Annotated in this window: 55 protein-coding genes (2 of these 55 only partly in view); 24 read left to right on the forward strand and 31 right to left on the reverse strand. The window is 68.5% G+C overall.

Annotation, left to right across the window (positions count from 1 at the left end; translation table 11 throughout):
* Both EIZ44_RS04285 and EIZ44_RS04290 read left to right on the forward strand, forming a co-directional pair.
* Positions 1-379, forward strand: the 3' portion of a protein-coding gene (locus tag EIZ44_RS04285) for a carboxymuconolactone decarboxylase family protein (RefSeq protein WP_043839588.1). Its footprint begins 80 nt before the window's first position; the window shows 379 of its 459 coding nt (coding positions 81-459); the start codon falls outside the window, past its left edge; its stop codon occupies positions 377-379.
* The gene (locus EIZ44_RS04290; RefSeq protein ID WP_134727793.1) at positions 376-1,116 is read left to right on the forward strand and encodes an isocitrate lyase/PEP mutase family protein; all 741 of its coding nucleotides are present in this window, start codon (positions 376-378) and stop codon (positions 1,114-1,116) included. The genes EIZ44_RS04285 and EIZ44_RS04290 overlap by 4 nt, the downstream gene beginning before the upstream one ends.
* 58 nt (positions 1,117-1,174) lie before the next feature.
* Here EIZ44_RS04290 and EIZ44_RS04295 read toward each other — a convergent pair whose 3' ends face one another.
* The 11 genes from EIZ44_RS04295 to EIZ44_RS04345 form a co-directional block, all read right to left on the reverse strand.
* A complete protein-coding gene (locus EIZ44_RS04295) occupies positions 1,175-2,806 on the reverse strand; it encodes a monocarboxylic acid transporter (RefSeq protein ID WP_037811905.1) in 1,632 nt (543 codons plus the stop codon).
* A complete protein-coding gene (locus EIZ44_RS04300) occupies positions 2,803-3,153 on the reverse strand; it encodes a DUF485 domain-containing protein (protein WP_037811903.1) in 351 nt (116 codons plus the stop codon). Before EIZ44_RS04300 ends, EIZ44_RS04295 begins: the two co-directional genes overlap by 4 nt.
* A gap of 72 nt (positions 3,154-3,225) precedes the next feature.
* Positions 3,226-4,938, reverse strand: a complete 1,713-nt coding sequence (locus tag EIZ44_RS04305; RefSeq protein ID WP_134669954.1) for a sodium/solute symporter — start codon at positions 4,936-4,938, stop codon at positions 3,226-3,228.
* A 125-nt stretch (positions 4,939-5,063) separates the two neighbouring features.
* Positions 5,064-5,414, reverse strand: coding sequence for a DUF485 domain-containing protein (locus EIZ44_RS04310; RefSeq protein ID WP_134727794.1), 351 nt, complete (start codon positions 5,412-5,414; stop codon positions 5,064-5,066).
* Positions 5,415-5,565: 151 nt separating this feature from the next.
* A complete protein-coding gene (locus tag EIZ44_RS04315) occupies positions 5,566-6,321 on the reverse strand; it encodes a LytR/AlgR family response regulator transcription factor (protein ID WP_043839202.1) in 756 nt (251 codons plus the stop codon).
* Positions 6,318-7,367: a sensor histidine kinase gene (locus tag EIZ44_RS04320; protein WP_134727795.1), complete on the reverse strand. Its 1,050-nt coding sequence runs from the start codon at positions 7,365-7,367 to the stop codon at positions 6,318-6,320. Before EIZ44_RS04320 ends, EIZ44_RS04315 begins: the two co-directional genes overlap by 4 nt.
* Positions 7,368-7,467: 100 nt before the next feature.
* The gene (locus tag EIZ44_RS04325) at positions 7,468-8,469 is read right to left on the reverse strand and encodes an ABC transporter substrate-binding protein (protein ID WP_037811894.1); all 1,002 of its coding nucleotides are present in this window, start codon (positions 8,467-8,469) and stop codon (positions 7,468-7,470) included.
* Between the two features lie 31 nt (positions 8,470-8,500).
* Positions 8,501-9,544 carry an ABC transporter permease gene (locus EIZ44_RS04330; protein WP_043839198.1) on the reverse strand — a complete coding sequence of 348 codons (1,044 nt, stop codon included), beginning with the start codon at positions 9,542-9,544 and terminating at the stop codon, positions 8,501-8,503.
* A complete protein-coding gene (locus EIZ44_RS04335; protein ID WP_134727796.1) occupies positions 9,541-10,305 on the reverse strand; it encodes an ATP-binding cassette domain-containing protein in 765 nt (254 codons plus the stop codon). Before EIZ44_RS04335 ends, EIZ44_RS04330 begins: the two co-directional genes overlap by 4 nt.
* A 5-nt stretch (positions 10,306-10,310) precedes the next feature.
* The gene (locus EIZ44_RS04340; RefSeq protein WP_134727797.1) at positions 10,311-11,348 is read right to left on the reverse strand and encodes a class I mannose-6-phosphate isomerase; all 1,038 of its coding nucleotides are present in this window, start codon (positions 11,346-11,348) and stop codon (positions 10,311-10,313) included.
* A complete protein-coding gene (locus EIZ44_RS04345) occupies positions 11,345-12,328 on the reverse strand; it encodes a LacI family DNA-binding transcriptional regulator (RefSeq protein ID WP_134727798.1) in 984 nt (327 codons plus the stop codon). The genes EIZ44_RS04340 and EIZ44_RS04345 overlap by 4 nt, the downstream gene beginning before the upstream one ends.
* Positions 12,329-12,645: 317 nt before the next feature.
* On the opposite strand from EIZ44_RS04345, the gene EIZ44_RS04350 reads away from it, so the two are divergent.
* The 3 genes from EIZ44_RS04350 to EIZ44_RS04360 all read left to right on the forward strand — a co-directional run bounded on the left by EIZ44_RS04350 (position 12,646) and on the right by EIZ44_RS04360 (position 19,051).
* Positions 12,646-15,903, forward strand: coding sequence for a GH92 family glycosyl hydrolase (locus EIZ44_RS04350; RefSeq protein ID WP_078870419.1), 3,258 nt, complete (start codon positions 12,646-12,648; stop codon positions 15,901-15,903).
* Between the two features lie 77 nt (positions 15,904-15,980).
* A complete protein-coding gene (locus tag EIZ44_RS04355; protein ID WP_134727799.1) occupies positions 15,981-18,368 on the forward strand; it encodes a GH92 family glycosyl hydrolase in 2,388 nt (795 codons plus the stop codon).
* Between the two features lie 314 nt (positions 18,369-18,682).
* A complete protein-coding gene (locus EIZ44_RS04360; protein ID WP_037811885.1) occupies positions 18,683-19,051 on the forward strand; it encodes a DUF3817 domain-containing protein in 369 nt (122 codons plus the stop codon).
* Between the two features lie 51 nt (positions 19,052-19,102).
* Here EIZ44_RS04360 and EIZ44_RS04365 read toward each other — a convergent pair whose 3' ends face one another.
* Entirely contained in the window at positions 19,103-19,603 is a 501-nt protein-coding gene (locus EIZ44_RS04365; RefSeq protein ID WP_037811883.1) for a MarR family winged helix-turn-helix transcriptional regulator, read from the reverse strand.
* A gap of 71 nt (positions 19,604-19,674) precedes the next feature.
* Here EIZ44_RS04365 and EIZ44_RS04370 point away from each other — a divergent pair, with 71 nt between their 5' ends.
* Positions 19,675-19,980 carry a thiamine-binding protein gene (locus EIZ44_RS04370; RefSeq protein WP_134669934.1) on the forward strand — a complete coding sequence of 102 codons (306 nt, stop codon included), beginning with the start codon at positions 19,675-19,677 and terminating at the stop codon, positions 19,978-19,980.
* A 1-nt stretch (position 19,981) separates the two neighbouring features.
* Here EIZ44_RS04370 and EIZ44_RS04375 read toward each other — a convergent pair whose 3' ends face one another.
* On the reverse strand, positions 19,982-20,389 hold the full coding sequence (locus EIZ44_RS04375) for a hypothetical protein (protein ID WP_205670316.1): 408 nt from the start codon (positions 20,387-20,389) through the stop codon (positions 19,982-19,984).
* 155 nt (positions 20,390-20,544) lie between these two features.
* Between EIZ44_RS04375 and EIZ44_RS04380 the strand changes: the two genes are divergently transcribed.
* Entirely contained in the window at positions 20,545-21,465 is a 921-nt protein-coding gene (locus EIZ44_RS04380) for a tetratricopeptide repeat protein (protein WP_199817577.1), read from the forward strand.
* Positions 21,466-21,520: 55 nt separating this feature from the next.
* Here EIZ44_RS04380 and EIZ44_RS04385 read toward each other — a convergent pair whose 3' ends face one another.
* Entirely contained in the window at positions 21,521-22,963 is a 1,443-nt protein-coding gene (locus EIZ44_RS04385) for a neutral zinc metallopeptidase (protein WP_037811879.1), read from the reverse strand.
* 128 nt (positions 22,964-23,091) lie between these two features.
* On the opposite strand from EIZ44_RS04385, the gene glgP reads away from it, so the two are divergent.
* A complete protein-coding gene (gene glgP, locus EIZ44_RS04390) occupies positions 23,092-25,635 on the forward strand; it encodes an alpha-glucan family phosphorylase (RefSeq protein WP_043839182.1) in 2,544 nt (847 codons plus the stop codon).
* Positions 25,636-25,740: 105 nt separating this feature from the next.
* On the opposite strand, the gene EIZ44_RS04395 is transcribed toward glgP, so the two are convergent.
* Positions 25,741-26,136 carry a rhodanese-like domain-containing protein gene (locus tag EIZ44_RS04395; RefSeq protein ID WP_134669929.1) on the reverse strand — a complete coding sequence of 132 codons (396 nt, stop codon included), beginning with the start codon at positions 26,134-26,136 and terminating at the stop codon, positions 25,741-25,743.
* Entirely contained in the window at positions 26,133-26,678 is a 546-nt protein-coding gene (locus tag EIZ44_RS04400) for a cysteine dioxygenase (RefSeq protein WP_134669926.1), read from the reverse strand. The genes EIZ44_RS04395 and EIZ44_RS04400 overlap by 4 nt, the downstream gene beginning before the upstream one ends.
* A gap of 282 nt (positions 26,679-26,960) precedes the next feature.
* Between EIZ44_RS04400 and EIZ44_RS04405 the strand changes: the two genes are divergently transcribed.
* The 5 genes from EIZ44_RS04405 (at position 26,961) to EIZ44_RS04425 (ending at position 31,583) form a co-directional block, all read left to right on the forward strand.
* Positions 26,961-27,773 carry an ABC transporter ATP-binding protein gene (locus EIZ44_RS04405; RefSeq protein ID WP_134669924.1) on the forward strand — a complete coding sequence of 271 codons (813 nt, stop codon included), beginning with the start codon at positions 26,961-26,963 and terminating at the stop codon, positions 27,771-27,773.
* A 73-nt stretch (positions 27,774-27,846) separates the two neighbouring features.
* Positions 27,847-28,626, forward strand: coding sequence for an enoyl-CoA hydratase/isomerase family protein (locus EIZ44_RS04410; protein ID WP_101435362.1), 780 nt, complete (start codon positions 27,847-27,849; stop codon positions 28,624-28,626).
* Complete coding sequence (locus tag EIZ44_RS04415) at positions 28,623-29,588, forward strand: class I SAM-dependent methyltransferase (RefSeq protein ID WP_134669922.1); 966 nt, start codon at positions 28,623-28,625, stop codon at positions 29,586-29,588. Before EIZ44_RS04410 ends, EIZ44_RS04415 begins: the two co-directional genes overlap by 4 nt.
* Before the next feature lies 1 nt (position 29,589).
* Positions 29,590-30,798: a class I SAM-dependent methyltransferase gene (locus tag EIZ44_RS04420; RefSeq protein WP_134727800.1), complete on the forward strand. Its 1,209-nt coding sequence runs from the start codon at positions 29,590-29,592 to the stop codon at positions 30,796-30,798.
* Positions 30,799-30,821: 23 nt separating this feature from the next.
* Positions 30,822-31,583, forward strand: coding sequence for an HAD family acid phosphatase (locus tag EIZ44_RS04425; protein WP_043839175.1), 762 nt, complete (start codon positions 30,822-30,824; stop codon positions 31,581-31,583).
* Positions 31,584-31,640: 57 nt separating this feature from the next.
* Here the strand turns inward: EIZ44_RS04425 and EIZ44_RS04430 are convergent, their stop codons facing one another.
* From EIZ44_RS04430 to EIZ44_RS04440, 3 genes are all read right to left on the reverse strand, one after another.
* Positions 31,641-32,621 (reverse strand): chitinase, encoded by a 981-nt coding sequence (locus tag EIZ44_RS04430; RefSeq protein WP_205670315.1) that lies wholly within the window; start codon positions 32,619-32,621, stop codon positions 31,641-31,643.
* 119 nt (positions 32,622-32,740) lie between these two features.
* Positions 32,741-33,295: a dihydrofolate reductase family protein gene (locus tag EIZ44_RS04435; RefSeq protein WP_134727802.1), complete on the reverse strand. Its 555-nt coding sequence runs from the start codon at positions 33,293-33,295 to the stop codon at positions 32,741-32,743.
* A gap of 52 nt (positions 33,296-33,347) precedes the next feature.
* Positions 33,348-33,785, reverse strand: coding sequence for a MarR family winged helix-turn-helix transcriptional regulator (locus EIZ44_RS04440; RefSeq protein WP_134727803.1), 438 nt, complete (start codon positions 33,783-33,785; stop codon positions 33,348-33,350).
* Positions 33,786-33,841: 56 nt separating this feature from the next.
* Here EIZ44_RS04440 and EIZ44_RS04445 point away from each other — a divergent pair, with 56 nt between their 5' ends.
* Complete coding sequence (locus EIZ44_RS04445; RefSeq protein WP_134727804.1) at positions 33,842-34,168, forward strand: putative quinol monooxygenase; 327 nt, start codon at positions 33,842-33,844, stop codon at positions 34,166-34,168.
* Between the two features lie 165 nt (positions 34,169-34,333).
* Here EIZ44_RS04445 and EIZ44_RS04450 read toward each other — a convergent pair whose 3' ends face one another.
* A complete protein-coding gene (locus EIZ44_RS04450) occupies positions 34,334-36,046 on the reverse strand; it encodes a bifunctional NAD(P)/FAD-dependent oxidoreductase/class I SAM-dependent methyltransferase (RefSeq protein ID WP_134727805.1) in 1,713 nt (570 codons plus the stop codon).
* A 90-nt stretch (positions 36,047-36,136) separates the two neighbouring features.
* Between EIZ44_RS04450 and EIZ44_RS04455 the strand changes: the two genes are divergently transcribed.
* Genes EIZ44_RS04455 through EIZ44_RS04465 form a run of 3 tightly spaced genes read left to right on the forward strand, consistent with a single transcriptional unit; the run spans position 36,137 to position 37,593 of the window.
* Complete coding sequence (locus EIZ44_RS04455; RefSeq protein WP_205673046.1) at positions 36,137-36,727, forward strand: helix-turn-helix domain-containing protein; 591 nt, start codon at positions 36,137-36,139, stop codon at positions 36,725-36,727.
* A gap of 30 nt (positions 36,728-36,757) precedes the next feature.
* Positions 36,758-37,102 (forward strand): ArsR/SmtB family transcription factor, encoded by a 345-nt coding sequence (locus EIZ44_RS04460; RefSeq protein ID WP_134727807.1) that lies wholly within the window; start codon positions 36,758-36,760, stop codon positions 37,100-37,102.
* Positions 37,099-37,593, forward strand: coding sequence for an SRPBCC family protein (locus tag EIZ44_RS04465; RefSeq protein ID WP_134727808.1), 495 nt, complete (start codon positions 37,099-37,101; stop codon positions 37,591-37,593). The genes EIZ44_RS04460 and EIZ44_RS04465 overlap by 4 nt, the downstream gene beginning before the upstream one ends.
* Before the next feature lie 612 nt (positions 37,594-38,205).
* On the opposite strand, the gene mptB is transcribed toward EIZ44_RS04465, so the two are convergent.
* Complete coding sequence (gene mptB, locus EIZ44_RS04470; RefSeq protein ID WP_134727809.1) at positions 38,206-40,794, reverse strand: polyprenol phosphomannose-dependent alpha 1,6 mannosyltransferase MptB; 2,589 nt, start codon at positions 40,792-40,794, stop codon at positions 38,206-38,208.
* Positions 40,795-40,895: 101 nt separating this feature from the next.
* On the opposite strand from mptB, the gene EIZ44_RS04475 reads away from it, so the two are divergent.
* The gene (locus EIZ44_RS04475; RefSeq protein WP_037811855.1) at positions 40,896-41,555 is read left to right on the forward strand and encodes a response regulator transcription factor; all 660 of its coding nucleotides are present in this window, start codon (positions 40,896-40,898) and stop codon (positions 41,553-41,555) included.
* A gap of 38 nt (positions 41,556-41,593) precedes the next feature.
* Positions 41,594-42,601 (forward strand): sensor histidine kinase, encoded by a 1,008-nt coding sequence (locus tag EIZ44_RS04480; RefSeq protein WP_240691220.1) that lies wholly within the window; start codon positions 41,594-41,596, stop codon positions 42,599-42,601.
* A 1-nt stretch (position 42,602) separates the two neighbouring features.
* Here the strand turns inward: EIZ44_RS04480 and EIZ44_RS04485 are convergent, their stop codons facing one another.
* A complete protein-coding gene (locus EIZ44_RS04485) occupies positions 42,603-43,466 on the reverse strand; it encodes a 3-hydroxyacyl-CoA dehydrogenase family protein (protein ID WP_134727810.1) in 864 nt (287 codons plus the stop codon).
* A gap of 99 nt (positions 43,467-43,565) precedes the next feature.
* Here EIZ44_RS04485 and EIZ44_RS04490 point away from each other — a divergent pair, with 99 nt between their 5' ends.
* A complete protein-coding gene (locus EIZ44_RS04490) occupies positions 43,566-43,976 on the forward strand; it encodes a hypothetical protein (protein WP_134727811.1) in 411 nt (136 codons plus the stop codon).
* Here the strand turns inward: EIZ44_RS04490 and EIZ44_RS04495 are convergent.
* The 3 genes from EIZ44_RS04495 to EIZ44_RS04505 form a co-directional block, all read right to left on the reverse strand.
* On the reverse strand, positions 43,960-44,865 hold the full coding sequence (locus tag EIZ44_RS04495; protein ID WP_134665646.1) for a carboxymuconolactone decarboxylase family protein: 906 nt from the start codon (positions 44,863-44,865) through the stop codon (positions 43,960-43,962). The two genes, EIZ44_RS04490 and EIZ44_RS04495, sit on opposite strands and share 17 nt — an antisense overlap.
* 1 nt (position 44,866) lies before the next feature.
* The gene (locus tag EIZ44_RS04500) at positions 44,867-45,493 is read right to left on the reverse strand and encodes a TetR/AcrR family transcriptional regulator (RefSeq protein WP_134665644.1); all 627 of its coding nucleotides are present in this window, start codon (positions 45,491-45,493) and stop codon (positions 44,867-44,869) included.
* A 100-nt stretch (positions 45,494-45,593) separates the two neighbouring features.
* Entirely contained in the window at positions 45,594-46,337 is a 744-nt protein-coding gene (locus tag EIZ44_RS04505) for an SDR family oxidoreductase (protein ID WP_134727812.1), read from the reverse strand.
* Between the two features lie 91 nt (positions 46,338-46,428).
* Here EIZ44_RS04505 and EIZ44_RS04510 point away from each other — a divergent pair, with 91 nt between their 5' ends.
* Complete coding sequence (locus EIZ44_RS04510; RefSeq protein ID WP_134727813.1) at positions 46,429-47,037, forward strand: TetR/AcrR family transcriptional regulator; 609 nt, start codon at positions 46,429-46,431, stop codon at positions 47,035-47,037.
* A 3-nt stretch (positions 47,038-47,040) separates the two neighbouring features.
* On the opposite strand, the gene EIZ44_RS04515 is transcribed toward EIZ44_RS04510, so the two are convergent.
* Positions 47,041-47,565 (reverse strand): TetR/AcrR family transcriptional regulator, encoded by a 525-nt coding sequence (locus EIZ44_RS04515; protein WP_134727814.1) that lies wholly within the window; start codon positions 47,563-47,565, stop codon positions 47,041-47,043.
* 43 nt (positions 47,566-47,608) lie between these two features.
* Here EIZ44_RS04515 and EIZ44_RS04520 point away from each other — a divergent pair, with 43 nt between their 5' ends.
* Complete coding sequence (locus tag EIZ44_RS04520; protein ID WP_205673047.1) at positions 47,609-48,583, forward strand: SDR family NAD(P)-dependent oxidoreductase; 975 nt, start codon at positions 47,609-47,611, stop codon at positions 48,581-48,583.
* 176 nt (positions 48,584-48,759) lie between these two features.
* Here the strand turns inward: EIZ44_RS04520 and EIZ44_RS04525 are convergent, their stop codons facing one another.
* Both EIZ44_RS04525 and EIZ44_RS04530 read right to left on the reverse strand, forming a co-directional pair.
* Entirely contained in the window at positions 48,760-49,860 is a 1,101-nt protein-coding gene (locus tag EIZ44_RS04525; RefSeq protein WP_134727816.1) for a C40 family peptidase, read from the reverse strand.
* Between the two features lie 701 nt (positions 49,861-50,561).
* Positions 50,562-51,509 (reverse strand): nucleoside hydrolase, encoded by a 948-nt coding sequence (locus EIZ44_RS04530; protein WP_134727817.1) that lies wholly within the window; start codon positions 51,507-51,509, stop codon positions 50,562-50,564.
* 52 nt (positions 51,510-51,561) lie between these two features.
* On the opposite strand from EIZ44_RS04530, the gene EIZ44_RS04535 reads away from it, so the two are divergent.
* The gene (locus tag EIZ44_RS04535; RefSeq protein ID WP_037712791.1) at positions 51,562-52,317 is read left to right on the forward strand and encodes an acyltransferase; all 756 of its coding nucleotides are present in this window, start codon (positions 51,562-51,564) and stop codon (positions 52,315-52,317) included.
* A gap of 66 nt (positions 52,318-52,383) precedes the next feature.
* Positions 52,384-52,728, forward strand: coding sequence for a nuclear transport factor 2 family protein (locus tag EIZ44_RS04540; RefSeq protein WP_134727818.1), 345 nt, complete (start codon positions 52,384-52,386; stop codon positions 52,726-52,728).
* A gap of 108 nt (positions 52,729-52,836) precedes the next feature.
* On the opposite strand, the gene EIZ44_RS04545 is transcribed toward EIZ44_RS04540, so the two are convergent.
* From EIZ44_RS04545 to EIZ44_RS04555, 3 genes are all read right to left on the reverse strand, one after another.
* Entirely contained in the window at positions 52,837-53,361 is a 525-nt protein-coding gene (locus EIZ44_RS04545) for a GrpB family protein (protein ID WP_134727819.1), read from the reverse strand.
* Between the two features lie 86 nt (positions 53,362-53,447).
* The gene (ilvA, locus tag EIZ44_RS04550) at positions 53,448-54,704 is read right to left on the reverse strand and encodes a threonine ammonia-lyase IlvA (RefSeq protein ID WP_043839134.1); all 1,257 of its coding nucleotides are present in this window, start codon (positions 54,702-54,704) and stop codon (positions 53,448-53,450) included.
* Positions 54,705-54,765: 61 nt separating this feature from the next.
* Positions 54,766-56,143, reverse strand: partial view of a short-chain fatty acyl-CoA regulator family protein gene (locus tag EIZ44_RS04555; RefSeq protein WP_037811830.1) — the 3' portion only. 47 nt of this gene lie beyond the right edge of the window; the window shows 1,378 of its 1,425 coding nt (coding positions 48-1,425); its start codon lies off the right edge, out of view — the gene reads right to left on this strand; its stop codon occupies positions 54,766-54,768.

Consider the following 56,143-nt stretch of genomic DNA (forward strand, 5'->3'; position numbering starts at 1 on the left):
CGCGAACGCGGGGCTCGACGTGAAGCTCATCGAGCTCGTCAAGATGCGCGCGTCACAGATCAATGGATGCGCCTACTGCCTCGACATGCACGCGGCGGAGGCGGTCGCGGCTGGGGAATCGCCACGGCGGCTTTACGTGCTCGAGGGGTGGCGCGAGACCGAGCTGTTCACCGAGCAGGAACGCGCCGCGCTCGCGTACACCGAGGCGATGACCCGGATCTCGGACCACAAGGACGTCCCCGAAGACGTTTACGCCGAGGCGGTCCGCGTCTTCACCGAGGACCAGCATCGCGCGCTCGCGTGGTGTGTCGTCGCCATCAACACCTGGAACCGGCTCATGGTCGCGAGCCACGCTGAGTTGCCGGAGCGTGCGGAGTGAGTGCCGAGGAGTTGCGGGCGCTGCATGTGCCCGGGAAGCCGTTGATTCTGCCGAACGCCTGGGACGCGGATACCGCGAAGGCGGTGGAATCCGCCGGATTCCCGGTGGTGGCAACGAGTTCCGCGGCGGTCGCGGCGGCGCTCGGGCAGGCGGACCACGAAGGCGCGTCGGCGGACGAGATGCTCGCGGCGGCCAAGCGGATCGTGGACGCGGTGTCCGTGCCGGTGACGGTGGACGCCGAGGCCGGTTATGACTTGAGCCCGGCGGATCTCGCGGCCCGGTTGAAGGAAATCGGTGCGGTCGGCTGCAATATCGAGGACACCGACCACGGCAAGGGCGCGTTGCGACCGGCGGCCGAGCAAGCGGGACGGATTGCCGAGTTGCGTCGGGCGGCTGGCGACGGGCTGGTGGTCAACGCACGAGTGGATTCGTTCCTCGGTGCACCGGACGAGCAGGCGGTGCTCGACGACGCCGTGGCTCGCGGGCGCGCGTATCTCGAAGCGGGGGCCGACTGCGTGTACCCGATTCTCGTGCGTTCGCCGGAAGTGCTGGCCGAATTCGTCCGGCAGGTGGGCGGTCCGGTCAACGCTTCGGCGCTTCCCGGCGGCCCGGGGCTGGCCGGGCTTGCCGAACTGGGGGTAGCCCGGATTTCGCTGGGGGCCGGGTTGTGGCGGTATCTCCGCCGGGTGCTGGAAGGCACGCTCGACGGGATCGCGCAGGGGAAGCTGCCGTATTGAAAAAACCGCTGGGCGCCGCGGCGAAAGCGGCACCCAGCGGTTTCAGCGGGTCGAAAACTCAGTGCTGCACGGCCTTTTCCGCGCCGGCACCGGTCAGTGCCCGTACTTCCATTTCGGCGAACTTCGCCTTGTCGTTTTCCTTCGACAGGATCGTGCCGAGCCAGCCGAGGACGAACGCGATCGGGATCGAGATCAGGCCCGGGTTGTCGAGCGGGAACCAGTGGAAGTCCACGCCCTGCAGCATCGACGCGCTCTTGCCGGTCTTCGGGTCGACCGGCTTCCCGGAAACGGCGGGCGAGAACACGATGAGCACGATCGTCACGATCAGCCCGCCGTAAATGCTCCACAGCGCGCCCTGGGTGTTGAACCGTTTCCAGAACAGCGAGTACAGAATCGTCGGCAGGTTCGCCGAAGCCGCCACCGCGAACGCCAGCGCCACCAGGAACGCGACGTTCTGCCCGTTCGCCAGAATGCCGCCGAGAATCGCGACGATGCCGATCACCACGGCGGTGATCCGCGCGACGCGAACCTCCGAACCGGTGTTCGCCTTGCCCTTCTTCAGCACGTTCGCGTAGACGTCGTGCGCGAACGAGGCGGACGCGGTGATCGTCAATCCGGCGACCACGGCGAGGATCGTGGCGAACGCGATCGCCGAGATCAGCCCGAGCAGGATCGGGCCGCCGAGGTTCAGTGCCAGCAACGGAGCCGCGGAGTTGACGCCGCCCGGGGCCTTCTTGATCGCGTCCGGTCCGACCAGCGCGCCCGCGCCGTAGCCGAGCACCAGGGTGAACAGGTAGAACACGCCGATCAGCACGATCGCCCACACCACCGAACGACGCGCCTCGCGCGCGGTCGGCACCGTGTAGAAGCGCATCAGCACGTGCGGCAGGCCCGCGGTGCCCAGCACCAGCGCGATGCCGAGGGAGAAGAAGTCCAGCTTCGTCGTGCCGTTCTTGCCGTACTGCTTGCCCGGCCCGAGCAGCGCTTCGCCGGCCTCGCCCGCCTTGTCGACCGCGCCCTGCAGCAGCGACGAGAAGTTGAAGCCGTACTTGCCGAGCACCCACAGCGTCATCGCCAGCGCGCCGACGATCAGCAGCGCCGCCTTGATGATCTGCACCCAGGTGGTGCCCTTCATGCCGCCGATCAGGACGTAGGCGATCATGATCACGCCGACCACCGCGATCACCAGCGCCTGCGCGGCCTTGCCGTCGATGCCCAGCAGCAGCGCGACCAGTCCGCCCGCGCCCGCCATCTGCGCCAGCAGGTAGAAGAACGACACCACGAGCGTCGAAATCGCCGCTGCCGCGCGCACCGGACGCTGTTTCATCCGGAACGCCAGCACGTCGCCCATGGTGAACTTGCCGGTGTTGCGCAGCAGTTCCGCCACCAGCAGCAGTGCGACCAGCCACGCCACCAGGAAGCCGATCGAGTACAGGAACCCGTCGTAGCCGTACACCGCGATGGCGCCGGCGATGCCGAGGAACGACGCCGCCGACAGGTAGTCGCCGGAGATCGCGATGCCGTTCTGCGGGCCGGTGAACGCACGGCCCGCCGCGTAGTAGTCCGACGCGGTCTTCGTGTTGCGGCTCGCGCGGAACACGATCACCAGGGTGATGACCACGAACAGCGCGAAGATCGTGATGTTGAGCGTCGGGTTGCTGCCCTCGACGCTCGCCGCGAGAGTCTTCACGCCTCCTCCTTCGCCGGGTTCTCGATGTCGTCCTTGATCCGCTCGGCGAGCGGGTCGAGGTTCTTGTTGGCGTAGCGCACGTACAGCCACGTGATGAGGAACGTGGACACGAACTGCAGCAGCCCGAAGAGGAGGCCGACGGTGAAGTTGCCCGTGATCTTCGTGCTCATGAAGCCGTGCGCGTAGTCGGCGAGCAGGACGTAGAGCAGGTACCAGGCGAGGAACAGTCCGGCCATCGGGAACACGAACCGGCGGAGCCTGCCGCGGAGTTGGCGGAACTCGGCGCTGTCGTGCACCTGCTCCCAGGTCGAGTCCGGCGGGGCGCCGGACGGGTCGCCTGCGCTCATGGGGTCTCCCTTGTGCGACGCTGCGGATGTGGTCCGCGACACAGTAGGGAGGACTCCGGGCCAGGGAAACCGTCAGCGGCTCAAACGCCTCGCCGCACGACGAACGGTTGACGAACGGTCACCGGGCGCGGACGAAGGGCGCTCGTCGAGGTGCAGCCGCAGCATCGCGGCCCCGGCCCAGGACGGTGGGCGCCCGCGCAGTGACACCGTGATCATCACGCCGAACGCGAGCGGTACCGACCAGGGTGCCGGTTGCGAGACCAAGATCGCCACCCAACCTTGCATCGAGGGTCCGGCCAGCGCGAACAGGATCGACCCCGACGAAGCCGCCAGACCCGTCAGCACTCCGGCGATCGCGCCCGCGGCGGTGAGTCGCTGCCACCAGATGCCGAGCACGAGCAGCGGGCAGAACGTCGACGCGGCGACGGTGAACCCCCACGTCACCAGCACCCCGGCGTCGAGCCGCGCGGACGGCAGCGCGAGCAGCACCATCGCGATCGCGGCGAACACGACCGTCACGCGAAGACGGCGCAGACCGCCGGGCATCAGGTCGTAGGCGAGCGCGCCGGACATCACCAGCAGCAATCCCAGCGACGTCGCCAGAAACGCCGCGAACGCGCCCGCGGTGAGCAACGCGGTGAACAACTGCCCGGCCCAGCTGTGGTCGACCTGCGACGGAAGCGCGACGACCACCGTGTCGGTGTTGCCGGACAGATACAGCTGCGGCACGAGAACCCGGCCGAGGACGCCGTAAATGCCGGGGAAAAGGTAGAAAACTCCTAGCAGTGCCACGGTAATCGCAGCGGTGCGGCGTGCGGCGCGGCCGTCCGGGCTGGTGTGGAAGCGCATCAGGACGTGGGGGAGGCCCATCGTGCCGAGGACGGTCGCGATGAGGACCGCCCAGGTGCCGAGCAGCGGGTAGCCCTTGTCGATTTCCAGCAGCGGACGCTGCCAGTCCGGCCCGCCGAGCGCGACTTCTCCGCTGACGCCGGGGACCTGTGCACCGGCGGCGAAGGTGAGCTGTTCTCCCTTGCGCACCACCAGTTGTCCGGGCGGCAACGTACCGCGGTCCTCGATCGCGGTGGGTTCGCGGAAGGTGAGGGTGACGTCGTGGTCGAACTGCACCGGGGTGGCGTGCGAAAAGCGGGTGAACTCGACCGGCGTGAGGCTCGCGTCGCGGGTTTCGGCGCCGACCTGGAGCACCAGCCACAGCGCGGGGACGAGGAATAGCAGGAGTTTCAGGAAGAACTGGAACGCCTGGACGTACGTCGCCGCACGCATCCCGCCGAGCGCGAGCGTGACGCTGACCGCGGTGCCCGCGATGACGACGCCGACCCAGTACGGAGTCCCGCCGACCGCGGTGAGCACCAGCCCGGCGGTGCGGAATTGCGGGACTACGTAGATGGTTCCGATCACCAGCACGACCACCGCGGCCAGCCGGCGCAGCGCCGGAGAGGCGAGGCGCGCTTCGGCGAAGTCGGGGACGGTGAGTGCGCCGGATCTGCGCATCGGCGCGGCGACGAGGACCAGCATCGCCACGTATCCCGCGGTGAAGCCGACCGGGTACCAGAGCGCGCCGACGCCGTCCTTCACCATCAGCCCGGCGACGCCGAGGAATGAGGCCGCGGAGAGGTATTCGCCGGAGACCGCGGCGGAGTTGACGAAGGGCGAGATCCGCCGGGACGCCACCAGGAAGTCGGAAGTGGTGCGCATGGCGGCGACCCCGCGCACGCCGATGAGCAACGTGACGAGGACGACCGGGGCTACCGCGAGCGCGATGTCCATCTATCCGCTCCCGCCCGCCCCGGCTGCGGCCCCAATGTGGCATTGGGTGCATGCGATGCACCGAATGCCACATTGGGTGCGTGAGATGCACCCAATGCCACATTGGGGCGCTGCGGGCAGTCGGCTCACTGATCGTCCTCGATCTTTTCCGCGCGGCGCAGCTGCCACCACGCGAGCCCGGCCAGCAGCGGGTACGGCAGGACCGCGATCAGCAGCCAGGACAGCGGAATCCCCCACAGCCGCACGCTGTCGAGCGACGGGGCGAGCGAGAACAGCACCGGCAAACCCAGCACCAGCACGAACATCCCCACCAGCGCGGGGATCCCGCGTCGCCGCTGGATCCGGTAGAGGACGGCCGCGCGTTCCGCTTCCGGCGCGCGCAGACGGGGCATCCGCCAGCGGCCGCGTTCGAGCCGCCGCGACCGGGCGAGCCTCGTCTGCGGACTGGTGACGGCGACCCGTTTGCTGCGGCTCACCGGACGGCCCGCGCAATCCTCGTGCGCGGCGTTGCCGGTTCTAACCGGCTTTGCCGCTCACAAGGTGCCGGGTGCAGTCGGGTTGTTGTGCGCGGCCTTGCCGGTTCTAACCGGCCTAGCCGCTCACGAGCCCCCAAGCACCAGCGCCCCCTCACCGAGCACTCCCGAGCTGTCCGCGCTGCGCTGCCTCCAGCAACCGGTCCCGGAGATCCCGAGCATGCCGTCGGCTCACCGGCACATCGCCAGCCTCCGTGTGTGCCAGCAAGCCGCCCGTCGTGTCGCTTCGCAGTTCCAGCACCGCACTCACCGCGAGCAGGAATCCGCGGTGTACCCGGGTAAATCCGGTGCCTTCCCAATATTCTTCGAGCCGCGAGATCGGCATCCGCACCGGATGGACGCCGCCGCGGGTGTGGAGGCGGACGTAGTCGCCGTTGGCTTCGGCGAACAGCACGTCGTCGCGGCGGACGTACCGGGTGCGGCCGCCGGAATCGACCGGCAGTGCGGCCATCGCGTCCGGCGAGGACTGGCGACGGCCGCTCGGCACCAAGCGCGTCACCTTCGCCAGCGCGGCGGAAAGCCGTTCCGTGCGCACCGGTTTCAGCAGATAGTCGACCGCGCCGATGCCGTATGCGGTCACCGCGTGCCCGTCGTGTGCGGTGACGAACACGATCACCGGCGGTTCGGACAGTTTCGCCAGCAGCGACGCGAGCTCCAGCCCGTCCAAGCCGGGCATGGAGATGTCGAGGAAGACCGCGTCGAAATGGTCTGCCTGCAACAGTTTCAGCGCCTTCAACGCATCGCTCGCGCCGACGACCTCGCCGACCTCCGGCGCCTCGCGCAGCATCCGGCACAGTTCGTCCAACGCCGGCGCGAGATCGTCGACCGCCAGCACCCGCAGCCCGCTCACGGCAGCACCCCCGGCTGGAATCGCGGTACGCGCAGCACGACGCGGGTGCCTTCGCCGACCGCCGTTTCCACGGTCAGCCCGTACCAGGCCCCGTACACCGTGCGCAATCGTCTGTCCACATTGGCCAGTCCGAGCCCGGTGCCGTCGCCGCTGCCCGCGAGGATGGCGGCGGCGCGCTCGGGCTCCATGCCGACTCCGTCGTCCTCAACGCTGATCACGCAGTCGTTCCCTTCCGCCTGTCCGTGCACCTGGACCAGCCCGGCCCCCGACCTCGGCTCGATGCCGTGCCGGATCGCGTTTTCCACGAGGGGTTCGAGTACCAGGTACGGCACCGCCACCGCAAGCACTTCCGGCGCGACCCGCACCTGCACCTTGAGTCTTTCGCCCAGCACCGCCCGCTGCAGCGCGAGATACGTTTCCACCGCGCGGAACTCCTCGGCGACGACGGTGTACTCGCCGTGCCGCGACAGGCTGTAGCGGGTGTAGTCGGCGAAATCGAGCATCAGATCGCGTGCGCGGTCCGGTTCCGAGCGGACGAACGACGCGATGACGGTGAGCGCGTTGTACACGAAATGCGGCGACATCTCCGCTCGCAGCGCCCGAAGCTCAGCTTGCGCGGCCTGGTCCGCCGAGGCTTCGAGCCTGCCCCGTTCCAACGCCTGCACCACCAGGTCCGCCGCCTGCCGGGGCACCCCGCCGGGCACCTCGCCGACCAGCAGCAACGCGCCCGCCAGTTCGTCATGGACGTGCAGCGGAACCGCCGTCACGCCACCCGCGGTGACGGGCTCTTCCTGGTGCAGGACGTCGTCCAGAACCTGGGACACCGAGGAGTCGGCCCCCGGCCGCCCGGACCACATCAGGGTGCCGGACAGGTCCGACAACCCCAGCCCGGCCACGTCGAACAGCCGCCGCAACCCGTGCGCGGCGCGCCGGGCGCGGACTCCGGACAGGCCGTCCTTGAGGTCATCGGCGACCTTCCGCGCCGCGCCGAGCACGCCGACGGCGTCCGGGCGGGAGCGCCACGGCAGCCGGGCACTCTCGGTCATCGACGAGCCTCCCCTCGGGTAGCTGGGGGAGTAGATACTAGCCCGTAACAAGGCGAAGGGGACTTTCCGTGCGGAAAGTCCCCTTCGGGCGAGCCTGAGATCAGCAGCTCTGCTTGTAGAAGTACTGCGAATTCGCGTCCAGGTCGTCCTTGGTGATCGAGTGCAGCTGCGCGGTCAGGTCCCGTTCGGTCGGCTTGCCCTCGAGCGCGGCCACCGCCTGGTCGACGCCCTTGGTGCCGATCTGCGCCGGGTCCTGGGCGATGAGCGCCTGGTACTCGCCCTTCTTCAGACCGTCCACTTCGGACGGGCTGGCGTCGAAGCCGACCAGGTTGACCTTGCCGATCTTGCCCGCGTTGCGCAGGCCGGTCGCCGCGCCCTCGCCGGTGTTGAGGTTGGTGGCGAAGATGCCGACGAGGTCCGGCGTCGAGGCCAGCGCCGCGGTGACCTTCGACGCGGCCTGGTCCGGCTCGTTCTGGGTGAACTGGATGCCCACCGACTTGAGATTCGGGTGGTTCTTCAGCTCGTCCTCGAAGCCCTTCGCCCGGGCGGCGGTCGTGGAGGTGCCCGCGATGGTGTCGAGGACCAGCACCGAACCCGGCTTGTCGCCGACGAGCTTCGCCATGGTCTGCGCGGCCAGCTTGCCGCCCTCGGCGTTGTCCGAGGAAACCGACGACACCGCGACGCTCTTGTCCTTGAGCGAGGTGTCGACCTCGACGATCTTCGTGCCGCGGTTCTTCACCTGCTGGATCGGCGCGAGCATCGCCTGGTCGTCGGTCGGCGCGATGAGCAGCGCGGCGGGCGGGTTGGAGCCCATCGCGTTCACGATCGACGTCTGCATCGCCGCGTCGAACTTCTGCGGCGCCTGCGTGGTCAATTCGTAGCCGAGCTTCTTCGCTTCGGCCTGCGCGCCGCACTGCATCGAGATGTAGAACGGCTCCGCCTGCACGCCGGGCACCAGCGCGAGTTTCTTGCTGTTCGCGGAGTTGCCGCCGGGCTTGTCCCCGGACCCGCTCTGCCCCACCTGCCCGGAGCCGCACGCGGCCACCAGCATCGCCGCGGACGCTAGCGTCCCCGCGGCGAGGACGGTTTTGCTGAATTTCATCGTAAGCACCTCTTTGTACTCGGGAACCGATTCAGCGGGAGTTGCGCTTGCGGCGGCGGCGCTGGTCGAACCACACCGCCGCGATCAGGACGGCGCCGACCGCGATCATCTGCCAGAAGTCCTGCACGTGCGTGATGTTGAAGCCCTTCTTCAGCACCGCCGGGATGAACACCCCGATCACCGTGCCGAGCATCGAGCCGACGCCGCCGAAGAGGCTGGTACCGCCCATCACCGTCGCGGAGATGGCGTTCAGGTTGTCGTTCGTGTGCGCCGAGATCGTGGTCGACGCGTAGTACGCCAGCGACATGAAGCCCGCGATCCCGGCCAGGAAACCGGTCAGCAGGTACACCTTCAGCAGGTGCGCGGTCACGCCGATGCCCGACCGCCGCGCCGCCTCGGCGTTCGAGCCGACCGCGTACGTGTAGCGGCCGAACCGCGTGGTGTGCAGCAGCCACGCGCCGATCAGCGTGATCACGACGGCCACCAGCACGAGGTTCGGGACCCCGCCGAAAGACGTGCCGTAGCCGAGGGTCTTGTTCAGTTCGGTGGGCACGCTGCGCACGTCCGACCCGCCGTTGAGCAGGTACGACACGCCGAGCGCGGCGCCCATCGTGCCGAGCGTGACGATCAGCGGCGGAATGCCCGCCACCGCGATGAGGAATCCGTTGATCAGGCCCCAGACCGTGCCCCCGAGCACCGCCGCGACGAGCCCGACCGTGATGACGCCCCAGCCGGCGTGCGAGGCGTCGCCGCCGCTGAGCGCTTCCATGGTCTTGCCCGCGACCATGCCGGCGAAGATCAGCACCGACCCGACGGACAGGTCGATGCCGGAGGTGATGATCACGAACGTCATGCCGACCGAAAGGACCAGCAGGACGGACGTTTCGATCAGCAGCGTCTGGAAGGTGAACAGCGTCGCGAACTCGGCGGGCGCGATGGCGGTGAAGACCGCGATCAGCGCGATCAGCACCAGCGCGATCCAGAACGTATTGGCCCCGATGAGCCGTTTTCCCAGCGGCGGCTTGACGAACTCGCCGTCCACCGTGGTCTGGATGTCCTTCGTGGGAGCGCTCATGCCGCGTCCTCCTGCACGAGAGCCCCGGTCATCGCCGCGACCAGGTCCTCGAGTTTCGTGTCCGCACCGGCGAACCGGGCGACGCGCCTGCCCTGCAGCAGCACCTCGATCCGGTCCGAGACCGACAGCACCTCGGGCATGTTATGGCTGATCAGCACCACCGCGATGCCCTTGTCCCTGACCTTCCTGATCACGTCCAGCACGCGTTCGCGCTGCCGCACGCCCAGCGCCGCGGTCGGTTCGTCCATGAACACGACCTTTGACGCCCAGGCCACCGACCGGGCCACCGCGACGCTTTGCCGCTGCCCGCCGGACAACGAACCGATCGACACTTCGGTGCTCTGCAGCGTGACGCCGAGCTTCTCGAACTCGACTACTGCCTGGCGGCGCATCTCCGCCTTGTCCAGCATGCCGAGCTTGCCCAGGAGGCCCTTGCGCGGAATTTCCCGGCCAAGGAAGAGATTCGCCGCCGGGTCCAGCTCCGGCGCGACGGCGAGATCCTGGTACACGGTCTCGATCCCGGCGCGGCGCGCGGCCACCGGCGAGTCGAGATGGACCTCTTTCCCGTCGAGCAAGATCCGGCCCGACGTCGGCTGTTCGGCTCCGGACAGGCACTTCACGAGCGTGGACTTGCCCGCGCCGTTGTCGCCGATCAGTGCGGTCACCTCGCCCGCGCGCGCCTGGAAGGACGCGCCGCGCAAGGCTTCCACCGATCCGTAGTGCTTGGTCAGGTCCACCGCGTCGAGCAGGATCTCGCTCATCGGCGCTAACTCCTTTCCGGGGCGGGCGGGCGGCAGCGGATGACGGTGAGCGAGCCGGACAGTTCGGTCTGGCCCGCGGCGAACGGCACCGCGTAGGTGTCGCCCTTGGTCACCGGGAACTCGCCGCCGTGCTCGGTGCGCAGGGTGCCTTCGCCGTCGAGCGCGACGAGCACGCTGAACGACGGGTCGAGCGAGAACGCGTTGCCGGACAACTGGATGCGGTCGGCGCGGAAGAACTCCGCCGAGCCCGGCGCGAGCAAGTCCACTGTGGTCGCTTCGTCGCCGGAGGTGTGCTTCACGATCGTCTTGAGCCGGTCGTCGTCCCAGCCCGAGGTGTCGAGCGTTTCGATCGCGGTGTCGAAACCGATCCCGAGGTGGCCCTTTTCCGGCGAGGCAAGGAAATCACGCCACTCCAGGGTCAGTGAGAAGTCCGTCGGCTGCTGCAGTTCGACCACGAACACGCCTTCGCCGATCGCGTGCGGCAGTCCAGCCGGGATGTAGACCGTGTCGCCCGACCGCACCGGGATGCTGTTGAGCGCGCCCAGCATGCTCGGCGCGTCCTGTTCGCGGGTCCATTCGGCGACGGTTTCCTTGCTCAGCGTCTCCCGGAAACCCGGGTACACGCGCGGGTCGTCGCCGTAGGTGCCGACCACGATCCACGCCTCGGTCTTGCCGAAGTGCGAGTCGAAGTGCTTGCGGGCGAACGAATCCGACGGGTGGAAGTGCACCGGAAGCCGCTGTCCGGCGTCGAGCAGCTTCACCAGCAGGCCGGTCGAATCGCCGAGCTTGGCGACGTGCGCCGCGCCCAGCCACGCGTCCGGGTCGGCGCCGACCGCGTCGCGCAGCCAGATCCCACTGGGCAGCTTGGTGAGACCGTTGGTCTCCTGGCCGAACATGGTGGTGACGGAACCGACCCAGTCCTCCGGCCCGAACTTCGAGTCGGTGCCGGTGGCGCCGCGCAGGGCGGCGATGGCGTCGCCGCCCCGGTAGAACTGCGGCGGCTGGTTGGCCGGGAGTGCGACCGGCTCGAGGTGCTGGGTCACAGGGCGGCCTCACCGGAACCGCGGGCGACTAGGTGCACGGGCAGAACTACCTTTCTCGGGGCGGACTGATCGCCCTGGATGCGGGCGAACAGCAGCTCGGCCGCTGCGTGCCCGAGGGCGCTGACGTCGTGGGCGATCACGGTGACCGGCGGGTCGAGCAGGTCCGCCAGTTCGAAATCGTCGAAGCTCACCAGCGCGGGCCGGTGCTCGGCGTGCGCGAGCGCGCGCAGCAGGTGCACCGCGACCCGGTTGTTGCCCGCGATCACGGCGGTGGCCGGGTTCGGCCCGCTGGCCAGCTTGCGCACCGCGTTGCCGACGGTTTCCGGCGTCGGCGTCTGCATCGCCACGAGGCTCTCGTCGTAGGAGATCCCGTTGCGCACACAGCCTTCCCGGAATCCGCGAAGACGCTCGGCGGCGGTGAAGATGTCCGGGCTGTCGCCGAGGAACGCGATGCGGCGGTGGCCGTGCCGCACGAGATGGCTGACCGCCTCGATGGTGCCGCCGAGGTTGTCCACGAGCACGGTGTCGGCCACGATGTCGCCGGCCGGCCGGTCGAGGAACACCACCGGCGTGCCCGCGCGCATTTCCGGCACGAGATAGCCGTGCTGCAGCCCGGCGGGCACGATCAGCAGCCCGTCCACGCGCCGCGCGCAGAACTCCAGCGACAGCTCGCGCTCGCGGTCGGAATTCTCGCCGGACGACCCGGTCAGCACGTGTCTGCCGAAGGACGTCGCGATCCGTTCCACCGCGCGGTTCAGCTCGGAATAGAAGGGGTTGCCGACGTCCTCGACGACCAGGCCGATGGTGCCGGTGGTCGAGCCGCGGCGCAGGTTGCGGGCGCCGAGGTTCCGGCGGAACCCCAGCTGTTCGATCGCGGCCACCACGCGTTCGGCGGTGTCCGGATGCACCGCGGGCTCGTCGTTGACGACCCGCGACACCGTTTTGATGCTGACGCCGGCCAGCCGCGCCACATCGCTCATCGTGGCCCGCCTGCTGGCGGGGCGGGGAAGCCCGTCCGCGTCCCGGCCCGAGTGAGACAACGTTGTCATAATGCGGGGGATTGGACACCATCCGGCCGCTTCGTGTCAATGGCCGCCGACCGGCTTTGCCCTGGGCGACGAATCCGCTGGTGCGGATGGTGGACATCGTTGTCTCGAATCGGACAGGCTCTCACCGCGGTCTTGACGATCCGGTGAGCCATTGCCGAAGGTAGCCCGCATCGACGGTGCGCGACAAGGTTGTCATCGATGCCTCGAGGTCGGTGACGGCGGGTTCGCGCCGGACAACTGGAGAGGCGATGGCGATGGCGCGAGCGCGCTGGAGAGCCGGACTGATCTTCCTGACTTCCGCGGTCGTGGCGACTGGGGCCTCCTTGGCCCCCGCTGCCCCCGCACTGGCCGACACCGGGGCGAACGCCGCGAAGACCGCTGACCTGGCGAAGTGGGTGAACCCGTTCGTCGGCACCAGGCCCGGCGGCGCGGACCACGGGACCGGCGGCGGCGCGGGCAACACCTTCCCCGGCGCGGTCGCGCCGTTCGGCATGGTGCAGTGGAGCCCGGACACGAAGAAATCCCAGCCGGGCGGCTATTTCTACGACGACAACACGATCACCGGGTTCAGCCTCACGCACCTTTCCGGCGCGGGCTGCACCACGTATCAGGACCTGCCGTTCATGCCGTACGTCGGCGAGATCAGCACGTCGCCCGCGACCGATCCGGGCCACTACACCTCGACCTTCGACCACAAGAACGAGCACGCGACCGCCGGCGCGTACGACGTCGCCCTCGACAACGGCGCCAAGGTCGAACTGAGCGCGACCCAGCGCACCGGTTCCGGCCGCTTCACCTACCCGGCGGGCGCGGCGTCGACGTTGCTGGTCAACACTTCCGGCTCGGTCAATGGCACCGACGACGCGTCGATCAGCATCGGCAAGGACACCATCAGCGGCTGGGCGACCAGCGGCCGGTTCTGCGGCGCGAAGAACTCGTACCGGGTCTACTTCTCGGCGAAGTTCGACACCCCGTTCGAGTCGGTCGGGACCTGGAAGAACGGCGCGGTGACTCCGGGCAAGACCGCGGAGACCGGCGGCGCCAGGGCGAAGGTCGCCCAGCCCAACGGCATCGGCTCCTCGATGGCGCGCCCGGCGAAGGCCAAGCCGCAGGACACCACGGTCAGCGGACCGGGCAGCGGCGGGTACGTGACCTTCCCGAACCTCAACGGCGCTCAGGTCAACGTCCAGGTCGGACTGTCCTTTGTGTCCGTCGACGGGGCGAAGGCGAACCTGAAGGCGGAGAACAACGGCAAGAAGTCGTTCGACCAGGTGGCCGCGTCCGCGCGGCAGGCGTGGAACGACCAGCTCGGCAAAATCCAGGTCAGCGGCGGCAGCGACGCCGACACCACGACGTTCTACACCTCGCTGTACCACTCGCTGATCCAGCCGAACGTGTTCTCCGATGTGGACGGTCGCTACCCGGGCTTCGACGGCCGGATCCACCAAGCCGAACGCGGCCACGCGATGTACACCAACATCTCCGGCTGGGACATCTACCGTTCCGAAGTCCCGCTGCTGGCCACTATCGCGCCGAAGCAGACCTCGGACCTCGTGCGCTCGATGATGGCCTTCGCCGAACAGGGCGGTTCGTGGGACCGCTGGACGGTGGCGAACGACTACACCGGCGTGATGAACGGGGATCCTTACCACATCATCGTTTCCAGCGCCTACGCGTTCGGCGCGCGTGACTTCGACGCGCAGAAAGCGTTGCTGCTCATGATCAAGGGCGCGACGCAGCCGACGCAGGGCTACACCGAACGGCCGGGGCTGCAGGACTACCAGCGGCTCGGCTACGTGCCCGGCGCGGCGGCGGACACCCTGGAGTACACGAGCGCCGACTTCGCCATCGCGCAGTTCGCGAAGCGGCTCGGCGACAGCGCCACGTACACCACGTTCATGAAGCGCGCGCAGTACTGGCAGAACCTCTACAACCCGGGCAGCGGACACCTGCAGCCGCGCAACGCGGACGGCTCGTTCTCCGGGAACTACGACCCGGCCAGCTCGCAGGGCTGGGTCGAGGGCAACGGCGCGCAGTACGACTGGATGGTCCCGTACGACCTCGCCGGTCTCGTGACCGCGTTCGGCGGCACCACCGCCACGCAGTCGCGTTTGGACACTTTCTTCACGAAGCTGAACGCCGGAACCCATGAGCCGTACGCGTTCCTGGGCAACGAGCCGAACTCGAACGCACCGTACGTGTACTCGTTCGCCGGTGCTCCGGCGAAGACGCAGAACATCGTGCGCCGGGCGATGGACGAGCTGTACAACCCGCGTCCGGAAGGCTTGATCGGCAACGACGACCTCGGGCAGATGTCGTCCTGGTACGTCTGGTCCGCGCTCGGCGTCTACCCGGAGATCCCGGGCCGCGCCGAAACCGTGCTGACCACGCCGCGTTTCGCGCACGCCGAGGTGACCACCGGAGCGGGCAAGAAGATCACCGTCAACGCACCCGGCACCGGCGAGTACACCAGCGGCCTGAAGGTGAACGGCGGCACGGCCACCAAGGCGTGGCTGTCGGAAGGGCTGATCTCGCAGGGCGGCAAGCTGGACTTCACTCGCTCGACGACCGCGACCGCATGGGGTTCCGCGCCGGCTGACGCGCCGCCGTCGTTCCGCGAACAGGAGAAGCCGAGCCTGTCCTTTGTGGACCCGGCACGCGCGGTGGTGCCCGCTGGCACGACCTCGACCGCCTCGGTGGGCGTGCAGGATCTGTCCGGCACCGCGAGGACCTGGACCTACTCCGCGGGCAGCGCGGACGGCATCACGCTGACCCCCGCGACCGGTTCCGTCCAGGTTCCCGCGGCGGGCAAGGGCCACGCTGACGTGACGGTGAGCGTTCCGGCAGGCACCTCCGACGGTCCGCGCCGGATCCCGGTCACCTTCTCCTCGCCGGGGCTCGCGGACGTCCAGGCGGTGCTGACCGTCCTGGTGGCGAAGCCGAACAGCTGGCTGGCCACGGTGAACAACACCGGTCTGTCGCCGGACTCCAACTCGGCGGCCGGGAACTTCGACGGCGGCGGCTGGAGCTACTCCGCGGACGCACTGGCCAAGGCCGGCGCCAAGCCGGGCAGCACGGTGTCGAGCGACGGGCTGAACTTCACCTGGCCGTCGTTCCCGGTCGGCGACCCGGACAACGTCGTGGCCTCGGGACAGACGATCAACCTGTCCGGTTCGGGACGGCTCGCGCTGCTCGGCTCCGCCAGCAACGGCAACGCGCAAGGCACGCTCACCGTCACCTACACCGACGGCAGCAAGTCCACCGCCACCATCGGATTCTCGGACTGGACCCTGGGCGGCGGCGGAGCGCAGCCGGCGTTCGGCAACCGGATCGTCCTGTCCACGCCGTACCGCAACTCCGCGGGCGGCGACCCGCAGCAGATCCGCACGATGGTGTTCGCCACCGCGCCGATCACGCTGGACGCGGGCAAAACCGTCGCGAGCGTGACGCTGCCGAGCGGCGTCAGCGGCGGCTCCCTGCACGTGTTCGCCATCGCCGCGGGCTGATCCACTCGTTCCGCAGAAGGGCTCCCGGCGGGAATTCCCGCGGGGAGCCTCTTCTGCGGACTTTTCCAAGGAGTCTCATGAGGAGCAGAGTTGTGGCGGGCGCGACGGCGCTCGCCGTGGTCGCGGCCGCGCTGACGCCGGTCGCGGCACAGGCGCGTCCGGCCGATCCGCTGGACGCGGTGAACACGTTCATCGGCACCCAGGACGAGGGCAACACCTTCCCCGGTGCGTCCGCGCCGTTCGGCATGGTCCAGTCCAGCCCGATCACCACGCACTACGCCGGATACCTCTACACCGACACCGCGATCCGCGGCTTCGGGCACTTCTTCCTGTCCGGCGCGGGTTGCTGGGAACAGGGAGGCCTGGTGTCCATGCTGCCCACCACCGGCGACATCGGCCCGGGCGCGGCGTTCGACACCAGCAAGCCGGCGACCTTCGACCAAGCCAAGTACGCCGCGCCGTACACGCACGAAGGCGAAGTCGGCAAACCCGGCTATTACAAGGTGCATCTCACCGGCTACGGCGGCATCGACGTCGAAACCACCGCCAGTACCCGCAGCGGCGTCGAACGGTATTCCTTCGACAAATCCGGCCCGGCCAACGTTTTCGTGAATGTCGGGCAGGCGAACGCGAAGGAACCGGTCAGCGGCAGCAGCGTCCGGATCGTCGACGACCACACCATCGCGGGCACCGTCGAATCGCAAGCTTTCTGCGGAGGCAAGCCCTACACCACTTACTTCACCACGAAATTCGACCAGCCGTTCTCCTCGTACGGCACGTGGTCGCCGGACGGCGGTACGCCCGGCAGTCGCTCGGCACAAGGCGGCGCGGGCCTGCGCGGCGCGTGGCTGACCTTCCCCAAGGGCGGCCAAGTCACTGCCACCACGTCGATTTCCCAAGTGGACGCTCGCGGTGCGGACACGAACCTCGCCGCCTCGCGCGTCCGTCCGTTCGACGCCGTGAAGAAGGACGTCCAGCGAGACTGGCGACGTGAACTGTCCAGTGTGGACATCACCGGCGGCACCCCGGACGACCGCACGGTCTTCTACACCTCGCTCTACCACGCCTTCCTGCAACCGCTGACCGCGAACGACGCCGACGGCCGGTACTACGGCTTCGACAAGAAGATCCACCGCGCGATCGGCTGGACGTACTACGACTTCTTCTCCCTCTGGGACACCTACCGCTCGCAGAACCAGTTGCTGGCGCTGCTGAAACCGGACCGTGCCCGCGACATCGCGAAGAGCATCCTCGCCATCCACGACCAAGGCGGCTGGCTCCCGCGCTGGGCGTACGCGAGCCAGGAAACGAACACGATGACCGGCGACCCGGTCACGCCGTTCCTGGTCGACCTGTGGCGGTTCGGCGCGCTGAGCGGCGAAGAAATGCACGCCTACCAAGCACTGCTGCAGAATTCGACCGAGATCCCGCCCGCGTCGTCGCCGTTCCAAGGCCGTTCCGGCAACGCGAGCTACCAGGCCGACGGATTCGTCCAATACGACCCGAATTTCCCGAAAAAGGGCCAGGACACCGATCCGGCACACGGCGCGTCCGCGACGCTGGAATACGCCCTCGCCGACTGCTCCCTCTCGGTGATGGCCTCCGCGCTCGGCCGCAAGCAAGACGCGAAGCAACTCGCCGCCAAGGGCCGGACGTACGCGACGCTGTGGGATCCGTCGGTGACCGACCGCGGCTTCACCGGCTACTTCCGCCCGAAGGTCACCGGCGGCAGCTGGTACACCCCGGCTGACGGCCCGTACAGCCCGCAGGGCCAGGACGGCTTCCACGAGGGCACGGCCTGGCAGTACCAGTGGCTGGTGCAGCAGGACGTGCCCGGACTGGTCGCGAAGATGGGCGGCGCGGCCAACGCGGGCAAGCGGCTCGACGACTTCTTCGCCTACGACGACCTGGTGAAGGACCCGGCGAAGACCGCGCACGAGAAGTGGGTCGTCGGTCCGTACGACTACTACAAGCAGTTCCGCTACAACCCCAACAACGAGCCCGATCTGCACTCGCCGTGGATGTACACGCTCACCGGACAGCCGTGGAAGACCTCCGCGGTGGTGCGGGCCGCGCACACCTTGTTCACGAACGCTCCCAACGGAGTCACCGGCAACGACGACCTCGGCACCATGTCCGCCTGGTACGTCTTCAGCGCGCTCGGCCTCTACCCGGCCGTTCCGGGCACCGGCAACTTCGTGCTGAACGCGCCGCGGTTCGCCAAGTCTGTAGTGCACCTGCCGAACGGCCGCGACTTCACCATCAACGCGCGCGGCGCGAACGGGGCGCAATTGCAGTACGTCTCCGGGTTGCGCGTCAACGGCACGGCGTCGGACAAAACGTTCGTCAGCCTCGAACAACTGCGCCGCGGGTCCACTCTGGACTTCGCGCTGACCGCCGACGCGCCGAAGGCCACGTGGGGAACGTCACCCTCCTCCGCGCCGCCTTCTCCTTGTGCCGGTTAGTGTTCGCACGTGGACGGTAAGTGAAGGCCGCCTCCCGGATCCTGGGATCGGGAGGCGGCCTTTCCCGTTAACCGGGCATTTCCCGCCTGTTTCCGGCTCTCGTCCGGAATTGGTTCGGACCTTTGCCGCGATCGCTCGTGACCAGAGTCACGGGCCCCGGTGTTCCGGTGAGGCCGGTCACGCCTCACACTGGTCTCATACCCGTTCGACAGTGCTGTTGACGCCAGGCGGTTTCCGTCCGCCTTGGACAGTCCGTCGGACGTGTTTTTTGTGTGTGCAGTCAGCACGCACCGGGTGACGCACAGGAGGATGTCGTGTCCAGCAAGGCCGCTCTCGTGTTCCGCGTGGCCGCAGTCGCCGAGGCTCTGTCCTGGCTCGGCTTGCTGATCGGGATGTTTCTCAAGTACGTCGTCGACGCGTCTAACGAGGGCGGCGTGCCCGTCCTCGGCATGGTGCACGGCGTCGTCTTCGCCCTGTACGTGATCGTCTCCCTGTCCGTGGCCAAGCCGCTGGGCTGGCGCGGCAAGACCCTGGTGCTGGCGCTGCTCGCGAGCATTCCGCCGCTGTTCACCTGGCTGTTCGAGAAGTGGGCCCTGCGCAACGGCAAGCTGGACGGCCCGCAGCGGCTGACCCACGGCGGCGTCGGCCTCTTCGTCCGCGCGCAGGAGCCGGTCGGCGTCTGATCTTCCGCTTTTCCCGAAGGGCCCGTGCGAACCGCGCGGGCCCTTCGTGCGTCACGAGGTGAAGTCGCCCGCGGACTTGCGGACCTTGGTGAGCAGGTCGGTCAGCTGCTCCACCTGCCGCTCGGTGAGCCCGGTGAGCCCGAAGTCGATGCCGGTGACCGCGGCGGTGGCGGTTTCCCGCAGCGCGCGCCCCTCGTCGGTGATCTCGACGAGCGTGGTGCGCCGGTCGGTGGGATGCGGCACGCGCTTCACGAGCCCGTCGCGCTCGAGCCGGTCCACTATGTTGGTGACGCTGGTGGGATGCAGCTGGAGCCGTTCGCCCATCACCCGCATCGGCAGCCGCGCGTTGCGGGAGAAGGTGAGCAGCACCAGCGCCTCGTAGCGGGCGAAGGTGAGGCCGTGCGGCTTGAGAGCGCCGTCGACCGCCGACTGGATGATCTGCTGCACCCGCATCACACCGGTGACCGCGGCCATGGTTCCGGCCGGGCCGATCCGGTCTTCCCACAGCTGCGCGGCACGGGCGATCGGATCGAACGGCAGCGGACGGTTCATGGCAACCGAAGCTACCAGCGGGTACCCCGGTCGTGGGGGTCGCCCTGCGAGAACAGCGAAAGGAATCCGGCATGATCGTCGCGTTCAGCGTGAGCCCCTCGGCGGGGGAACCGGACGGCGGAGTGAGCGAGGCCGTCTCGCGCGCGGTGAAGGTGGTGCGCGAATCGGGCCTGCCGAACTCGACCAGCTCGATGTTCACGGAGCTCGAAGGAGACTGGGACTCCGTAATGGCGGTGGTGAAGAAGGCGGTGGAAGCCGCGGGGGAGGGCTCGGCGCGCGTCGGGCTGGTGCTGAAGGCCGACATCCGCCCCGGCTACGACTCCGGCCAGCTCACCGCGAAGGTCGAGCGCGTGGAAGCGCACCTGCGCGAGGACTGAGCTACGGAATCGGCGGCGTGAACGCGACGGTCCAGCGTCCCTTGGCGCTGGTCACCGCGAGCCGGTAGCTGAACTGCTCGCCCGCCCCGGTCTTCCCCTGCACGACGGCCGCGGTCGGCGAGCGCTCGTCCGGCGCGAGCCGCACGGAGATGTCGTGCGCGTTGCCGTCCTTGAGGACGCTGACGTAGTCCTTGGCGAGGTCGCCGCCGCCGGAGCCGGGGACGTCGAAGAGCCCGGCGAGCGCGTCCGCGTCCCGCCCGCTCAGCGCCGCGGTCAGCTCCGTGCGCAGTTCCGGCGGGGACGCCGCGCCGGGCGGGTCCTGGTGCGCGACGGTCGCCGTGATGCTGGCGATCCACGCCACCGCGACCACGACGGCCGCGACCACCGTCACGTTGCGCCGGCTGAGCATCCTGCGGCCTCCTCGTTGTCCTCGCGCAGAGCATGCCTCAGCGGAGTGCGCATGCCAAAAGCGAACCTCGGGGCTGCTGCTGAACTCTCGCGGCGAGGCGTGCCAGGATGGAGGGCGTGACACACCCACGCGGATCTGCAGCGAACTCAGCGGCCATGTCCGCCGCGTTGTCCGGCGCGGTCGACCTGTCCGCGCTCAAAGCCAGGGCGGAGGCGTCCCGGAACCAGCCGCCTTCGGGGGCGGGACAGCCGGGCGGCACGTCCGCGCCTCCGTCGGACACGGTGCTCGAGGTCACCGAGGCGACCTTCCAGTCCGTCGTCGAACTCTCCCTCAACCAGCTCGTGGTCGTCGACCTGTGGGCCGGGTTCTCCGAACAGTGCCAGCAGCTGACCGCGGTGCTGGAGCGGCTGGCCGGCGAGAGCGGCGGCGCCTGGGTGCTCGCGAAGGTCGACGTCGAAGCGAACCCGCGCATCGCGCAGGCGTTCGGCGCGCAGTCGGTCCCGACCGTGGTCGCGATCGCGGGCGGCCAGCCGGTGGACGCCTTCTCCGGCGCGCTGCCGGAGCCGGAGATCCGCAAGTGGCTGAACTCCCTGCTCGACGCGCTGCGCGACCGCCTGCCCGGCATCCGCGCCGCCGAAGAGGCCCGCGGTCCGGTCGAGGAGCCGGAAGACCCGCGCTTCACCGAGGCGGAGGAAGCCTTCGAGCAGGGCGACTACGCCGCCGCGCAGGCCGCGTACGAGCGCATCCTGGACGCCGAACCGGCCAACGAGCTGGCGAAGAACGCACTGGCCCAGGTCAAGTTCACCGCCCGCGCCGAGGCCGCCGACCCGAGCGCCCGCGAGAAGGCCGAAGCCGACCCGAAGGACATCGACGCCCAGCTCGCGGCCGCCGACCTGGACATCGCGGAACAGGACGTGGAAGGCGCGTTCCGCCGCCTGGTCGACGTCGTCCGCCGCACCGCCGGGGACGACCGCAACCGCGTCCGCGAACACCTGGTCGCCCTGTTCGAACTCTTCGACCCGGCCGACGAGCGCGTCGCGAAGGCCCGCCGCGACCTGGCGAGCGCCCTGTTCTGAGCTGACGAAAAGGGCCGCACCGGAGCGTTCCGGTGCGGCCCTTTTTCTGTCTGGCTCAGGGGTACTGCTTCGAGCAGGAAGACGACCCCTCGAGATAGCCCCGCCGCAGCGCCTCGACCCGGTCGAACCCGCTGTCCGGCCGCTCCCCGTTCACGTTCGCCGACACCAGCCCGTCCGGCCGGAGCAGATCCGCGATCGCCTCGTCCAGGTCGCCGGACGACAGCTTCAGCCGCACCTCGCCGGTCGGGTGGTTCGAGAACGCCGCCCAGGCCCCCACGAGGCAAGCCGTGCGCAACCCGGCGTTAGGCGTGTCGATCGACGCCCCCACGCCCTTCTGGACCCCGATGGCGTACCGCGACGCCAGTTCGGCGAAGGCGGCGAAGTCGCCCAGCCCGCCCCCGGGCCGGCCGGCCATCTCGGCTTCCTGGTCCACCGGCTCGGCCAGCTTCTCCAGCGCCCGCTGGTCGAAAACCACCGTGTTGTCGTTGGGGCAATAAGACGCGGGCGGCGTGCTCGGCCCGCCGGGACAGCTGCCCGACCCGGCCCGGAACTGCGGCCCCTGCACGCCCGCTTCCCGGAACGCCTCGTCGAGGCTGCCCTTCAGCTTCGCCACCCGCTGCTCGTCGAACGGGGCGTCGCCCTTGCCCTTGTCGCCCGAGTCGAACGGCCGCTCGGTCAACCGCTTCTGCACGTTCTGCGCGTTCATCGCCGCGCATTCCTTCGGCCCCTTCTCGAACCCGGCCTGGAACGCGTACGTCCGGTCGAAGGCCGTGCCGTGCGCCTGCCGGTCCGTCGCGCTGGTCCCGGCCTGGTCGCGGATGAAGAACATCGCCGCCATGATCTGGTCGAGCCCCTCGGCGGTCGACACCCGGTAGAACTTGCTCTTGTCCTCGGCGACCCACCGGAAGTACCCGCCGGCGAAGCAGTCCGCCTGCTGTTCCTTCACCACGGTCGGCGTCGACTTCGAAATCCCCGCGGTCGCCCCGAGCCGGTACTGGATCGCGTGGCCGAACTCGTGCGCCAGCACGGTCACCACCGACATCGGCCCGAACCGCTTGCGCAGCATCGGCAGCAGCACGCCGCGGTCCCACGCCACCGAATCGTCGCCCGCGCAGTAGAACGCGTTCACCAGCTGCTTGACGCTGCCGCACGCGGTGTCCTCGGTATCGTGCTTCGAGTCGTAGGACAGCAGCGATTTGACCGGCTCGAACCGCTTGCCGCCGAACTCCGCGGGCAGCGCCTCGGTCCAGTACGCCTGCACGTCCGCGATCGCGGCGGTGGCGAGCTGGTCGTCCTCGCCGCCGCTGGCGTTGCGCACCCGCAGGTCCGGCCGCGGCGCGTCGGTCCGCAGCCCGCTCTCGAAGTGCGTGACCGGCAGGCCGGCGACGTTCCCGGCTCCCGGCGTCGCCGCCGGAGTCTTGTCCCCGCACGCGGCTGTCCCCAGCACGGTCGCCGCGACCAGCGCGACCAGCGCGTACCGGCGTCCCCCTCGGCTCATGTTCCCTCGTTCCCCATCCGCGTCCGACAACGAACCGGGACATTACTGACCCGGATGGCGGAACGTGGCGGCAATCCCCGAAGTGGGGTGCGAGCGCGGGCGAAGCGGGCCGGATATCGTCGCTGACCATGCGTGCAGTCCGCCGGTTCACCGTCCGTGCCAGCCTGCCCGAGCCGCTCGCCGGGCTCGGGGCACTCGCGACCAACCTTCGCTGGACCTGGCATCCGCCGACGCGCGACCTGTTCGCCTCGATGGACGCCGACCTGTTCAACAAGATCCGCGACCCGCTGCGCATGCTCACCGCGCTGCCGCCGGAGCGGCTCGAGGAACTGGCCAAGGACGAGGACTTCCTGGACCGCACCCGCGAGGCCGCGGCCGGGCTGGAGCGCTACCTCACCGAACCGCGCTGGTACCAGCGGCGCACCGACGACGGCCTTCCCCAGGCGGTCGCGTACTTCTCGATGGAATTCGGGGTCACCGAGGCGCTGCCGAACTACTCCGGCGGCCTCGGCGTGCTCGCCGGCGACCACCTCAAGGCGGCCTCGGACCTCGGCGTCCCGATGGTCGGCGTCGGCCTGCTGTACCGGTCCGGCTACTTCCGCCAGGGCCTGTCGCTGGACGGCTGGCAGGTCGAGCACTACCCGGTGATCGACCCGAACGCCTTCCCGCTGGAGCTGGTCACCGAGGACGGCCGCCCGGTGCTGGTCGAGGTCGCCATGCCCGGCGGACGCGACCTGCGCGCGCAGATGTGGCGGGCGCGCGTCGGCCGGATCCCGCTGCTGCTGCTCGACACCGACATCGAGGCCAACGACGAGGACCTCCGCTCGGTCACCGACCGGCTCTACGGCGGCGACGCCGACCACCGGATCCGGCAGGAGATCCTGGCCGGCATCGGCGGGTTCCGCGCGGTGCGGAAGTTCTGCGAGCTGACCGGGCATCCGCAGCCGAAGGTGTTCCACACCAACGAGGGCCACGCCGGATTCCTCGGGCTGGAGCGCGCCCGCGAGATCATCCAGTCCGACGGTCTCGCCTTCGACGAGGCGCTGCCCGCGGTCCGCGCCGGCACCGTGTTCACCACGCACACGCCGGTCAGCGCGGGCATCGACCGCTTCCCGGTCGACCTCGTGCAGCGGTATTTCTCCGACGGCAGGCTCGTCCCGGACGTCGACGTCCGCCGCGTGCTGCAACTCGGCGCGGAGGACAACCCAGGCCTGTTCAACATGGCGCACATGGGACTGCGGCTGGCGCAACGGGCGAACGGCGTCTCCAAGCTGCACGGCCGCGTCACGCGCCGGATGTTTTCCCGGCTGTGGCCCGGTTTCGACGACGCCGAGGTGCCGATCGCGTCCATCACCAACGGCGTGCACGGGCCGACCTGGGTGGCGCGCGAGCTGAGCGCGCTGCTCGGCGGCAACCACGAGGAGTTCGGCCACGAGGGCCGCACGCCGGACAGTTCGCTGCGCGACGGCGTCAGCGACCAGCAGCTGTGGGAACTGCGCCGGGAACTGCGGGGGAAGCTGGTCGGCGAGGTCCGGCGGCGGGTGCGGGCGGCGTGGATGCAGCGCGGCGCGTCAGCGCTGGAACTGGGCTGGACCGACCGCGTTTTCGACCCGGACGTGCTGACCGTCGGCTTCGCCCGCCGCGTGCCGACGTACAAACGGCTCACGCTGATGCTGCGCGACCCGGACCGGCTGCGCGCGCTGCTGCTGGACGAGAAGCGGCCGATCCAGATCGTGATCGGCGGCAAATCGCATCCCGCCGACGAGAACGGCAAACAGCTGATCCAGCAGATCGTGCGGTTCGTCGACGATCCCGCGGTGCGCCACCGCATCGTCTTCCTGCCGGACTACGACATGTCGATGGCCCGCTACCTCTACCGCGGCTGCGACGTGTGGCTGAACAACCCGGTGCGGACGCTGGAGGCGTGCGGCACGTCGGGGATGAAGTCGGCGCTCAACGGCGGCCTGAACCTGTCCATCAAGGACGGTTGGTGGGACGAGTGCTACGACGGCTCGAACGGCTGGGCCATCCCCACCGCGGACGGCGTCACCGACCCGCTCCGCCGCGACGACCTCGAAGCCGCGGCACTGTACGACCTGCTCGGCCAGCAGATCGCGCCGCTCTACTACGACACCGGCGAGGACGGCGTGCCGACCGGCTGGCTCGCGATGGTCTGGCACACGCTCGAAACGCTGGGCCCGCGCGTGCAGGCGTCGCGAATGGTGCGCGAGTACGTGGATTCCGGTTATCTGCCCGCATCGAGGATGGTCGCCGCCGCCACCGACAACGGCCACCAGGGCGCGCTTTCGCTGGCGGACTACCGCACCAAACTGGAAGTCGCGTGGCCGCGCGTGCGGATCTTCGACGCCGAACTCCAGTACGACCACACTGAACGCCTCGTGGTGGGCACCGAGGTCACCATCCGCGCCCGGATCGACCTGGCGGGCCTCGAACCGTCCGAAGTGGACATCCAAGCCGTAGTGGGCCAGGTCGGCGACGGGGACGAACTCGCGGACGCGGTGCAGGTCCCGATGACACCGGACGGAATCGGCGCGTTCGCCGCGACCCTGCGCCTGCCCCGAGCGGGTTCGGTCGGCTACACGGTGCGGGTGCTGCCGAAGCATCCGCTGCTGGCCAGCCCGGCGGAACTGGCGCGCGTCGTGCTCGCCTGAGCCCGCTCGCGCCCCAATGCCACATTGGGTGCATCTGACGCACCCAATGTGGCGTTCGGTGCGTGGGACGCACCCAATGCCACATTGGGGCGCTCGCGACCCAGCTCAATCGACCGCCGGGGTTCCGCCTTCCCGCACCGGCAACCCAGCCGCCGCCCAAGCCCGGAACCCGCCCACCAGATCCGTAGCCCGCACCAACCCCAGCCGCTGCAGATCCGCCGCGGCCAGGCTCGACGCGTACCCCTCGTTGCACACCACCACCGCGACCGTCTCCGCCGAAACCCCCGGCAGCCGCCACTCGCTTTCCGGGGCCAGCCGCCACTCCAGGTGGATCCGCTCGACCACCACCGACCCGGGGATCTCGCCCTCGGCGACCCGGTTGGCGTACGGCCGGATGTCGACGATCAGCGCGCCGTCGGCCTGCAGTTCGGCGGCGCGCGCCGGGTCCGCCCGGTCCAGCGTGGACCGGGCGGCGGCGAGGAAACCATCAAGTGCGCTCATGACCGCACAATGGCAGGAAGCGGCGGGATCTCGTTCGGCACGTCGGCGAGGCTCGTGTACTCGCGCGTCGACACCAGCGGCGGCGAGTAGGCGTGCACGCTGGCCGCCGGTTCGCTGCCGACGCCCAGCACCTGGTGCGCGCGTCCGGCGCCGAAGCCGATGCCCTGGCCCGCGAGGTGCGTGCGGCGGCGCACCGGGCCGCCGGGGTAGCGGTACTCCTCGCCGAGTTCGCCCTGCAGCACGGTGAACGAACCCGACGCGCCGCCGTGGTCGTGCGGCTTCGTGGCCTGGCCGGGCAGCCACGACAGCAGCCACAGTTCGACGCCGTCGGTCAGCGCGAGGCGCGCCCACCAGCGCCGGTCCTCGTCGAAGCGCAGGACGTCGCACAGGCTGGTGGTCAGTTCGGTGGTGACCGTGCGGGTCAGATCGACCAGTTCGCGCGGCGTCCACAGCAGCCGCGACGGGTGCAGCAGTTCGGGCAGCAGCGGATCGGTCAGCTGGGGGTGGATTTCGATTTCCGGACGGACGATGGACGTGGTCAACGCGGGTGCTCCTGAAATGAGTCGGTGCCGGGACGCGAGGCAGCGCGGCACGCCGACGGAAGATCAGCGTGCGTGCCGCGCCCGGCTACATCCGCTGGAAGCCACCAGGAGCAGGTCGATCGCGCGACGGCGCCACAACACGGGGCGCGCGGACCTGGACATGCCGGGGATGCTGCCACAGCCACGCGATCACGGCCGCTCGTCCCAGCGGCTGGACGCCCGGCGCGCCGTTAGCCCCGGGCGGGTGCGAGTCCGTGCCCGGGCGACCGCCACAATGGGCTCGTGAGCGAGCCGATCCTGCCCAGCGATCCTGACGACCTCGTCGTGCGGATGTCCGGTGTCGGCGTCCGCCGTACCGGAAACGACCTCCTCGCGGCCCTCGACTGGGCGGTCGAGCTGGACGAGCGATGGGTGGTGCTCGGGCCGAACGGGGCCGGCAAGACCACCCTGCTGCGCCTGGCCGCCGCCGAACTGCACCCCACCTCCGGCACCGTCGACCTGCTCGGCGACCGGATCGGCAAGGTGAACATCTTCGACCTGCGCCCGCGCATCGGCTTCACCTCCGCCGCGATCGCCCAGCGCGTGCCCGGCGACGAGCGCGTCGCCGACGTCGTGGTCAGCGCCGGGTACGCGGTGATGGGCCGCTGGCGCGAGCAGTACGACCGGATGGACCTCGACCGGGCGACCGAACTGCTCGGCACGCTCGGCATCGCGCACCTGGCCGAGCGCACGTTCGGCACGCTGAGCGAGGGCGAGCGCAAGCGCGTGCTGATCGCCCGCTCGCTGATGACCGACCCGGAGCTGCTGCTGCTCGACGAGCCCGCCGCGGGCCTCGACCTCGGCGGCCGCGAGGACCTCGTGGCCCGGCTGTCGGTGCTCGCGATGGACCCGGACGCGCCGGCGATGGTGCTGGTCACCCACCACGTCGAGGAGATCCCGCCGGGCTTCACCCACGCGCTGCTGCTGCGCGAGGGCCGCGCGGTGGTGTCCGGGCTGGTGGACGACGTGATCACCAGCGAGAACCTGTCCAAGACGTTCGACCAGGACCTGGTGCTGCAGCGTTCGGGCGAGCGGTTCTTCGCCCGCCGCAGGTAGGTCGGCTAGGTTGGCCTTACCGGCCGGTAGCCTGCTGGCGCTGCGTCAACGCCGTTAACGAGGAGGAGTTCGCGTGGGAGAGTTCGTAACCCTGGAGGTCGAGGGCGGGGTCGGCACGATCCGGCTGGACCGGCCGCCGGTCAACGCGCTGAACAACCAGGTGCAGGCCGAGCTCGCCGAGGCCGCGCGCGAGGCGTCCGACCGCGACGACGTGCGCGCGGTGATCCTCTACGGCGGCGAGAAGACCTTCGCCGGCGGCGCGGACATCAAGGAGATGGCGTCCCGCACGTACCCGGAGATCGCGAAGTTCGGCGCCGAGCTGACTGCGTCGCTCGCCCGGGTCGCGAACATCCCGAAGCCGGTCGTCTGCGCGATCACCGGCTACGCCCTCGGCGGCGGCCTCGAACTGGCGCTGACCGCGGACTGGCGGATCGCCGGCGACAACGTGAAGGTCGGCCAGCCGGAGATCCAGCTCGGCATCATCCCCGGCGCGGGCGGCACGCAGCGGCTGACCCGGCTGATCGGCCCGAGCAAGGCCAAGGACCTGATCTTCACCGGCCGGTTCGTGAAGGCCGAAGAGGCGCTCAAGCTCGGCATCGTCGACGAGGTCGTGGCCCCGGACGACGTGTACGCGGCGGCGCGCAAGTGGGCCTCGCAGTTCGCGAACGGCCCGGCGGTGGCGCTGCGCGCGGCCAAGACCGCGATCGACTCCGGCCTCGACGTCGACCTGGCGACCGGCCTCAAGATCGAAACGCAGCTGTTCACCGCGCTGTGGGCGACCGAGGACCAGCGCAACGGCATGCAGTCGTTCATCGACAACGGCCCCGGCAAGGCCAGTTTCGAGGGGAAGTGACTTCCGTGTCCGACCCGGCGCCGAACCCGCACGCCACCGAAGACGAGGTCAAGGCGGCCTACGCCGACCCGAAGCTCGCGAACGTCCTCTACCACGACTGGGAAGCCGGGACGTACGACGAGAAGTGGTCGATTTCCTACGACGAGCGCTGCATCTCCTACGCCACCGACGTGTTCAACGCGGTGGCGGGCGACGACGGCCAGCCGTACCAGCACGCGATGGAACTGGGCAGCGGCACCGGCTTCTTCCTGCTGAACCTGATGCAGGGCGGCGTCGCGAAGAAGGGTTCGGTCACCGACCTGTCGCCGGGCATGGTGCAGGTCGCGCTGCGCAACGCCGAGGGCCTCGGCGTTGACGTCGACGGCCGGGTCGCCGACGCGGAGCGGATCCCGTACGACGACAACACGTTCGACCTCGTGGTCGGGCACGCGGTGCTGCACCACATCCCGGACGTGCGCCAGGCGTTCGGCGAGGTGCTGCGCGTGCTCAAGCCGGGCGGGCGGTTCGTGTTCGCCGGCGAGCCGACGAAAATCGGCGACCGCTACGCGCGCCGCCTCGGCCAGCTCACCTGGTACCTGACCACGAACATCACCAAGCTGCCCGCGCTGAGCGGCTGGCGGCGTCCGCAGTCCGAATTGGACGAATCCTCGCGCGCGGCGGCGCTGGAGGCCGTGGTCGACATCCACACCTTCGACCCGTCGGAGCTGGAAGCGATGGCGCGCGGCGCCGGCGCCCAGGACGTCCGCGCGGTCACCGAGGAGTTCTCGGCGGCGCTGGCCGGCTGGCCGATCCGCACCTTCGAGGCCGCGGTGCCGCAGGAGAAGCTCACCGTGCGCTGGCGGCTGTTCGCCTACCACCTGTGGCTGCGGCTGTCCGCTTTGGACAAGAAGCTGCTGTCGAAGGTGCTGCCGCGCGAGCTGTTCTACAACGTGATGATCACCGGGACCAAGCGGCCGTCCTGAATTGCCCTACAGTTTCACGCTCGACGACGTCGCCTTCCTGCGCTCCGGCGCGGGACGGGCGGCGCTCGCCGAGTGCTCCACATTGGACGGTTCGCGGATCGCGGACGTCACGACCGCTCGTCGCCTGGCCGGGGAGCACGCTTCCCCGGTGCTGGAAACCGTTGCGCTGCGGCGTAAATCGGTTCTGAAACTGGCTTCGTCCGAGGATTGGCTGTTCACTGGCGACGCCTTGCAGCAGGCGAGCGCTACGCCAGTGGCCTGGCATCGCGCTTCCCGGCTCGCGGGGTTGCCGGTGCACGACGTCACCTGCTCGGTCGGCGCGGACCTGGTTGAACTGTCTCGCGTCGCCTCGGTGGCGGTCGGGTCCGATGTGGACCCCGTACGGCTGGAAATGGCTCAGCACAACGCTTCCGCTGCCGGAGTCTCTCCGCTCATCGCCCGGGCCGACGCCTTGCTGCCGATTTCCCGGACCACCGCTGTGGTCGCCGATCCCGCCCGCCGCGACTCCGCGGGTCGCCGGGTATGGCGTCCGGCCGACTTCCTGCCGCCGCTCGACGAACTCGTGGCCGCGTATCCCGGCCGGATCCTGTCGGTGAAATGCGCGCCCGGCATGGATTTCTCCATCGCGCCGTGGGCGGACGAGGTCGAACTCGTGTCGCTCGACGGCCAAGTCCGCGAAGCCTGCCTGTGGCGCGGGCTCTCGTCCGGGGTCACCCGCCGCGCGACAGTGTTGCGTTCGGACGGTACACAGTGGACTCTCACTGACGCGGAGCCGGACGACATCCCCGTGCGGGCGGCGGGGGAGTGGCTCGTCGATCCGGACGGCGCGGTCGTCCGAGCCGGGCTCGTGCGGCATTACGCGGCGCGGCACGGCTTGTGGCAGCTGGACGAACGCATCGCCTACCTCACCGGCGACACGCCGCCGCCCGGAGTGCGTGCCTTCCGGGTGCTCGAACAGTTGCCGTACCGGGAAAAGACGCTCGGGCAGGCGTTGAAGAAGCTCGACGTCGGACGGCTGGAGATCCTCGTCCGCGGCCTCGACGTAGACCCGGACGCCTTGCGTCGCAAGCTGAAACCGCGCGGTCGCGAAGAGTCCACTGTGGTGCTGACGCGGATCGGCCGGTCGCCGGTGGCGTTCGTGTGCCGCGCCGAGCGCATCCCGATGGAGGGTTCCCAAGCCGGGGAACGCGGCGTAAGTTCTGCGGGTTGACGCATCATCACTGGAGGGTCGCTGTGTCTCGTTTTCCCGCTCTCGTCAAATTGGCCGCCGCCGCGGCCATCGGAGCCACCGTCGCAGGCGGCGCGACCGCGCTGGCCGGGTCCGACGCCGTCACTGCCGCGCACGGCCGCGAACCGGCCAACATCGGCCAGGTGAAGAACGACGTCAAGGCGTACTACGGCGACTGGCTCGACGCGTCCGGCAAGCACCACTACTCCGAAACCAGCCGGTTCGTCACCGACACCAAGCGCGTGGTCGCCGACGCGAAGCGGTACCTGCAGCAGAAGCTCGGGAAGGTGAAGAACCCGGCGATCGTGCTCGACGTGGACGACACGTCCGAGGTCACCTACGGCTGGGAAGCCGACAACGACTTCGGCTTCGACCCGGTGAAGCAGCAGAAAGCCATCGACGACGGCACGTTCGAGGCCAACAAGCCGGTCCTGGAGCTGGCGAAGTGGGCCGCCGACCGCGGGGTGCGGATCTACTTCCTGACCGGCCGCAACGACAAGCAGGGCCCGCAGTCGCTCAAGAACCTCGCCAACGAGGGCTACCCGACCCCGGCCGGCGCGTACTTCAAGCCGAAGACCACCCCGCCGGACTACCTGCCGTGCGGGCTGACCTGCACCACCGTCCAGTACAAGTCGGGCACCCGCGCACACATCCAGTCGACTGGCGCGCATATCGTGCTCAACCTCGGCGACCAGTTCAGCGACCTCGAAGGCGGCTACGCGGACCGCCCGGTGAAGCTGCCGAACCCGATGTACTACCTGCCCTGAGTTCCTTGCCGGAAGCAGCCCGGGTCCCGCGCCGGGCCCGGGCTGCTCCGTTTCTCCTCAGCCGGAGTACCCGGCGAAGATCTTCGAGAATTCGTACGGCTGCTGGGAAATGTTCGTGCACCGGTACAGCGGCCCGCTGCACGCGTTCGCGTCCCGGCCGAGTTCCCAGAACGACAGCATTCCCAGGTGGACACTCTGCGCGAAGCTGACCACGGCGCTGGCGTCCTTTGGGTAGAAGATCTCGTTCTGCGAATCGTTGACGCCGAGCATCGGCGTGAGCCCGACCTTCTGCCAAGCGTCCGCATCGGACAGTCCGAGCGCCGATTTCAGTTGCGCCTGCGTGGATCGCGCCGCCTGGATCGCCTTGGCACCCTGGTCGCCGGAGCCCTGGTAGTAGTCCATCGCCATGACGTTCACCAGGTCGAGATTGACGCCCGCGTCCCGCGCCGAGGTCACGACGTTCAGCCCGTCCGACGTGAGCCCGGTCGGAAGCACCGGCAGCGTCAGGGAAATCTTGAGCCCGGGATTGTCGTCCTGCACCTTTTTCAGTGCCTGCGAACGAAGTTTGATCGAACCCGGGTCGGCGACCGCCGCGCCCTCGATGTCCACGTCGATGTACTTGAGGTCGTAGGCTTTGATCACCGCCTCGTACTCGCCGACCAGCGAATTGACGTCCCCGCACGCCTGCGCGAGCTCGACGCCGGACGCACCGCCGAACGAGACCTTGACGTCTCCGCCCGCCGCGCGGATCTTCGCGATTTCGTCGGACTGCCAGCCCTGGCGCGGGTCGTAAGCAGCGAACCAGCTGGCCTTGCAAGCAGCTCCGGTGACGAAGCCGAGGGTGAAACTCTTGATGCCGCTCTGCTGGGACATCGAAGACAGCACAGGCGACGGCCACGCGCCCATGTCCACATAGGGCGCGAGCGCGATCGACGAGCCGCTCGCCGCGGCCGCGGTGCTCGGCGGCGCCGCGAGTCCGGCTACGGCCAGCAACCCGCCGAGCGCGGCCGCCAGTTTCCGGGGGGAGGGGAGACGCATAGGTGGAACCTCCACGGTGAGGACCGAGGGGCGGTAAACCCCTGTCCAAATGGTATAGACCAATAACCCTGTGGAGGCCATACGCCATTAGTAGGCCGATTCGTCCCGCTGACCGGGATTCAGCGTCGCGCGGCGAGCCGGTACCGCAGGTCGACCGCCAGCGCCGGATCCCCGTCGTGCACCCGTTCCCACCGGACCGGTTTCCCGCCCGGATTGTCGAACAGCCGCACCCCGGAGCCCAGCATCACCGGCATGAGATGCACCTGGAACTCGTCGAGAATCCCCAGCTCGACGCATTGCCGCGCGATATCCTGGCTGTGCAGCTCAAGATCCTTCCCGCCGGCCGCCGCGAGCCCGATCTCGACCGCCTCCCGGACGTCGCAGCCGAGAAACGTCACCCCGTCCTCGGCCGGAGCGTCCTCCGGATGATGGGTGAGCACGAAAACGGGCCCGCTCCACGCTCCGCCATACGGCTGCCTGGCGACCTCCCCGGGCACGCGGGCGACGAGCGCGTCAAACCCGCGCCGTCCGCCCAGAATCGCCCCGATCCGCGCGATGGATTCCTCGTGCACCCCCGGCGTGACACGCACGCCCGACATCCAGTCCATCGCATGCCCGTCCGCGGCGACGAACCCGTCCAGCGACATCGCGACGTGCCACAACACCTTGCCCATGAGTCCTCCTCGTGTGCTCAATAACGAGGTAGACCGGCAGGGCAGCGAAAACTCATCGGTCTCCTGGCGTCAGGTTCTCCGAACAGATGCTCAGCAGCTCAGCCAGGCGATGCCGCTCGTCCTCCGGCATCCCGGCGAGCATCCGCTCCTCGACCTGGTCGACCAGCCGATGCGCCTCTTTCAACCGGTCTTCGCCGGACGCCGTGAGCCGCACCGGCCGCGCCCGCCCGGTCGACGCTTCCTCGGCAACCGCGACCAGCCCGGCCGTCTTCAGCCCGGCCAGGACGTCCCGCAACGACTGCCGCGTCACGAAGCAATGCCGCGCGAGTTCAGCCGACGACGCTCCCGGGTTCTCCGCCAGTGCCGCCAGCACGGCGTACTGCGCCATCGACAGCCCAATCGGCCGCAAGAGCTCGTCGGACGCCTGCCGGAACGCCTGCTGCACCCGCTTCACGAGGTACCCCGGCCGCCGCGTCGTCTCTTGACTCATGACAGGAACCTTACACATAATGGCCCTTGTCAGGAACCTGTCACAGGGAGAGTCCGATGCCGCTCACCACCATCAGCACCGACGCCGACGTCGCCACCCTGGTGAACGTCTTCACCGTCGCCCCGGACAAGCAGCGGGCCCTCGTCGAGGTCCTGACGACGGCGACGGAGGAAGTCATCCGCCACCGGCCCGGTTTCGTGTCCGCGAACATCCACGCGAGCACCGACGGCACCCGCGTGGTGAACTACGCCCAGTGGGCGAGCGCCGAGGATTTCCAGGCCATGCTCGCCGCCCCGGAATGCCGCGACCACCTGTCCGCCGCCCTAGCCCTGGCCGAGAGCGATCCGCACCTGTGCACCGTGGAATCCGTGCACCACGCCTGATTCATGCTGGGTCAACGGGTGACCCCGGCGCCTCTGTATGCGGACGCGCGAGCCCTGCCGACCTCGCCCCGACATGACGGCGCTGCCTCACGCCACCCCTCAGCAACCCAGCTGCGGCCAACCCCCGGTCTGGCAGGGTTGCCCGTAACCAGACCGGGGGAGCCGTCACCTCTTCCGAGCCACCAGCACGGTGTCCCGAACCACCATCTCCGCCCCGACCGCAGGCCTTTCACGATTGTCCGCGGCCACCGACGCCCACGACTGATCCAGCGTCTCCGCCACTTCCTCCGCCGTGAACATCATGTCTGGCATGTGCGGCCGCCCGGCGTGATGATCCGCGGGGTCGTGCCCCACCACCAGCAGCGTGCCGCCCGGAGCCACCGCGTTCGCGAGCCGCGCGAACGCGGCGGTACGGGCCGTCGACGGAATGTGCAGAAAATGCGACGTCACCAGGTCGTACTTCGACTCGGGCACCCACTCGCCCAAATCCGCCGCAACCCACGTGATCCGGTCCGCCACCCCGAGTTTCGCCGCCTGCACGCGTCCACGTTCGATGGCCGTCGTGGAGAAGTCGACCGCCGTCACGCGCCAGCCCTGCTGCGCGAGCCACAGCGCGTCGCCACCCTCACCGCAACCAGCGTCCAGCGCGTGCCCCGGCTCGAGACCGCGAGCCTCGGTCACGAGCTGATCGTTCGGCCGTCCGCTCCACATTCCGTCCTGCGAGCGATATCGCTCCTCCCAGGAAGCCCGATCGAACGGCGGTGCCTCCGCGTGGTGGTCGTCGGCTCGTGCGCCTTCGCGGTCTTCGGTGTGGTGCTCGTCGGCTCGTGCGCCTTCGCGGTCTTCGGTGTGGCGCTCGTCGGCTCGCGCGCCCTCCCGGTCCTCGGCGAGGCGCTCGTTAGCCCGCGCAACCTCCCTCTCCATCTCATGCGAGAACGGCATTTCCCGCAGCCGCACGGCCTCCGCGGCCTCCTCCTCGACCAATTCGCCATTGATCGCCGCCCCGGCCATCAACCCCGCCGCCGCGGACACGACGACCTGCGCCCGCATGTCCGTGACGTTCCCCGCCACCCACAAACCGGGCACCGACGTCCGCCCAGCCGCGTCCGCGGGAACCCGCGTGCCGATCACGAAACCGTTGAACTCCACCGGTTCCGGCTCGATCCCGAGCGGCGCGAGAAAGTCCGCCCGCGTCCTGGCCGCCGCCGCGACCGCCAACGCCTCGCGCGCCACGACCTCGCCCGATTCGAGCCGCACCCCGGTCAACTGGTCGCCCTCGGCCTCGACCGCGGCGACCGCCCCGTCCACGATCCGGATCCCGCGAGCCAGCAGCGGAGCCTCGTCGAAATCCCCGTGCGTGTGCCGGAAAACGACCACGTCATCGGTCAGCTGCCGCCACATCAACGCCTGGTGCACGGTCATCGGGCCGGTCGACAGCAGGCCGACCGCCCGGTCGCGGACCTCCCAGCCGTGGCAGTACGGGCAATGCAGCACGTCGCGTCCCCACCGCGCCGCCAGCCCGGCGACCTCGGGAAGCTCGTCGACGAGACCGGTCGCGACCAGCACCCGCCGCGCGCGCGTGCGCCGCCCGTCGGCCAGCGAGATCTCGAACCCGTTGTCGCCCTTGGCAACCGAGGTCACCGTCGCCGCGACGACCTCGCCGCCGTACCCGGCCAGCTCCGCGCGCCCGAGCGAGAGCAACTCGGCGGGCGGCGTGCTCTCGCGACCAAGATAGTTGTGCACGTGCCCCGCTGGCGCGTTGCGCGGTTCGCCGGAATCCACGACCAGCACCGACCGCCGCGACCGAGCGAGCGCCACCGCTCCGCTGAGCCCGGCCGCACCGCCGCCGACCACCACCACGTCGTACTTCTCGTCCACTGGATCCTCCTGTCAGTCCCCGTGCCACGGACTATCCGGAGAACGCGCCGACTTGACAAAGTTCTTTGCCGAAGTGGCAAATTGAACGGCATGAGCGAAGACGACCAGGACCTGGGCGACGTCCTGCACGCGGTCGGCCCGAGGCTGCGCGCCCTGCGCAAACAACGCAACGCGACGCTGACCGGCCTCTCGGAAACGACCGGCATCTCGGTGAGCACCCTGTCCCGCCTCGAGGCAGGCCAGCGCAAACCGACCCTGGAGCTGCTGCTGGCCCTGGCCCGCGCGTACCAGGTCCCGCTGGACGAACTGGTCGGCGCACCCCCGACCGGCGACCCGCGCCTGCACCCGAAACCCTTCGTCCGGCACGGCCGGACCTACCTGCCGCTCACCCGTCGCCCAGGCGGCCTGCGCGCCTACAAGATGATCCTCCCGCCAGAACGTTCGCCCGAGCCTCCGGACCAGCGGGTCCACGAGGGATACGAGTGGATGTACGTCCTGTCCGGACAGCTGCGTCTGATGCTCGGCGAACACGACGTGATCCTCCGACCAGGCGAGGTCGCCGAGTTCGACACCCATGTCCCGCACTGGTTCGGCAACGCGGGCGACGAGGTCTGCGAGGTCCTGGCCCTGTTCGGCCCGCAAGGAGAACGCTTCCACGTCCGCGCCCGCCCAGCCTCTTGACGCATACCCATATCGGCATATGATTGCCGCATGGCACGGGCAGCAACCACCGCGGACGTCTTCAACGCCGTCGCCGAACCACGGCGCCGGGAAATCCTGGACGTCCTAGCCGAGGGCGAACGCCCAGTGAACGACCTGGTCCGCGTGCTGGGCTTAGGCCAACCGCAAGTGTCGAAGCACCTGCGAGTTCTGCGCGAGGTAGGCGCGGTCGAGGTACGAGGCGAGGGCAGGCAACGCCTCTACCGCCTGAACGGCCGCGCCCTCAAACCGATCCACGACTGGGTACGCCGCTACGAACGCTCCTGGGAGGAACGGTTCGCCTCGCTGGACGCCGTGCTGGAAGAAATGGACACGACCGAGGAGGAAACCCCATGACTGACACGACGACCGGCACCGCGAAGGTGACGCTGCCTGCTGACGACCAGATCCTGATCACCCGCGATTTCGCCGCCCCGCGACAGCACGTCTACCGCGCCTGGACCACGCCGGAGCTGGTGAAACGCTGGTGGGCAGGCAAAGGAGGCACCGTGACGTCCGTAGACATCGACCTGCGCATCGGCGGCCAATGGCGCTACGTGATGCTGGCGAACGGCAATTTCGAGGTCGCTTTTCACGGCGAGTACCGAGAGATAACGCCCAACGAACGCCTGGTCCACACCGAGGTCTACGAAACCCCCGGCACCGAGGACGTGGAAGCCCCCGTGGTCACCGTGACGTTCGCCGAATCGGGCGGCCGCACCACAGTGACCATGCTGACCGAAACGCACACCAAGGAACTCCGCGACGCCATCCTGGAATCCGGTATGGAGGGCGGAATGCAGACGTCGATGGACGCACTGGAAGAAGTCGCGGTTTCGCTGAATTGAGCCGGCGGTTGTTTCTCGTTGACTCTCCTCCCTGGAGCTTGGCCCGGCTGAGCGCACGCGCGACCTGAACCCGTGCTCAGCCAGCCATGCTCAGCGTCGTCGCTCTTCCGTGCCAGCACGACGGTCGCGCCACGCCCGGCTGAGCTCCCCAGCGATCGGCCTCCGGCGGCGTTCATGCCCACACCGCCGGGCCCTCCACCTACTCCCTTCCGTCCCGCCCTCCGCCCACTCCCTTCCGCCCCAACTGTGCGGCCGCTGCTTTGTCTTCGCACCTCCTTTCCCCGCGCTGCTAGTCGCAGGTTTCGTTGTCTGGCTGCGGTTTGTCGCCGGTTCGGCTGTCCGCGCGCTGCTCGCCGTGGCGCGGGCCGCCGAGCATTTCGCGTGCCGCCCGCGCGCTGGTTTCGCCGCCTGGCTGCCGCTTACTACCGGTGCGACTGTCCGCACGTCTACTACAGGTGAGACTGTCCGCACGTCGCTTGCCGTACTACCGGTGCGGCTGTCCACACGTCGCTTGCCGCTGGCCCTCCTGCTCGGCTGCCGCCCATTATCGGCCTTGATGTCCGGCTGCCGTCCATTGCCAGTCAAGCTGCCCGGCTGCTGTCCACCGCTGGCCTAGCTGCCCGTGCGCCGCTCATCACCGATCCTGCTGCTCGTGCGCCGCTCATCGCCGACCCTGCTGTCCGTGCGCCGCTCATCACCGATCCTGCTGCTCGTGCGCCGCTCATCGCCGACCCTGCTGTCCGTGCGCCGCTCATCACCGATCCTGCTGCTCGTGCGCCGCTCATCGCCGACCCTGCTGTCCGTGCGCCGCTCATCACCGATCCTGCTGCTCGTGCGCCGCTCACCGCCGACCCTGCTGTCCGTGCGCCGCTCATTGCTGTCCTCGCTGCCCTCCCGTCGTCTGTCCTCGATCCTGCAGCCTGCGCACCGTCCGTCGCTGGCTTGACTGTCCGCTCGCCGCTTGTCGCCGATCCACCTCCCCGCACACTGCTCGTCGCCCGCCTTGCAATCCGCCCGCCGCTCGCCGCCGCCCCATCCGTCCGCCCGCGGCCCGACCGGCACCGCCTCAGCATTGTCGATCACCGCCACGGCAGACCGCGGTGCAGTAACCGCAACACGGTCACGATCCTTGAACGCCACACTCAAACCGGCACACAGACGCGCACGAATGGCAAGAAATCCATTGATGGGTAAAGAAGAACCTTCGAAGGTTGATGCCACCACTCTACCAGCCCCAGCATCACCCAACCGTGCGAACTTCCCGCGCGCAGTCAGCACGCCCACGGCGGCCGACGCCACTGCCAGCACCCCAAACCCCCATGGTGGCAACAAACTCTTGCCATCAGGATGAGTGCTGACCATCAACCACGTGGACGCAGCGGCCGCAACGGCGACCCGAGAAAGAGGCCACGCAGCAGCGCTTCCCAGAACCAACGGCCACGTGAAATACCAGGGAAGCGCCACCGGAGCCAGCACAACAGTCGTAAACAGCGCCACGGCAGCTCCGCGCACCGCGCCCGCGCCACCCGCTCGCGAACGCCACCACAACCAGGCGACCGCAACCACGAGCACAACGCAGCCCGCAACCCGGCTCACTGCAACAGCTTTCGCCGGATCGCCTGCCAGTAAGCCCACGATCTTCCCGACCGAAGTCGACGCCGACAACCACGGTTCGAGCTCCGAATTTCCGCTCAACGCACGAATCCACCCGAGGCTGACCCCAGCGAAGACACTGCAGAGACCCATCGTAACGACCACAATGGACACCGCGGCGACGTGCGTGAACCCATAGCTGCGAACGGAAAACCGCCCGCCCGATCGACGACGTGCCCACTCCCACCAGAGAAACGGCAACACTACCGCAGCAGGAATTTTCACCGCCGCAGCAAGTGCTACCAAGACGAACCCGAACCCTGGTACAGTGGTGATCACCAACGCCGCGCCCGCACTCAAGAGCCCGATCATCAGCAAATCGTTGTGCCCGCCTGAAACCACGCACAGCACCGTCAATGGGTTCGCAGCCGCCATCCACAGTGCGCATTCCGGCCGCGCGCCCAGCCGTCGGCATAAGATCGGCACAGCGACGCACATCAGCGCCATACCCGCCGTCACGGCAAGGCGGGTCAGCAGCGCCCCGAGAATCACGTTGTCACCAGTTATCGAGAGGACGCTTTTCACGATTAAGATATGCAACGGCCCATAAGGCGACGGAATACGCAGCCAGCCGCCAGCCGCATTGTCAGTGATCGGACCCGGAAAGTCCGCCGCAACGCGGGTGTAGGGATCGAACCCGGACTGTGCCACCACGCCCTGTGCGAGGTACGTGTACAGGTCCGTGCTGAACAACGGCGGCGCGCAAAGCAGCGGTGCACACCACATCCAGGTGGTCCGCACGATCTTTCGCGCGTCCGCCTGCCCAGCACGCGCGGAGTGTCCTAATCGGACCCACGCTGATACCAGGAGGAAGATGCCGAGATAGACAACAGCAGTCGCCAGCAGGCGGCCATGGCCGAACCGCACGGTGCTCAACACGGTCCCGGACAGCACGGGATCATGCCGCACCGTCGCGCCCGCGCCGAACGCGCCGAGCGAAACCAGTACCGATCCAGCGAGCCCAACGGCAGACGCTCCGCACCCGGGAAACCGCCCAGCCAACGCGCGTTTCCCAGAGGGCACCGAGACGGAAGCGCTTCTTCCGGCGAACGCTGGTGTGGACACGCGTTTCCCGGCGAGACCGGCGGCAGACGCGCTCGCTCGGGAAGACCTCGCGGTAAAGGCGCGCGTTCTCAGGAGCGCAGAGGTAGCCGCGTGTCTTCCGTCGGCATTCGGGGCTGGCGCGTGTTTTCCAGCGACTCGTGCGTCAGGCCAGGCCCGTGCGATCGATCCGAGCCACGCCACGAATCCGAACGGCCCAAGGACCGCAGGCTGCGCCAAGAATCCAGACGGTTCGAAACGCCCGGCGCTCCCTGCGCGTGCTCCGGACGAGAACCTGGACGCGGCCACCGCAACCCGGCTGAGTGGCCTGCCCGGCGAGGCGTATCGGCCAAGAGCGCGCGGTTCGAGTTGGGCACCGGGCCGGACTCGCGCACTCGGCTCGCGCTGTGTCCTGCGCGGAAACCGCACCGCGGACCAGAATCTCGCGACAGAGCCGCCTGCCCCTGCGACCCGTGCACCAGACGCGTGTTTCCCGGCGAAGATCATCCCGCAGGTCTAGTCAGCGCGCGGTCCCGAGCAGTTAAGATCGGCGTTTATCCGGTCTTTATCCGCCTGGCGTTGTACTGGCGCTCGTGAGGAGAAGCTGAATGCGAGTGCTCGTGGCCGAAGACGAGCGGATGCTGGCCGACTCCGTCACGGAGGGCTTGCGGCACCTCGGCATGGCGGTCGACGTCTGCTACGACGGCGACGCCGCGCTCGAACGCGTCGCCGTCCATCGGTACGACGTCGTGCTGCTGGACCGAGACCTGCCGCGGGTGCACGGCGACGAGATCTGCCGAAGGATCGCCGGTGACGGCAGCGAGACCCGGGTGCTGATGCTGACCGCCGCGGCGGGTATTCGCGACCGGGTCGAAGGGCTCGGTCTCGGCGCGGACGACTATCTCACGAAGCCGTTCGCGTTCGCCGAACTTGTCGCGAGGGTGCACGCCCTGGCGAGGCGGGCACGACCCTCGTTGCCGCCGGTGCTGCACGGTGCGGGCGTCGAGCTGGACCCGGCCAAGCGGTTCGCGTCGCGCGATGGTCGACCATTGTCCTTGTCTCCCAAGGAATTCGCCGTGTTGGAGGTGCTGCTGCGGGCCGAGGAGCGGGTCGTCAGCCCGGAAGAGCTGCTGGAGAAGGCATGGGACGAACACGCCGATCCGTTCACGAACACAGTGCGGATGACGGTCATGACGCTGCGGAAGAAACTCGGCCCGCCGCCGATAGTCCACACGGTTCCCGGCGCTGGCTACCGTTTGGCTACCTGAAACGGGCCCGAGCCTCGCTGCGCGGGCGCATCGAGCTGGTGTTCCTCGGCGGGCTGCTGGTCGCGCTGGTCCTGGCGTACCCGGTCGGCAAAGGAGTCTCCATGGTGCTCGGGACCTACGTGGACACTTCGTTCTGCCCGCGCGGTACCGCCTGCCGCAACCCGCTGGGCACGATCTTGTGGTTCCTGCCGCTGGCCCTCGTCGTCGTTCTGGCGATCCGCAGCTGGCGCCCGGTGGTGTCGTGGGTGGTGCGGCCATTGCTGGATCTTTCGTCCACCATCGACCAGCTTGGGCCGCAGAACCTGGGGCAGCGCATGCCGCCGCACCAGACCGAGCGCGAGCTGCGGGTCCTCTCGACAGCGGTCAACGGAATGCTCGACCGCGTCGCGGCCGGCTTCGAAGGTCAGCGTCGATTCGCGGCGAACGCGTCGCACGAGCTGCGCACGCCGCTCGCGGTGCAGCGGACGCTCGCGGAGGTCGCGATCGTCACCGGCGGGGGAGAGGACGTGCGGCGGCTCGCGGCGCAGCTGCTCGTCGTCAACGAACGCAACGAGCAGCTGATCGAGGGCTTGCTAGTGCTGGCCGAAGCCGACCGCGGACTGCCCGGCATGGTCCCGGTCCGGCTTGACGAGCTGGTGGACGCCGTCGTCACCCGGTACGGCGATCAGCTGACCGAGCACGAACTGACCCTGCGCCACCACTCGGCCGAGCGCACGGTGCCCGGCGATCCCGTCCTGCTCGAACGGATGATCGCCAACCTCGTGCACAACGCGATCAAGTACAACCGGCCCGGCGGGTGGGTCGAGGTGAACGTCGGCGGCGAACCGGCGCTGAGCGTCCGCAACTCCGGCGACCGAGTGCCTGCCGAGGCGGTCGATTCGCTGTTCCAGCCGTTCCGCAGGCTGACCGCCGAACGCCTGAACCATCGCGACGGAGCTGGCCTCGGTTTGTCGATCGTGAACTCGGTAGCCACCGCACACCGCGGTCGGGTGTCCGCGGTCGCGGTGCCGGACGGCGGGCTGCGGGTCGACGTCGTGCTGCCGTGATTCAGCCGTACGAGTAGAACCCCTCGCCGGTCTTGATCCCGAGCTTCCCCGCGTCGACATAGCTGCGTAGCAGGTCCCTCGGCCCGGCCGGCAGGTGCGGATTCTCGTCCGCGTAATGGTTTTCGATGTCCAGCACGACGTCCAGGCCGACCTGGTCCATCATCTGGAACGGCCCGTACGGCAGATGCCAGTTGATCTTGAACATCCCGTCCACGTCCTCCGGCCGCGCGACACCCTCCGCGACGACGGCCAGCGATTCCCGTTTGATCGCCGCCCACACGCGGTTGAAGATGAAGCCGACGCTTTCCTTTCGCGCCTCGAACGGATGAATGCCGAACTCCGGCAACACTCCGAGCAGCGTGTCGAGCACGGTCCGGCCGGTTTCGCCGTCGGACATGAGGTCGACCGCGTTCGCCGTCGGCGGCATGTAGAAGTGGATGTTGCACAGCCGCGATTTGTCGCGCACCTTCTCGGCCATCATCCGCGACGGATACGACGACGAGTTCGTGGCGAAAATGGTGTCAGCGGGCGCGGCTTCGTCGATTTGGCCCCACAGCGGGATTTTGATGTCCAGTCGCTCTGGCACCGCCTCCACGACCAGCCACGCGTCACGCAGCGCGTCCTCGATCGACGTCGCGTCCTCGACCTGGCCGACCTCGCCGCTGCCGCGCTTTTCCAGCAGGACGGGCAGCGCCTCCGCCACGTATTCCGCTGCTGCGGCGACCTGTTCGGCGCTCGGGTCGCTGATCCGCACGGTCCCGCCGCGCGAGGCGAACATCAGCGCGATGCGCCTGCCCAGCGTCCCGGCACCGAACACGGTGACCGGCCGGTCGCGGATCTGGTCGAATGTGTACGCGTACGGCATGGCGGCTCACCTTTCGATCTTGAGCCAAGAAGACCACCCGTCCTCGCCCGCCGCAATTCCGCGCCCACCGCCGGGGGACCGGCTGCGTAGAATGCGGCGGTGGTCGAGGTTCGCGAGGTTCGCCGTCTCTGTTACGACTTCGCCCGTAGCACCGGCGGAACCCTGACCGATTTCCGCGTCCCGACCGTCACGCCGAACTTTTGGCAAGCCGTCATCGAGTATCTCGACCGCACGGTCTCGGTCGTCGCCGCCAACGACGCACCGGTAGTTGCGCTCGCTCGGCCGCGCTCCTTCGACTTCACGCCAGCGCGGGAATGGGGGTCGTTGGAGTTCGTCGACGAACCGGACCTGATCGCGGTGCTGGCGCAAACCGAGCAGTTCCAAGTGCTCACGCCAGCTGACCTCGATCGGTCCTTCGTCGCCAAAGATTGGCCACATCTCACGCGGTCCGACGTCGCGTACTGGAAACCATCGACCGTCGGCGAAGCCCAGTTCAATTACTGGGACTGACCTCCCGAACCCCGGTCAGCGGAAAGGTACCGCCACCGGACACCGTGACGGACCCGGAGAACAGATCCCCGTCAACCGTGCCGGTCACGCTCACCTCGAAGCGCACCGGATCAGTCACCAACGCGGTAAAGGCGACCTTTTGGCCGTCGACCGTCCCCGACACGATGGGGACCGTGACCTTCAGCTGCGTGTCAAAAATGGAACCGGACACCTTGGTGCCGTCGGTTGCGAGTTCGAGGAGCAGATCTTTGCTCCCCGCCGGGTGCGTGAACGTGATCTTCCAGTTGCCGTCCGGACCGGTTTCGCCGCTGGCGGGCCAAACCTGCTGAGAAGCGACAGCCACCGGCACCGGAGGCTCGCCGAGCGCCGGTTGCCCAGGCTTCACCGGAACGCCCGCGGAATTCAGAAACCCCGCCATCATCCGGTAGTAGCCGGCCAGGAACAGAATCTCGATGATCTCGGCATGGTCGCGAGTCGCAGCGAGAGCGGCCCAGGTTTCGTCGGACACAAAGACGTTCGCGCACAACTCGTCAACGGCACGCAGCACCGCGTCGTCCTCGGGCGGCCAACTGGCGTCGGGATCGGAGAGAGCCGCGATCTCCGCCTCCGTCGCGCCGCCGCCGAGCGCGGCCGGCGCATGGTTGGCCCACTCGTACGGCGCGTCGCACCGCAGCGCGACGCGAAGAATCGTCAGCTCGCGGATCCGCGGATGCAGTTTTCCCTGGCTCAACAGGTAAGCGCCCAACGCGCCGGACGCCTGCATCACTTCCGGCGCACGGGCGAGAACCTGGATCACGGTGTCCGCACCGAGTTTCGCCAGCTTTTGCTGATCAGGATCCATCTCGTCGAGTTCGAGCGGCGGGATGCGGGGAATCGTCGCGTGCGGCATGTCAGTTTCCTTCCGCGGGCAGGCGGTCGAGCGCCGCCTGCGCTTCGTCAAGGCTGAGCTGCGGATGCGAGTAGATGTCGATCAGGGCGCGGGCGAGCATGTTGTCGCCAGCCGGGCTGAGGATGTCGATGCCCGCCGCACGGGAAATGTGCTGGTGCAGCACGGTGATCGACAACGCCATCGCGGTGCCGATCGCGGCGCGGACCTTGGGCTCGACCGTCGGCGGATCCGTCCGTTGCCGATCAGCGGCGACAAGCCGGTTCGTGCCGAGTTCGACCATCTCGTCGAACAACGGCGCGACGCCGCCCTCGACCAGCGCCCGGACGAGATAGTCGCGGTACGGCCCGACAGCGACCCGTGCCGCCGCGACAGGATTCGCGGTGACGCTGGTGGCCAGGTCGTCCGGCACCTGGTCGTTGAGCTCGCGGAGGAGCTTGATCAGGTGCGCGTCGCACGCCTCGCGGAGCGCCTGCTTGGACCCGAAGTGGTGCCGCACCAAGCCCAGCGACACCCCGGCTTCCACCGCGATGCCGCGGATCGTGGCGCGCTCGAAGCCGTGCTCGCCGAAGTGCCGCATCGCCGCGTCGCGGATACGGGCACGCGCGGTCAGGTCGTCGGGGTCGGTCATGACATCTTCGCTATACGCATGAACAGTACGCTACACGCACGTATAGCCGTCGCGCTATTGTGAAGCGGCGGGAACCCCGTTGCCCCCGCGCTGACGCTGGTCAGAACTGCTTTTCGCCGCCGTCGACATAGATGTTCGCGCCCAGGATGAAACTGCTCTGCTCCGACGCGAGGAACAGCACGGCCTCCGCAACCTCGCGCGGCGTTCCCATCCGTCCAAGCGGAACCCGTGCCGCGAAACTCGCCCGAGCCTCGTCGACCTTGTCCGCGCCGACCGCCTTCTCGAGCACCGGCGTGTCGATGGTGCCAGGCGACACCACGTTGACCCGGATGCCGCGGTCCTTCAGCTCGTTGGCCCAAGTCCGGGCGTAGGAACGGAGGGCAGCTTTCGACGCCGAATATGTCCCGAACGACGCGAGACCGTCATCGGCGCGCACTGACGAATTCAAGATCACCGACGCACCCTTGTTGAGCAGCGGCAACGCTTTCTGCACGGTGAAGAGCGTGCCGCGAACGTTGGTGGTGAAGACCTGATCGAAGTGTTCCGGAGTGGTCTCCTCCAGGCTCGCAAAAGATCCCGCCGCCGCGTTGGCGAGAACGATGTCGAGTCCCTTGCCTCGGGCGCGAACCGCGTCGTAAAGCCGATCGAGGTCGCCCAGATCGGCGATGTCGCCCGCAACCGCGGTGGCCGAACCGATGGTCTTCGCGGCCTCGTCCAGCGCGCCCTGATTCCGGCCGGTGATGAAGATATGCGCGCCCTCGGCAGCGAGCCGTTCGGCCGCGGCCAGGCCGATCCCGCTGCTTCCGCCGGTGACGACTGCTGTCTTGCCCTCAAGCTGTCCCACTGCTGACCTCCGAATTCTTCGGTACCGATCGGTACTTAAAGCGACCGTAGCACTTCTGAACCGACCGGTACTGAAGGGGTATGCTGGCGAGGTGACCAGTCAGGACAAGGCGCACATCGGCCGACCGCGCGGATTCGACGCCGACGAGGCGCTCCGGCGCGCCATGCTGGTGTTCTGGGAGCAGGGCTACGAAGGAGCCAGCCTGGCTGACCTGACCGGGGCCATGGGCATCACGAAGACCAGCATGTACGCGGCTTTCGGCAACAAAGAGCAGCTGTTTCGCAAGGCATTGGCGCTCTACGACGAAGGCCCCGCCTCCTACGGCCCGCGAGCCTGGGCCGAGCCGACTGCCGCCAAGGTGGCCGCCGCGATACTCAACGGCGCCGTCCGAGCGACGACCGACCCCGATTGTCCACCCGGCTGCCTGGGCGTCCAAGGCTCATTGGCGGCCGGCGAACTAGGCCACCCCGCGCGCGAATTGCTCGTCGAGTGGCGAAATGCCGCGCGCCGAGCCCTGGAGAAGCGATTTCGACGCGCCATCGATGAACACGATTTGCCGCCAGATGCCGACCCGGCACGGCTGGCCCGCTACGTCATGACGGTCGCGTTCGGCATCGCCGTCGAAGCGGCAAGCGGCGCAACCCGAGAAGAACTGCAGGAAGTCGCCGACGCGGCCATGAGCAATTGGCCGCCTGCCTGAGCTTCAGCCTTTGCAGTAAAGGTCGACCGCGATGGTCATCCGAGCGCGAAACTCGTCGCGGGTCTCCGCGTCGTACTTGATCCCGATCGCCGTGCTGATCAGTGTCCCAGCGACATCGTCGGGCGAGCGACCCCCAACCGCCTCGATGACGAGCGCACGGAACCGCGTCGGATACTCAGCAGGCATCGTGCCGAGCAACTCGGGATTCGAGTCGATCAGAACTCCGATCTCCGCAGCCATCGGCCCGACGTACCGACCGGCCCAGTGGGCGAACGCCTCGATCAGCCGCTCACGAAGCGGTTGCCGCAAATCGGCGAGAGCGACCCGAGCTGCCTCGATGCTTCCGTCGAGCGAATGCCGCACGGTCGCGCGGAACAGCTCCGGCTTGGACGAGAAGTAGAAGTACAAGCCAGGACGCGAGATGTCCGCGGCCTTCGCGACGTCGTCCATGGACGCCTTGCGATAGCCGTAGCGCGCGAACACCTCCAGTGCCGAGTCCAGTACGTGCGTGCGCCGATCACTGCCCATAGACACACTATACAAACTACGTCCAATGAGTATAGTCCGAAGGGTGTCTCAATCCTCCTTGATCCGCACGGCCTTCGACGCCACCAGTACCGCCGACGACGTCATCGCGGGCCAGAACCTCACCGGTGTCCGCGCAATCGTCACCGGCGCCACGTCCGGCCTCGGTCGCGAAACAGCCCGCGCGCTCGCATCCGTCGGTGCGGACGTCACCTTGGCCGTACGCAACACCGCCCTTGGCGCAAGCGTCGCCGAGGAGATCGCCGCCTCCACCGGAAATCGAGCCGTCCGCGTCGCTCACCTCGAACTGGCCGACCTCGCCACCGTCACCCGCTTCACCGCACGCTGGGACGGCCCGCTGCACCTGCTGATCAACAATGCCGGCGTCATGCGTCCGACCCTGGGGCGCACTCCACAGGGTTGGGAACTGCAGTTTGCGACCAATCACCTCGGCCACTTCGCGCTGGCCCTGGGCCTGCACGACGCCCTGGCCGCAGGCGCGAATCAGCGAGGAACGGCCCGGATCGTCGCGGTGACCTCCGGCGCGCACATGTACTCACCCGTTGTCTTTGATGACATCCACTTTACCCGCCGGGCCTACGATCCCCAATTGGCTTACGGGCAGTCGAAAACGGCCAACTCGCTGTTCGCCGTCGAAGCGACCCGCCGGTGGGCAGCCGACGGAATCGCCGCCAACGCGGTCAACCCCGGCGGAGTTTCCACTGGCCTGCAACGGGATTTCACCCAAGACTTGAAGAACCACTTGGACCGGCTCGAAGCCGCCGGAGTCTTCGCCTACAAGACTGTCGAACAAGGCGCGGCCACCACTCTCGTCGCCGCGACCGCCCCGGAATTCGCCCATAACGGTGGCCATTACCTGGATGACGGCAACGAATCCGCGACCGTTCCCAACGGCGTCGACCTGGCTGGCAACAGCCACTCCGTCAAACGCTGGGCCCGCGACGCCTCGGCCGCACAGCAGTTGTGGGAGGTGTCCCTAGACCTGGTCCGTCAACGCTGACGAGGCCCGCTGGAGATCCGTCACTGTCAGCGAAAGCACGTTTGTTGCCACAAGCGCGTGTCTCACGTTCGCTAGGTTTTAGCCGTGCACACGACAGATTGAGCCGCGGACCCGTGGTTGCCATCGCAGGTCGCACCAATCCGCGGAACGGCATTCTCGAGAGATCACCGTGCAAGTCAGGCCGTCGGCCGCCCCGCTCCCGCGTAGTCGTCGCCGGGCTTCCGATACGGATGGACTTGCACCGCCTGCCCAGTCTGCGGCGCGTCGATCATCTGCTGATTCCCGATGTACAGCCCGACGTGATGGATCTTCGCAGCGGGCGCACCGTAGAAGATCAAATCGCCCAACTGGGGTTCGCTCACATGGGGAACGCTGCGGAATTGCGTATCCGCCGTCCGCATCAGCTTGACGTCAGCGCTCGCGTAAGCAGCGGTCGTCAGACCGGAACAGTCGAAGCCCGGATCGGCGTCTCGAGTGCCATTGCCGCCCCAGACGTACGGCAGACCAATCTGGTCAATCGCGAAGTCGACCGCAGTGAGCACCGCGGGATTAGGCGGCTGATCGCTCTGGCCGACCGTGCCGTAGACGTTGGTCGTCGCAAGCGTCCGATGCAAGACGACCGGTGCCGGCTCCAACGTGGCGACCCCGTTCCACCAATCCGTCGCCAGATCGCGACCATTCGCACAGAGCGCGCGCCCAGCCGTGAGCGCCGAATCATCGATGTTCTGAATGTCAGGCTTGCCGCCGGACGCACTGCGCTGCCACTTGCTCCACACCGCAGGAGAGAGCTGCAACGGCCCTGCGGCCCCCGGCGTCGAAACAGGCCGGTGATAGAAGTCGAGAACCTCCACCGTGCCAAGCGGTTTCGCGAGAGTCCCGTTTTCCCCGACCCGATTACCCTGCGCCCGCCCATGATCGCTGGTGATCTTCCCGATCGCGGCGAGGGTGATCCAGGACAGGTGACAGTCAGGCTGCTCCTTGCTGAGCGTGACGGTCGCCTGCGCGTACCCGTTCATCGCCCGCAACGGGATATCGAGCCACTGACTGGTCCGCGACGCCCACGCCCCGAACTCCCCGGCCCGCGGCACCCCAGGCTGGGACGGCACCACCGACGTCGGCGCAGTCGCGACCGGAGCCGTCTTCGAGGTACTCGGAACCAATGACGACGTCGCCGCGACGTTCCCGGAATTCGCATCACCGGCACCGCCGCCCGGCAAAACCCGCACCGCGACAACCAACGCCGCGACGACCACCACAACCGCCGCCAACGTCACCACGGCCCGCCGATTCCGCGCGAGAAAACCCTGCCTCGCCGAACGTGCGCCTCCTTCGCCCTCCGAGGCTTGGCCCCCGTCGCCATTTAACGGCGACGCACTGGTCAGCTCAGGCGAGTCGCCTTCCCTCGACGACTCGCCAGCCAGCCCGGAGGTTTCGCCACTCAGCGGCGACTCGCTGGTCGACCCAGGATTTTCGCCACTCGCTGGCGACGAGTCACTGACCGACGAAGGACCGGAGCCACCCGATTCGTCATTCACCGGCGATGCCTCACCGGCGGACGAACCACCCGTGCAGACTGTTTCGCCACTCAGCGGCGACACACTGCTCGAGCCAGCATTCTCGCCACCCGCTGGCGACGACTCGCGGACTGACGAAGGACCGGAGCCGACTTGTTCGCCGTTCACCGGCGATGCCTCACTGGCGGACGAACCACCCGCGTCGACTGTTTCGCCACTCAGCGGCGACACGCTAGTCGACCCAGGATTTTCGCCACTCGCTGGCGAAGATTCACCCACCGACGAAGGACCGGAGCCGCCCGATTCGCCAGTAACCGGCGACGCCCCACCGGCGAACGAAGGACCGGAGCCAGCCGATTCGCCGCTAACCGGCAACGAACCCGCGCCCCCAGGCTCCCCACCGGCAACCGCACCAGGCGTGGCCTGCGATTCGCCATCCAGCGGCGATCTCCCGGCCCCGTCCATCACCGGCCCCCGGCGAGTCTCGACAGCACGAACTCGCGCAGCACGTCCAGTTCCGTATCCACCGCCACCTCGATCGGCCGCCCGGTGGGCCTGTTCGGGACCGCCCGCCGGTCGACGATCGTCATGCCGCGGGTCGGGCCGAGGCCGGCGTCGATGTCGACCGGGTAGGTCTCCGTGTGCAGGATGCCCGGGCGGATCGCCTCGGCGACGGCCACCGCGTCGTGCATGACGATGCCTTCGTAGCCGAGCACCTGGCGGTAGTGCGCCAGGTAGTCCGGGGTGAACGAGTTCAGCGCCTGCCCGACCGGTCCGGACGCGGCGAGTTTCGCCAGCCACGTGCTGTCGACCGCGCACCGGTGGGTGAGATCGAGGGGAACCATCACGCACGGAACGTCGTCCTCGGCGATCACGCGTCGTGCCGCGTCTGGGTCGGCCCAGATGTTGAATTCGGAGACCGCGGTCGAGTTGCCGAGCGCGATCGCGCCGCCCATCAGGACGATGCGCGCGATCTTCGAACGCACCCCGGGGTGGGCCGCGAGCAGGGCGGCGATGTTCGTGAGCGGGCCGATCGGCGCGATGGTCACCGGTTCGTCCGAGGCTTCGAGCAGCGAGACCATCAGGCTGACCGCGTCGGAATCCTCGAGCGGACGGGTGGCGTCGGGCAGCGAAGCGGCGTGCCCGGAAAGTCCGTCGGAGCCGTGGACGGTGCTCGACCGGTGCAGTTCGCGGTACAGGAGCGGCCGCGAGGCACCCGCGGCGACCGGGACGTCCGGGCGGTCGCACATCTGCAGCAGCCGGCGCGCGTTCGCGGTGGTCGTGGCCAGCGGTACGTTGCCGAAGACAGTCGTCACGCCCAGCAGGTCGACGTCCGCCGACCTCGCGGCCAGTGCGATCGCGAAAGCATCATCGACGCCGGGGTCGGTGTCGATGATCAGCTTGGTCCCCATCCTGCTCCCCTTGCGTGTGGCCGGCCGTCGTCCACAGGTTACGGTCAAGGGCATGACGTCGATGTGGGGTGCGCCCGCGTTGTCGCGCGTGCGCGCCTGGCGGCGGGCCCGGCGGGACCCGCACCAGGCGAAGTTCCTGACGGCCGACTCGCTGCGCTGGATCCTGCGCAATCGCGCGTACACGCCGTGGTACCTCGTGCGCTATTACCGGCTGCTCAAATTCCGCATCGCGAACCCGCACATCATCCTGCGCGGCATGCTGTTCCTCGGCAAGAACGTCGAGATCCACTGCCGTCCCGGATACGGCCGGATGGAGATCGGCCGCTGGGTGCACATCGGCGACGGCAACGCCATCCGCTGTCACGAGGGGTCCCTTCGCATCGGCGACAAGTCGGTGTTCGGACGGCAGAACGTGATCAACTGCTATCTCGACATCGAGCTCGGCGCCGCCACGCTCGTCGCCGACTGGGTGTACATCTGCGACTTCGACCACGTGACGGCGGACATCCACGTGCCGATCAAGGACCAGGGCATCGTCAAGTCGCCGGTCCGGATCGGCCCGGACACCTGGCTCGGCACGAAGGTCAGCGTCCTCAAGGGCACGCGCGTCGGCCGCGGCAGCGTGCTCGGTGCGCACGCCGTGGTGCGCGGTGACATTCCGGACTACTCGATCGCGGTCGGTTCACCGGCCCGGGTGGTTCGCAACCGCGAGGACGACTACGCCGCGGATGCGGCCCGGCGTGAGGCCGTCGCGGACATGGCGCGCAAGGCGAACAAGGCACTGCAGAAAACGCTCGGCGACAGCTGACACCAGCGCAGTCGCACGTCGATTTCGGCGGCGAAAACAACCTGACAGCGTCGATAGCCTCGCCTTATGAGCGAAGCCCTCAGCCGACACGTCGCAGCCTTCAACAACCGTGACTTGCAAGGCCTCCTCGACGGCTTCACCGAGGACGCGGTCTGGATCACCGGCAGCAGCGTCGTGCGCGGACGCGAGGAACTCACCGAGTTGTTCAGCGGTGCCATGGAACAACTTCTTCCGACGCTGAAGGTCGAGAACGTTCTCGCGGACGGTGATCAGATTGCCGCCCAACTGACCGAACGGCTCACCCACAACGGCGAAGACCAGGTTTTCGCCATCGCCGGGTTCTATCGACTGTCCGGAGACCGCATCAAGTCGGCGAAGATCTACCGCGAGGGCAGCGCCGAACTCGACTGACCGGTGTTGCCGTTTTTTGGCGAATCGCGCTGACCTGCGGAAACGTGAGCCCGTGCGGCCCGATTAGCCGGTCGACGGCAGGGGAGCGGCCTACCTGGATGCCCGTGACTAGCCGTCCCTGCCCGACGGCTCCGACAGCGCCTTCGCCACTACATCGTCGATAAAGGCTGTCTTTGCTGAGGTGTAAGCAGCGCGATCGGTGAGGAAGCGATGGGCGAGTGAGCGCTTCAGCGTCGCGTAGGCCTGCGCCGTGCTCGGGTGGGTGCGCAGAAAGTCCCGGAACGCGAGTACCCGAGCGAGATTCTCGTTGTCGGCTGCGCAGACGTAGAGGTGGTGCGGTGGACTGTCCGGAGGCCGAGTGAAGGCTTCTCGACCGGGAATGCCGAGATCGCCTCTGTGCCGATAGCCGATCGTCAGAAAACTGGCGACAACAGCGGGCAGATCGTTGCGAGTGGCGATCACGACGGCCAGGTCGATGATCGGTTTAGCGGCCAGCCCGGGGACCGCGGTGCTGCCGACATGCTCGACGCGCTGCGCGAGTCCGCCCACCGCCGCGGTGATGCGGTCGCGGAGGCTGGCGAAGACCTGAGGCCATCGTGGGTCGTAGTCCACGATCTCGACTGGCGCGTCCACTCAGATCGTCCTCTTGGCTCGTGCTCTCGCCGGGCCACCCATCGCCTGGTCACGGCTTCGCAGGGCGTCGGGTGGACACCGGTGCCTCAGAGCAGGAAATGGAACAACGGACTCCCCGGTTCCACCCGCTCGACCTGCAGCGGGCTCTTCTCCAGCCGCGCCAGCAGCCCGGGCAGGTCCGCGCGCCGCGGGATCTCGACGCCGATCAGTGCCGGACCGATCTCCCGGTTGTTGCGCTTCACGTACTCGAACCGCGTGATGTCGTCCTCCGGCCCGAGGATTTCGTCAAGGAACCGCCGGAGCGCGCCGGGTTCCTGCGGGAAGCTGACGAGGAAGTAGTGCTTCAGCCCCTCGTGCATCAGCGAGCGTTCGAGGACTTCGCTGTACCGGCTGACGTCGTTGTTGCCGCCGGACACAATGCACACCACCGTCTGCCCCTGCTCGACCTGCACGCTGGTCCCGAGCGAAGCGGCCGCGAGCGCGCCCGCGGGTTCGGCGATGATGCCGTCCGACTGGTACATCGACAGCATTTCCGTGCACACCGCGCCCTCGGCGACGGACGTCAGCTCCGCGCCGCTGTCACGGATCAACGGGAACGTCACCTGGCCGGCCTCGCGGACCGCGGCACCGTCCACGAACGGGTCCACCGCGTCGATCCGCACCGGTTCGCCCGCTTCAAGAGCCGCCGCCATGCACATCGCACCTGCCGGTTCGACGCCGACGACCCGGATGTCCGGATGCCGCTCGCGAACCCACGTCGCGATCCCAGCCAGCAACCCTCCGCCGCCCACAGGCACCACCAGGACATCCGGCACAAAGCCGAGCTGCGAAACCACTTCAAGCGCGACAGTGCCCTGACCGGCGACAGTGCGTACGTCGTCGAACGCCGGCACGAGCGTCGCTCCAGTGCGGTGGGCGTCATCCTTAGCCGCGGCGAAGGCGTCTTCGTACGTCTCGCCAACGACGATGACCTCGATGTGCGCGCCACCGAGAGCCGCGATGCGTTCACGCTTTTGCCGCGGCGTCGTGCCCGGCACGTACACGCGACCGTTCGCCCCTAAGCGGCGACACGCGTACGCGACGCCTTGTGCGTGGTTGCCCGCGCTCGCGCAGACGACACCGCGCTCCCGCGTCGAAGCGTCGAGCTGCACGATGAAGTTGTACGCGCCGCGGATCTTGTACGAGCGGACCGTCTGCTGGTCTTCGCGCTTAAGCCAGACGCGCGCGTCTACGCGGGACGAGAGACGCGCGTTGGGCTCCAGGGGCGTACGTGTGACCACGCCCGCGAGCCGTTCGGCGGCCTGTTCGACCAGTTCTGCGTTCACCGTGTCGATGTCGTGCACTCGGGTGAATGTACTTCGCACCCGGTGAACACGTCCGGGGCACTCAGGTCACTGGCCGCGTTCATGTCTTCGGCACCGCCGGGTACGGGACGAAGGTGCTGGTGTTTTCGTCCACCGTGAGCGGTTTGCCGATCGCCGGAAACGCGCGTTGCGAACAAGCCGGCCGGTCGCACACCTTGCATCCCATGCCGATCGGCGTCGCGGCGGCGGGTTCGTCCAGGTCAAGGCCGGTCGAGTAGATCAACCGGCCGGCGTGTCGCAGCTCGCAGCCGAGGCCGACGGTGAACGTCTTGCCCGGGCTGCCGTACCCGCCGATATTGCGCGACACCGTCCGCGCGACCCAGAAGTACCGCTTGCCGTCCGGCAGCGCCGCGATCTGCGTGAGGATCTTGCCCGGCGAGGTGAAGGCCTCGTAGATGTTCCACAACGGGCAAGCGCCGCCGACGCGCGAGAAGTGGAAACCCGCCGCTGACTGGCGTTTCGACATGTTCCCGGCCCGGTCGACGCGCACGAACGAGAACGGCACGCCGCGCTGTTTTGGCCGCTGAAGAGTCGACAGCCGGTGGCACGTCGTCTCGAATCCGACGCCGAAGTGGTCGCAAAGGCGCTCGATGTCATACCGGAACTCCTCGGCCGCGGCCAGGAACGGGCTGTACGGCAGGATCAGCGCGCCCGCGAAGTAGTTAGCCAGGCCGACGCGCGCGAGCGTCCGCGCGGCCGGGCCGGAAAACGCCCACGAATCGGCGAGTTCGGTGATCAGATCGTCGTATTCCAGCAACGCGATCTGGGACGCCATCCGGAACGCCTGCTGTCCGACCCGGAGGCTCGGGGCCAGCCGCAACACCCGCGTCGCCGGCTCGTACCGATGCTGTTCACCTGCGGATTCGTTGATGCCCTCGTTCGTCACGTCGACGCCGTAGCGCTGCCACAGCCGTTCCTTGAGCGACCCCAGCACCGACCCGCGCCGCAGCGGGATCTGCGCGGCCATCCGCTCGGCCCGCTCGTCCAGTTCGGCGACGTAGTTCTCCCGCTCGTAGAAGAAGTCGCGGACCTCCTCGTGCGGCAGCGGCGCGGCGGCGCTCCCGTGCAGGCCGAGGCCGTTTTCCGTGGTCAGCGCGGCCGTGCTCTCGACCGCGTTCCGGTAGCTGCGATGCAGTTTCACCAGCGCCTGGGCGATGGACGGCAAGTTGCTGGCCAGGTCGTTCAGTTCGCTCGTGGTCGCTTCGACGCCGACAGCCTCGTCGAGCAGCGCTTCCTTCACATCGGCGACGAGCCGCGAGGTGTCGTTGTTGGCGAAAAACTCCGTGTCGACGCCGAATGCCTGCGTGATCCGCAGTAGCACCGGCACGGTCAGCGGGCGCGAGTTGTGCTCGATCTGATTGAGGTAACTGGGTGAGATCTCGAGCACACGGGCGAGATCCGCCTGGCTCATCGACCGG

The sequence above is a fragment of the Amycolatopsis nivea genome (genome assembly GCF_004522235.1).
Lineage (GTDB): Bacteria > Actinomycetota > Actinomycetes > Mycobacteriales > Pseudonocardiaceae > Amycolatopsis > Amycolatopsis nivea.

Excerpts from the sequence above, each read along its gene's own strand:
- EIZ44_RS04350 (WP_078870419.1), top strand. The coding sequence starts at position 12,646 with ATGGCGATGGCGCGAGCGCGCTGGAGAGCCGGACTGATCTTCCTGACT.
- EIZ44_RS04380 (WP_199817577.1), top strand. The coding sequence starts at position 20,545 with ATGTCCGCCGCGTTGTCCGGCGCGGTCGACCTGTCCGCGCTCAAAGCC.
- EIZ44_RS04500 (WP_134665644.1), bottom strand. The coding sequence starts at position 45,493 with ATGACCGACCCCGACGACCTGACCGCGCGTGCCCGTATCCGCGACGCG.
- EIZ44_RS04435 (WP_134727802.1), bottom strand. The coding sequence starts at position 33,295 with ATGGGCAAGGTGTTGTGGCACGTCGCGATGTCGCTGGACGGGTTCGTC.
- mptB (WP_134727809.1), bottom strand. The coding sequence starts at position 40,794 with ATGATCTTCGCCGGGAAACACGCGTCTGGTGCACGGGTCGCAGGGGCA.
- EIZ44_RS04540 (WP_134727818.1), top strand. The coding sequence starts at position 52,384 with ATGAGCGAAGCCCTCAGCCGACACGTCGCAGCCTTCAACAACCGTGAC.
- EIZ44_RS04395 (WP_134669929.1), bottom strand. The coding sequence starts at position 26,136 with ATGAGCGCACTTGATGGTTTCCTCGCCGCCGCCCGGTCCACGCTGGAC.
- EIZ44_RS04475 (WP_037811855.1), top strand. The coding sequence starts at position 40,896 with ATGCGAGTGCTCGTGGCCGAAGACGAGCGGATGCTGGCCGACTCCGTC.
- EIZ44_RS04495 (WP_134665646.1), bottom strand. The coding sequence starts at position 44,865 with ATGCCGCACGCGACGATTCCCCGCATCCCGCCGCTCGAACTCGACGAG.
- glgP (WP_043839182.1), top strand. The coding sequence starts at position 23,092 with ATGCGTGCAGTCCGCCGGTTCACCGTCCGTGCCAGCCTGCCCGAGCCG.
- EIZ44_RS04305 (WP_134669954.1), bottom strand. The coding sequence starts at position 4,938 with ATGGACATCGCGCTCGCGGTAGCCCCGGTCGTCCTCGTCACGTTGCTC.
- EIZ44_RS04465 (WP_134727808.1), top strand. The coding sequence starts at position 37,099 with ATGACTGACACGACGACCGGCACCGCGAAGGTGACGCTGCCTGCTGAC.
- EIZ44_RS04365 (WP_037811883.1), bottom strand. The coding sequence starts at position 19,603 with ATGAACCGTCCGCTGCCGTTCGATCCGATCGCCCGTGCCGCGCAGCTG.
- EIZ44_RS04355 (WP_134727799.1), top strand. The coding sequence starts at position 15,981 with ATGAGGAGCAGAGTTGTGGCGGGCGCGACGGCGCTCGCCGTGGTCGCG.
- EIZ44_RS04370 (WP_134669934.1), top strand. The coding sequence starts at position 19,675 with ATGATCGTCGCGTTCAGCGTGAGCCCCTCGGCGGGGGAACCGGACGGC.
- EIZ44_RS04430 (WP_205670315.1), bottom strand. The coding sequence starts at position 32,621 with ATGCGTCTCCCCTCCCCCCGGAAACTGGCGGCCGCGCTCGGCGGGTTG.
- EIZ44_RS04455 (WP_205673046.1), top strand. The coding sequence starts at position 36,137 with ATGAGCGAAGACGACCAGGACCTGGGCGACGTCCTGCACGCGGTCGGC.
- EIZ44_RS04300 (WP_037811903.1), bottom strand. The coding sequence starts at position 3,153 with ATGAGCGCAGGCGACCCGTCCGGCGCCCCGCCGGACTCGACCTGGGAG.
- EIZ44_RS04445 (WP_134727804.1), top strand. The coding sequence starts at position 33,842 with ATGCCGCTCACCACCATCAGCACCGACGCCGACGTCGCCACCCTGGTG.
- EIZ44_RS04460 (WP_134727807.1), top strand. The coding sequence starts at position 36,758 with ATGGCACGGGCAGCAACCACCGCGGACGTCTTCAACGCCGTCGCCGAA.
- EIZ44_RS04320 (WP_134727795.1), bottom strand. The coding sequence starts at position 7,367 with ATGACCGAGAGTGCCCGGCTGCCGTGGCGCTCCCGCCCGGACGCCGTC.
- EIZ44_RS04325 (WP_037811894.1), bottom strand. The coding sequence starts at position 8,469 with ATGAAATTCAGCAAAACCGTCCTCGCCGCGGGGACGCTAGCGTCCGCG.
- EIZ44_RS04385 (WP_037811879.1), bottom strand. The coding sequence starts at position 22,963 with ATGAGCCGAGGGGGACGCCGGTACGCGCTGGTCGCGCTGGTCGCGGCG.
- EIZ44_RS04530 (WP_134727817.1), bottom strand. The coding sequence starts at position 51,509 with ATGGGGACCAAGCTGATCATCGACACCGACCCCGGCGTCGATGATGCT.
- EIZ44_RS04485 (WP_134727810.1), bottom strand. The coding sequence starts at position 43,466 with ATGCCGTACGCGTACACATTCGACCAGATCCGCGACCGGCCGGTCACC.
- EIZ44_RS04330 (WP_043839198.1), bottom strand. The coding sequence starts at position 9,544 with ATGAGCGCTCCCACGAAGGACATCCAGACCACGGTGGACGGCGAGTTC.
- EIZ44_RS04440 (WP_134727803.1), bottom strand. The coding sequence starts at position 33,785 with ATGAGTCAAGAGACGACGCGGCGGCCGGGGTACCTCGTGAAGCGGGTG.
- EIZ44_RS04335 (WP_134727796.1), bottom strand. The coding sequence starts at position 10,305 with ATGAGCGAGATCCTGCTCGACGCGGTGGACCTGACCAAGCACTACGGA.
- EIZ44_RS04345 (WP_134727798.1), bottom strand. The coding sequence starts at position 12,328 with ATGAGCGATGTGGCGCGGCTGGCCGGCGTCAGCATCAAAACGGTGTCG.
- EIZ44_RS04535 (WP_037712791.1), top strand. The coding sequence starts at position 51,562 with ATGACGTCGATGTGGGGTGCGCCCGCGTTGTCGCGCGTGCGCGCCTGG.
- EIZ44_RS04375 (WP_205670316.1), bottom strand. The coding sequence starts at position 20,389 with ATGCTCAGCCGGCGCAACGTGACGGTGGTCGCGGCCGTCGTGGTCGCG.
- EIZ44_RS04515 (WP_134727814.1), bottom strand. The coding sequence starts at position 47,565 with ATGGGCAGTGATCGGCGCACGCACGTACTGGACTCGGCACTGGAGGTG.